The following is a 53,875-nucleotide window of genomic DNA, read 5'->3' on the forward strand; positions in this document are numbered from 1 at the left end:
AAGAGCTGACCGACGATTTCTGGTGGATCGTCCGAAGCCGTTTCACCTGGCTCTTCATTTACATGCTGGCCGCTTTCGTCACCTCCTCCGTCCTCAAGACCTTCCAGTTGCAGCTCGAACAGATGGTCGCGCTAGCCGTGCTCGGGCCGATGGTCGCGGGGCAAGGGGGAAGCTCGGCGACGCAGACCATGACCGTAGCCGTGCGGTCGCTCGCGACGCGGGAGCTTAACCGCGGCAACGCCTTGCGGATCATTTTCCGGGAGCTCGCCATAGGCGCGGTTAACGGCGCGGCCTTTGGCCTGGTGACCGGGACCGTCGCCGCGACCTGGTTTCACAATATCGGCCTTGGCCCGGTTATGGCCCTGGCGATGTTCACCAATCTGGTCGCCGGCGCGTTCGGCGGCGTTGTCGTGCCTCTCGTCTGCGACCGGCTGAAATTCGACCCTGCAGTCTCCTCGGGGCCCTTTGTGACGACGATCACCGACGTCGTCGGCTACAGCTCTTTCCTTACAATCGCCAGTTTGTGGTTCCATTTGGGCTGAGGCGCGGCGGCGCGTTTACGCTCCGTTACCGCCTGTGGAGATAATTTGACGAAATGCGCCCGTTGAAACGATTTCCTTCACGTGCCCTCGCCACCGGTTGCGTCGCCCTCGCTGCGGCGACGCTCGCCGGCTGCGGCAGTTCCTACGATCCGAGTTTTTCGCGCCGGGCGCGGCTCCAGACCAGCGCCCCACTGATCAATCCCAAGCGCGATCCGAGCTTCCTCGCCTACGCCGTGCCGGAGACGGAACTTCATCGTTTCCCCGCCACCCGCAGCGCCGAATTCGCCGTCCACGGTATCGACGTCTCGAAATATCAGGGGAATATCGACTGGGAGCAGGTGAAGGACGCCGGCGTCTCCTTCGCCTTCATCAAGGCCACCGAAGGCGGCGACCGGGTCGACTCGAAATTCGCCTATAATTGGGCGGCGGCGAAGGCGGCCGGCGTGCCGCGCGGCGCCTATCACTTCGTTTACTGGTGTCGCCAGCCGCATGAAGAGATCGGCAATTTCGCCAGCGTCGTGCCGAACGAGCCGGACGCGCTGCCGCCCGTGCTCGACGTCGAGGCGACGCCGACGTCGGGAACCTGCAAACGCACCCTCTATCGCGAGGAAGTGCTGCGCGACATGAAGGACATGCTGACGCAGATGGAGCGCCACTACGGCAAGAAGCCGATCATCTATTCCTCGGTCGACTTCTATCAGGCGATCCTGCATTCGAACGCTTTGTCCGAATATCCGATCTGGGTGCGCTCGACGAAATACCATCCCAAAGTTCGCTACGGCGACCGCGACTGGACGTTCTGGCAGTATCGCTCCGACGGGCGCGTGCCGGGCATCACCGGCGCCGTCGACCAGAACACGTTCAACGGCTCGGCCGATCAGTGGCGCAGCTGGCTCGCCTCAACCACCGGCATGCGGGCGGGGCCGGTCGCGGCGGCGCGCAGCCAGATCGACGATCGCGGCGCCAGCAAGCTTGTCGAGGACGATCCGGCAATGCTGTCGGGGGCCGAAAAGAGCGCCTATGACAGGGAGCCGGGCGCGCCCGTGCCGCCGAACGCGATCCGATAGGGGAAAAAGAGGCAGGGGTAGCCAGAGGGCGAGATTTCGCGTATAGGCCCCGGGCCAGTTTCCGCCGCGCGGCGTTGTGCCCGCGCGTCCGTCGAGAGAGAGAATAAATGGCCGTTCCGAAAAGAAAAACCTCGCCGATGAAGCGAGGCTTCCGCCGCTCCGCCGACGCCCTCAAGGCGCCGACCTATATCGAAGACAAAGATTCCGGCGAACTCCGCCGGCCGCATCACGTCGATCTCAAGACCGGCATGTATCGCGGCCGTCAGGTCCTGAAGCCGAAAGTCGTCGAGGAATAAGCGCTTCGACGCGTGAGGAAATGAAAGCGGGCCGCAAGGCTCGCTTTTTTTGGACAGTCATATGGGGATTAAATTTATGTTATTTCCAGGCGGTCAAGATTGCTGCGGCCACGCAAAGGTCTTGGCGTCTTCTGGAAATGGCGTGCTTGCGAGGTAAGATTCTGCGGAGGAAATACTCGTGAATAGCATATATCTAGCTATAATAAATTTTTTCGCAACATTGCTTGCAGCTATATTTGGATTTTATATTACATTGCGTCTCAAAGAGAGCTGGCTTGATGGAATATCTAGAGATCAATTCAAGGCGCTGAGAAACATGATTGGCGCATTGCTTGCAGTTTGCCTCGGGTTTTTATTGATAACTGCAAAAAATAATTTTGATAAGAAAGTTGACGAGGTAAGAATGCAAGCGTCTAAGGTCATTCTATTGCATCGCGTGTTGGATTTGTTCGGCGACGAAGCCGACGCAGCGAGGACGAAAATAATACGCTCTATGCAGGGCCAGATCGATCTATTGCAGGTCGCGAGCGACAATTACATTAACCAAAGGGAGGCTTTTAAGAAAGCCAAAATCGATTCCTTTCGCGAAGCAGTGCTCTCTTTAGAAGCGGAAGATCCGAAAAAATCATGGGCGAAGACGACCGCTCTTAATTTAACGCAAGAAATTACCGGTATAAAATGAAAAATCTATAACGACTTGAACGCCAATATACCGCTGGAGGTGGTCATATTTCTGATCGCCTTGCTTGTGACGGTTTTTTTCAATTTTGGCGTCATCTCGCACAATCACTGGACGGCGGCGGTTGGGCTTATCGCCGCGTCTATATGCGTCTCCGGGGCAATCTTTCTGCTAGTGGAGCTCGATCGGCCATTCCAAGGATTTTTCACCGTTCCAACCGACCCTCTGAAATCCGCGGTAGATATTATTAAAACTGGCTAGTTTATACTCAAATATTTCTTCATTTGCTTCGGATCTAACTGTCTCTCTCAAGCAGAGCGGCCGTCAGCGCCGCCCCCCTTGCCCTTTGGCCGGACAGATCTCGCCAAAGCGATAGGCGTCGCCGTAGCGTCGATCAGCGGCGCTGCTGGGCGATCGCGAGCAGCGGCAGCAGCAGCGCGCGCGGCGCCGCCGCCGAGCCCCAGACGAACATGCGGTTGACCAATCCCGGCACGATGACGCGCTTGCCGGCCATCAGCCCTTCATAGCCCTGGCGCGCCACTTCCGCCGCCGGCAGCATCGCCGGCTTCATCGCCCCCATGACGCCGGAAAAGTCGAAGCCGGCGCGCGCCTGAAAGCCGGTTTGCACCGGACCGGGGCAAAGGCACGCGACCTTCACGCCCGAGGGCTTCAATTCCTGCGACAGCGCTTCGCTGAATGAGCGCACATAGGCCTTGGTGGCGTAATAGACGGCGAAGCCCGGCCCCGGCATGAAGGCCGCGACCGAAGCGACATTGAGCACGCCGCCCTTCGCCGCGACGATCGACGGCAGAAAGCGCAGGGTCAGCGCAGTCAGCGCGCGCATGTTGAGATCGATGATCGCGAGTTGCTCGGAAGCGTCGAGTTCGATCGCCCGGCCCATGAGGCCGAAGCCTGCGTTGTTGACCAGGAAGTTTGGCGCGAGACCGGCTTCGGCGAGTCGCTCCGATAGAACGTCCGCAGCGCCTTGTTCGGTAAGATCGAGTTGGATCGGCAGCGGTCGCGCCGCGCCGTTCCCAGCGATTTCATCGGCCAGAGCCTCCAGCCGGTCGCCGCGCCGGGCGACGAGCGCGAGCTCATGGCCCTTGGCCGCAAAGATGCGGGCAAGCTCCGCGCCGATCCCGTCCGACGCGCCGGTGATGATCGCGACCGGACGCATCCCTTCCGCCGTCCGCGTCATGCGTCGCCAGCGTTGCGCGGCGACCAGGGGCCGCCGGGGGCCGGGGCGGCGGCGTCGCGGAACTCGCGGCGCAGCTCGACGCGCTCGCGGGTCGAGACGCCGAGCAATTCGGCGACGCGCCAGACGACATTCTCCTCGAATTCGTGCACTGCGCCGTCCGCATGCGCCATGTCCCAAAGCATGCCGATGATCTGGCGGCGCCCGTCCTCGTCGAGCCGGCGCTTCAAGACGCTGGTGAAGCGATAGAGGTCGACGGCGTCGCGCTCGCTCTCGCGCGCTGAGTCGATCAGTTCGGCCGCCTCGTCCCCTTCAAGGCCGAAGCGCGCCTCGACGAGCTGCCGGATACGGGCCTTCTCCTTGTCGTCGAATTCGCCGTCGATCGAGGCGATATGGACGAGAAGCGCCGCGGCGGCGAGCTGATAATCCTCGGCCTCAAAGGCCTTGGGCCGCTCGGCCTCGCCGGTGAGTTCGTTGATGAAGTTTTTTAGGGCGGAGAACATGGCGGCGAAGCTACCGGGGCGGGAGGTGCGTTGCGACCGGTATAGATCATGCGGAGGGGGAAGGGTAGCGGGGCCAACAGCCGGTCGGCGCAAATTGCCGCTTATAAGCCTAAGCGGTCATTCGTTCGGTCGTCGTCTGAGACATCTCCGATCTTTTGCAAGAAACTCTTGCCCGCGGGAAAACCCTATCGCCGCCATAAAAAGCGTCGCCGGCGTGGGATCACGTCATTTGCATTCGCGCCATCAATTTGCATGCGACGTCGCCGAGCCGACGCGCAAAGTGTTCCAATGAGTATCTCTCTTCGTATAGCGCGCGCGTATCGCTCGCTGCCGGTTCGCTTCGTTCGCTCATGGCGCGACACTTGACCATGGCGGCGGCGAATTCGCTGGCGTCGTTCGCAATGTAGACGTTGCGAAGCCGCGACGGATCGATCTCCATGCCCCTGAAAGCCTTCGACGTCGCGACGATCGGCAGTCCGCTGGACAGAGCTTCCACGGTCTTGATTGAAAGGCCGTGCCCTTCTCTTGTCGGGAGGAGAATGATCGCTGCGTCGGCGTAGGCGGACTCTATGTCGGCGATCCTGCCCCGGAAAAGATTGCGATGTTGTTCATACAACGGCCTGTCACGCCTTTTCACGCCATCGGCGATGTCGCCAAAAATCGAAATCGACATTTCAGGCGCATGCGGCACAATACATTTCAGAAACCATCGGACGCTGATGTAGTTGGCGGCGTTGTCGCCTGCGACAAAAATAGCCCGATCGCCATTTTGGTCGGGAGCCACGGCGGCTATCGACGGATAGATCAGTTCGTGACGAGACTGAGGCAGAAGCTGGTCGAACGTCGCATATTCTTCTGAATTCAAGTGAATGCAAACGTCGGCGCGCCTGAGCCAGTCGAGTTCGGTCGCAAGCATGCTGTTATAGCGAACATGCGGCGGGATGCTAAACCCAGCGCGATTCCGTAACTCGTACTGCCGAGCCTGAATGTCGTGAGTGTCTAGCACGACGGGAACGCGGCGCCTTTCGCGCATTCTTTCGACGAAAGGCATCACGAAGAAATGGTTGGCGTGGATCAGGTCGATGGCGACCGTATCGAGCGCTTCGGGCAAAGGCGCGCGCTTCACGAGCTCCACTAGCCAGGTTGCGTGGTCGCCATGGATCAAGGGCAACCAACCGTCCTTTAGGAGCGTTGTCTTGAAGAGGTCCGCGATCGTGGCGGACGATTCATATCTTTCGTCGGCTGCGAGGTCCTGACTATGCAGCCTGTAGTTCTTCCAGCGTTCGCCGCGGCCGATCGAGGGCGTGACATCGTCCATAAGCGCAACGGAGAGCACGCGCGCGCCAAGTTTGTTATAGGCCCTTATTTGACTTGCGATGACCTGGTGCGTTCCGCAGGAATGCCACGCAGGATGCACGACCGCGATGGTCTTTCCCGATAGTGCGGCGCGGCCCGGACCTGATTGATGTATCGACATCCCGATGACCCTCTTTGGGTCCCCAAGGTCGGACTCACAGGAGACATTTATTTGCTCAATTTGTTTCGTTTTGTTTCGAGTTCGGCTTTCGGCAGCGACACCCTTGCAATCAGGCCGCCGCCGGTCCGCTCATCCAACGTGAGGCGTCCGCCGTGAGCTTCCACGATCGCGCGCGCGATCGCCAAGCCCAGGCCAAATCCCTCGTTTACGTTCGAGGACGCGCCTACGTCTCCTCGCTCGAAAGGCTCGAGCATCGATTCCCTCTTTTCCTGGGGGATGCCCGGACCTCTGTCGACGACCTCGACAACCGCTGCTTCATCGCTTTCCAACAGCCGGACTTCGGGGCTTTTCCCGTATTTTATCGAATTGTCTATGAGGTTGGAGAACGCGCGCTCCAAATCTTCTGGACTGCCCAGAACGTTTACGTGATCGACTCCCTCGTAACGTGCGTCGGCGCCCACATCGCAGAACTGATCGACAACCGCCTGCAACAGACTCGCCAGATCCAGCGCCACTACCTCCTGCTGGAAACCGCCGCGCAAGTAATCCAGGCAGCCGCGGACCATCGCCTCCATCTGGTCGAGGTCACGCAGCAGTTTCACTTTCGTGTCGCTGCTTTCGATGTATTCGGCGCGAAGACGCATTCGCGTAATCGGAGTTCGAAGGTCGTGGCTAACGGACGTCAACATCCTCGTTCGTTGGGAGGCCATCTCCGCGATGCGACGCTGCATGCGGTTGAAGGCCCGCGTCGCCTTGCGGATCTCTGCGGGCCCGGTCTCCGCTAGCTGCGCCGGAACGCCGTCGAGCCCGAAGGATTCTGCAGCGTTTGCGAAATTCGTGAGGGGGCGCGTAAGCGACAGCGCGGCCCATAAGGCGAAGACGAACAGACTGATCGCGACGAAGCCGAGGGTGATTATCGCGAACCGAGAAAATCCAGGATGCCGGGTCGGAGCGTCCAGGACGAATTTCTGACCGTCGTGCAAGGACCCGCTAAATTGCTTGTCGTCATCGTGGGCTTCGATCTCGACTCCGACGGGAAGGCGAGATCGGAAATAGGCCGGATGACCCTTGTTGCGCGCGGCGACTCCAGGCGCTGAGAGCGCGACGTGAAACCCCGGAAGGTTTGCGTTAAAGGCTGTGGCGATCGCCGGCCTTTCGGCGGCCGAGGCGGCGTCCAACGCCGTCAGGGCCGCCACGACGATTGAGGCGCTCAGGTCCCGAGGGGCGCCGGGAACGGGTTCAGACAAGAAAAGGATCGCGGTCACCGCTGCGTGGAACAGGCCGACGCATAGGAGGAGGAGAAGTCCCAGCTGCACATTGATATTTCGGAGCGCAGACGATCTCACTGAATGCTGACTTTCGCCGTGAACGTGTAGCCGATAGAGCGGACCGTCTGAATGTGCGCCGGGTCTCGCGGGTCATTCTCGATCTTTTGACGAAGCCGGCTGATCAGGATGTCCACGCTCCGCTCGGACGTTGACGCCGCCTTCAGTTCGTCGCGCGAGAATACTTTTCCGGGATTGCGGGAGAACGTCAGCAACAGGTCGAATTCAGCGCTCGTCAGAATCACCCTTACGCCTGTCGGCCCCAACAGGCGACGCGCGGAAGGGTCCAAAAGAAAGCCGGAGAAACAATAGGCGTTAACTTGCTGGGCGGGTTCGATGCCCGGAGCCGTCCGCCGAAGGACGGCGCCGATTCGCGCGAGCAGTTCACGCGGAACGAAGGGTTTGACCAGATAATCGTCGGCGCCGAGTTCGATGCCGAGTATCCGGTCCGTGTCTTCGCCGCGCGCGGTTAACATGATCAATGGGGGGCTGCGTGTGTTCCGCAAGCGCATGCAGATCGAAAATCCATCCTCATCGGGAAGGTTGACGTCGAGCACGATGAGATCGACCTGCGCGTTCGCGAGGACTTCATCCATCTGTTTGCCGTCTTGGGCGACCATCACCTTAAACCCGTGGTCGCTAAGGTATTTCGATATGAGCGATCTGATTTCCTGATCGTCTTCTACGACGAGGATCAATCGCCCTTCGGCGGCGCTTGATGCGGTTTCGGTCAAGGTCGGGAGTTTCATTTACTCGCGGCTCCGAGCGAGCGGCGAGTTCCAAGCCGAGGATTCCGCACAGCTGTGTCGAGATTCCGGCGCGTTTGTTTCGATTTGTTGCCGCGACTCTCCCTCTTCGGCGGATAGACATAAAGAAATCTTTATATCTTTATTGCCATTCTCGGCCGCCCCTGCTATAGGCTCGCTCCGAGCCGCCGGGCTGGACCGGCGGCGGGAATAGACTGAGCCGTTCCTTGGCGGGTCATTCTCGGTGGGCCGCAGGCCTGACCGGGAATCCAGAGCCACTCCAGGAATACTGGTCCGGCTCTGGATTCCCGATCGTTTTGGCTCACGCAAAGCGTCGGGAAAGACAGCCCCGACCGGGCCACGCACGAGAAACAGAAGGATTTCGCATGACCGCACATCACTTTAACGATTTCGCCGTCACCGACCTTTCGCTGGCCGAATGGGGCCGCAAGGAAATCGCCATCGCCGAGACGGAAATGCCGGGCCTGATGGCGACCCGCACCGAATATGGTCCGACGCAGCCCTTGAAAGGCGCGCGCGTCGCCGGCTCGCTGCACATGACCATCCAGACGGCCGTGCTGATCGAGACGCTGAAAGCGCTCGGCGCCGATGTGCGCTGGGCGTCGTGCAACATCTATTCGACGCAGGATCACGCCGCCGCCGCCATCGCCGCGACCGGCACGCCTGTCTTCGCCAAGAAGGGCGAGAGCCTCGAAGACTACTGGGACTACACCCACAAGATTTTCGAATGGGGCGACGGCGGCTGCCCGAACATGATTCTCGACGACGGCGGCGATGCGACGCTGCTCATCCATCTTGGCCTGCGCGCCGAGCAGGGCGACGTCGCCTTTCTTGAGACCGCCTCGAATGAAGAGGAAGAAGTTCTCTACGCCGCGATCAAGAAGCGCCTGAAGGCCAATCCTGGCTTCTACAAGCGCAACGCCGAGGCGATCAAAGGCGTCACCGAGGAGACCACGACCGGCGTGCATCGCCTTTATACGATGCACAAGGAGGGCAAGCTCCTGTGGCCGGCGATCAACGTCAACGACTCGGTCACGAAGTCGAAGTTCGACAATCTCTATGGCTGCCGCGAGTCGCTGGTCGACGGCGTGCGCCGCGCCACCGACGTGATGATGGCCGGCAAGGTCGCCTGCATCGCCGGCTATGGCGACGTCGGCAAGGGCTCGGCGGCGTCGCTGCGCAACGCTGGCTGCCGCGTCATCGTCACCGAAATCGATCCGATCTGCGCGCTGCAGGCGGCGATGGAAGGCTATGAAGTGACGACGATGGAAGAGGCGGCGCCGCGCGCCGACATCTTCTGCACGGCGACCGGCAATGTCGACGTCATCACCATCGAACATATGCGGGCCATGAAGGACCGCGCCATCGTCTGCAACATCGGCCATTTCGATTCGGAGATTCAGGTCGCCGGCCTGCGCAATCTCAAATGGCACAATGTGAAGCCGCAGGTCGACGAGATCGAGTTCCAGGACGGCAAGCGCATCCTGCTGCTGGCGGAAGGCCGCCTGGTGAACTTGGGATGCGCGACGGGCCACCCGTCCTTCGTGATGTCGGCGTCCTTCACCAATCAGACGCTGGCGCAGATCGAATTGTGGACCAAGCAGGGCCAGTATCCGGTCGGCGTCTATACGTTGCCCAAGCATCTCGACGAGAAGGTCGCCTCGCTACATCTCGACAAGATCGGCGTGAAGCTCACCAAGATGACCGATGAGCAGGCGAAATATCTCAACCTGCCGCAGAACGGCCCGTTCAAGCCGGAGCATTATCGGTACTGACGAAACATGCAGCAATCGCGCGTCATGGCCGGGCTTGTCCCGGCCATGACGGTGAAGGCTCCGCCGTCGAATAGAGCCGCGATATATTTGTGACGTCGCTTAAAGAGCTCCTCGCGCTCGAACATCTCGAACATGGCGATTTTCTCCGCGGTCGGCGGATTGTCCTCGATCGCCTGCAGATGCTGCATGTGGAGCCGGGCGCTCGCGCGCGGCTTCGTCGATGGCGGAGGCGGTCCGGCCGATGCCATTCCTTTCAGACGCCTTTTTGCTCCTCAAAGATTCCGTTTTGGCCTTCGGCGCTTTAGATTGAGGCTCTGATTCGCATCCGGCGCGACGGCGCTCGAGGGACATCCGCCTTCCTGTCGGACTCTCGCCTCATGGTCCTGCGCGCCGCAGGCTTGCGTCCCCGTCCTGCGTGAACCGCTTACGGCGGTGTTGTGATGAGCACCCGCAATTGACCGTGGAGACCGGTTCTTTTGATGCGCCAAGCCAATCGCCGCCAAGTGGAGTCGCCCTCGCAATGACGCAAAGGCGGCGCGCGACCAGCGACTCCGGCGCTCCCGCTTTTGCTGGTGCTTCCCTCGGGTCTTGGCTTCTATGGCTCGATCCGGCGCCGGCGCGCGCGGCAGGCTTCCTCGATGATTTGGCGATCGATCCGCACATCGTCAGCTTCGCCTTGAGCGGCGGTTTGGCGATGTTCGCCGCGGCCATCGTCATCAGCTATCTGCGCGAACGCGCTTTTTGGCGCCGGCGCGAAGCCGCATTAAGCGTCGAACTCGACGACTCCCGGGCCCAACTCGACCGGGCGAAAAACTTCCTTGCGTCGGAGCCGCAGATTTTCGTCGCTTGGAAGGCGCCTGACGCCGAGCCGGACATTCATTCGTCGTCGCTCGTCATGACCGGGGCCGCCGCCGCGCCGCGTCGGATTTTGAACTTCGGCGCCTGGCTCGCGCAAAAGGACGCCGAGGAGCTGGAAAACGCCGTCGAGCGCCTGCGGCGCAGCGGCGAAAGCTTTCGCTTGGCGCTTGCGGGCGTCGCCGGGCGCCACTTCGACGCGGACGGGCGCGCGGTCGGCGGCGGCGTCGTGCTGCGCATTCGCGAAGTCTCCGGCGACCGGTTGGAGCTGATCGGCCTGCGCGAGCGCCACGCCGCGGCGCAATCCCAACTCAACGGTCTGCGCGCGATGCTGAAGGCGCTGCCTGCGCCATTCTGGATTCGCGATGACGCCGGCGAACTCGTGTTCGTCAACGACGCCTATGCGCAGGCGGTCGAGGCGAAGAGCCCGGACGACGCCGTCTCCCGCAAATTGGAGTTGCTTGACCAGTCGGCGCGCCGCGCCGCCGAGCAGGCCCGCCTGAAGAACAACGTCTGGCGCGAGCGCGTCAACGCTGTGGTCGCGGGCGAACGTCATCAGCTCGACGTGACGCAGGCGTCCGCCTCGGGCGCCGCCGCCGCCATCGCCATCGATCGGCGCGAGGTCGAGACGGTGCGCGCGGACCTCGAGCGGCAGATGCAATCGCATGTGCGAACGCTCGATCAGCTGCCGACGGCGGTGGCGAGCTTCGATCGCGCGCGCCGCTTGATTTACAGCAATGACGCATACGCCAAGCTGTGGCAGCTCGATCCGACCTTCCTCGAGCAAAAGCCGACCGACGGGCAAATTCTCGACCGGCTGCGCGCCGAGCAGCGCGTCCCCGTCGAATCCGATTACCGCGCATGGAAGGAACGGCTGTTCGAAGCCTATCATTCGCCAGAGCCCATCACACACACCTGGCATCTGCCGAACGGCAGGATCGTCGATGTCGTCGCGCATCCAAATCCGAAGGGCGGCGTCACCTATCTCTATGACGACGCCACCAAGGCCTATGATCTCGAAACGCGTTTCAACGCGCTCGCCCGCATGCAGAGCGAAACGCTGGACACGCTCCAGGAGGGCGTCGCGGTCTTTGGCTCCGACGGGCGCTTAAAATTCAGCAACCCCGCTTTCGCTGGCCTGTGGCGGCTCGATCCCGAGATTCTGGCGAAACGACCGCGCTTCGAGGCGCTCGCCGCCAAATGTTGCGCGCTCCACCACGAAGAGGAGACTTGGGCGGCGCTGCAAGACTTCGTCACCGGCCTTAACGAAATGCGCGAAGGCTTCACCCGGCGCATTGAGCGCAACGACGGCGTGGTGCTGGATTGCGCGGCGCAACCTCTGCTCGACGGCGCCGCGCTGCTCACCTTCGTCGATGTTTCGGCGGACGTGAATGTCGAACGCGCATTGACGGATCGCAACAAGGCGCTGCTCGCCGCCGAAAAGCTTCGCAACGACTTCATTCATCACGTCAGCTACGAATTGCGGTCGCCGCTCAATAACATCAACGGCTTCGTCCATCTTCTGGGAGAAGCCTCGACAGGGCCGCTCAATTCGCGCCAGCGCGAATATCTCGGCTATGTGAGCAAATCCTCGGCGGCGCTGCTCGCCATCGTCGACGATATTCTCGATCTCGCGACCATCGACGAAGACGCGATGGCGCTGGAGTTTTCCGAAGTCGACGTCGAGGCGACGATGCGCGCCGCCATCGAAGGCGTGCAGGACCGTCTCGTTGAAAATTCGATCGACGTGCAGATCGTCCCGATGGACGACGTCGGAACGTTCCGCGGCGACGCCAAGCGGGTGCGTCAGATCCTGTTCAATCTTCTGTCGAACGCCATTGGCTTTTCGCGTCCGGGTCAGACTGTTACGCTTGCCGTGATGCGGCGCGAGAACGAAATCGTCTTCAAGGTCACCGATCGCGGGCGCGGCATGTCGCCGGAGATTCTGGAACGCGTTTTCGATCGGTTTGAGTCGCACACCGCCGGCTCACGCCATCGCGGGGTGGGACTTGGTCTTTCCATCGTGCGCGCCTTCATGGAGCTCCATGGCGGTAGGGTCTTGATTGATTCCGCGCCCGGCGAAGGCACGACCGTGACCTGCATTTTTCCTGCGCATGCGGCGCATGAAGACGCGCATCTCGCAGCGGCGCGCGCCGGAGGCGCCGAATGAGCGACGAGTCCGCGCCAAAAGCGGTCTGGCGTCTCGACGTCGCCAGCGAAACCGAAACGATCGAACTGGCGCAAGAAATTTCGACGCTGGTTCGTAGCGGCGACGCCGTCATGCTCTCCGGCGATCTCGGAGCGGGAAAAACCACATTTGCGCGGGCGATGATCCGCGCCCTGGTCGAGGACCCGAAGCTCGAAGCGCCAAGCCCAACCTTCACGCTGATGCAGATTTACGAGGGCGCCGGAAAGCGCGTCGTCCACGCCGATTTCTACCGGCTAGGAAACACTGCGGAGCTTGCTGGTCTCGGCTGGGAAGAGGAGACCGACAACGCGATCGTGCTTGTCGAATGGGCCGAAGGCGCGCGCGAAGCGCTGTCGCCCGATCGACTCGAAGTGCGCTTAAGTTTTGTCGATGGCGATAATCGCGAAGCGCGGCGTTTGACCATTTCCGGCTATGGTCGCTTCGTATCGCGTCTTGCCTCCTTCAAGGCGATTCGTGAACTTCTGCGACAGTCGGGCTGGGCCGGCGCCAGCCGCAGCTTTCTGCAAGGCGACGCCTCGACGCGCGCCTATGAGCGACTCGAACAGCCGGACGGGCGACGCGCAATCCTGATGATCTCGCCGGCGCGTCCTGACGGACCGCCGATTCGCTATGGCAAGTCCTACAGCGCCATCGCGCGTCTTGCCGAAAATGTCGTTCCTTTCGTCGCCTTGTCGCAAGCGCTGCGCGGCGTGGGCCTTTCCGCGCCCAAAGTCTACGCCAAGGATCTCGACGCCGGCTTGCTGATCATCGAGGACCTTGGCGGCGAGGGCGTCGTCGATGATAACGGCCCCATCGTCGAGCGCTATCTCGAAGCGGCGGGCGCGCTTGCCTTTCTTCACGCACAGCGCCTGCCGGACGTAATCGCGATCGAAGGAAACGGCGATTATCGGATTCCGCCCTATGATCTGGATGCGCTGCTGATCGAAGTGGAGTTGCTGGTCGACTGGTACCTGCCGCGCCTGAAGGCGCCGATCTCGTCGGGCGCGCGCGCCATCTTTCTCAATATCTGGCGTCAGGCGCTCGTCGAAGCGGCGAGCGCCCCGCCGACCTGGATCCTGAGAGATTATCACTCTCCCAATCTCTTGTGGCTTGCGCAGCGAAACGGCCGGGCGCGGATCGGCATTCTCGATTTCCAGGATTGCGTCCTTGGCCATCCCGCCTATGACGTTGCGTCGCTCGGGCAGGATGCTCGCGTCGACGTCCCCGACGATTTGGAGTTGAAGCTCCTCGCCTCTTACGCCAAACTGCGGCGCGAAGCCGATTCCGCGTTCGATATGGCCGCCTTCGCCAAGGCTTATGCGATCCTGGCGGCGCAGCGTGCGACCAAGATACTGGGAATTTTCGCGCGCCTGGATCAGCGCGACGGCAAGCCGCAATATCTCGCGCATCTTCCGCGCGTAGAATCCTATCTTCGAAAAAGCCTTCGCCATCCGGCGCTGGCCGACGTTAAGGCTTGGTATGAGGCCAACATCCCCGGCTTGTTTCGTGACGCCTGACCGGTCGGCGCGCGCGCCCGCGCCCAGCGTCGCCATGGTGTTCGCCGCCGGCCTTGGCGCGCGCATGCGGCCGCTGACCGAAACGACGCCGAAGCCGCTGGTCGCCGTCGCCGGCCGCACGCTGATCGATCGCGCGCTCGACGAATTCGAAGCGGCCGGCGTCGAAACGGCGATCGTCAATGTCCATCACCTCGCCGATCAGATCGAGGCCCATCTCGCACGCCGCGCCAGTCCGCACATCGTGATTTCCGACGAGCGCGCGTTGCTGTTGGATCAGGGCGGCGGAATCAAGAAAGCCCTTCCCCTGATCGGAGACGATCCCTTTTTTGTCTGCAACACTGACGCCTTCTGGATCGGCGCCGCCAGCTCCAACATTATCGCGCTCGCTGCAGCATTCGACGCCGACAAAATGGATGCGGCGCTCCTTCTCGCGCCGACCATTGGAAGCGTCGGCGTCGACTGGGACGGCGATTTCGATCTTGACGCTGAGGGGCGCATCGTCCGACGCGATGGCCGCAAACCCTATGTCTACGCCGGCGTCGGACTGATGAAACCGCAGCTCTTCGCCGGCGTCGCGGACGATGTCTTCAAGCTCGCGCCGTTCTTTTTTGACGCCGCCCGCAAGGGACGGCTCTATGGCGTCGTTTCGAGCGGTCTTTGGCTTCATGTCGGCACGGTCGCCGCCATCGAAGACGCCGAACGGGCGATCACGGCGCGCCGGGGCTGAACGCAGTGCTGCCTCTCCGGCGCAATCTTTTCACCATTGCGCCTGGCGCGCCGTTCCTGAAGACGTTCGTCTGCGCCCTGCTCGGCGGCGAGATCGTTCCCGCTCTGTCGCGCGATACACCGCCGCTGACCATGGCGCGCGCCACGATCTATGTGCCGACGCAGCGCGCGGCGCGCGCGCTCAAGGCCGAATTCGCACAGGCGCTGAACCAGCGCGCCACGCTGCTGCCGCGCATTCTGCCGCTCGGCGCTCTGGAGGAGCGCGAAAGCGCCGCTCTTTTCGGCGTAGAGTTCGGCATCGACGCTGATGCGCCTGTTGCCGCGCCGATCGAAGAGCTGGAACGACGCCTTCTCCTGTCGCAGCTCATCCTGCAATGGGCGGAAGCGCTGGGGCGCGCGATCATCTCGATCGATTCAACCGGCGCGCCGAATCTGCACGAGAGCGAACCGCTGCTTGTCGCAGCGACGCCGTCAGCCGCCTATGCGCTCGCCGCCGACCTCGGGGCGCTGATCGACGAATTGCACATCGAAGACGTCTCGGCGGACGCCTTGCAAACGCTGAGTGACGACGCTTACAGCGAGTTCTGGGCGATCACGACGCGGTTTCTGCAGATCGCCCTGCGCGAATGGCCGCAGATTCTGTTGGAGCGCGGACGGATCGACGCCAGCGCCTATCAGAAGCGCCTCGTCGAAGCGCAGATCGCGGCGCTCACGCGCGCGCCGCCGACCGCGCCGGTGATCGCGCTCGGCTCCACCGGCGCGCAACCGACGACGGCGCGGCTGCTCGCCGCCATCGCCGGGCTCGACAATGGCGCAGTGGTTCTGCCGGGCCTCGATCAACTGATGAGTCAGGACGCCTGGGCGAGCGTGGGCGAGGCGGAGAGCGTCGGAGAGCCGGCCTTCACCCATCCTCAGACAATGTTGAAGCGCTTGCTCGCTGCGATGGGCGTTGCGCGCGACGAGCCGCGCGAGCTCGCGCGTCTGACCCCTGCGCTCGCCGCGCGACGGGCGTTCGTGTCGCAAGCCATGGCGCCGGCCGAGGCCACGTCCGCATGGCGCGATTATAAGGCGAGGGAGAGCGTCGGCTTGCCGCGGGCGCTCGAAGGCGTCATCTCGCTCGAGGCGCCCGACGAGCGGCTCGAAGCCTTGGCGCTTGCGCTGTTCATGCGGGAGGCGCTGGAGACGCCCGGCCGCACAGCGGCGCTCGTCACGCCGGATAGGCTCATCGCGCGACGCGTCGGCGCCGAGTTGCGGCGCTTTGATATCGAGATCGACGATTCCGGCGGCCTGCCATTGGCGCGAACGTCCATCGGCGCGCTGGCGCGGCTCGTCGCGGCGATCGGAGCCGATCGTGCGGGAGCGGTCAATGTCGCGGCTCTGCTCGCCCATCCGCTGGCGGCGGCCGGCCTTTCGCGCGCGCGCGTCTGCGCGCTCGCGCCGCTCGTCGAGATCGGCGTGTTGCGCACATTCGCGCAGCCTGACGGCGAATGGGCGTCACGCGTCGCATTGGCGCGCAAATTGGCGCGCGCGCCGCATGCGCATTCGGCGGCGCGCCGCATCGCCGACGACGAATGGCTCGAGATCGAAGATGCGCTTGCCCGCATCGACGACGCTTTCGCGCCATTTGCGGCTTTGGCGACAACGGCGTCGCTGTCGGCTCGCGCGCGCGCGCATCGCGCCGCGCTCGAAGCCGTGATCGCCGGCGCGGAAGAACTAGAGGAAGAAGCCGCCTCGGCGCTGTTCGAACTTCTCGATCGGCTCGCGCACGCGGAGGCGCCGCCTCGGTTCGACGCGCAAAATTATGCGGCGCTCTTCGATCGAATCCTTTCCGAGACGATGCTGCGCGGTCCAAGGCGCACGCATCCGCGGCTACAGATTCTCGGCCCCTTGGAGGCGCGGCTGATCGACGCCGACCTCATTCTGCTCGCTGGATTGGATGAAGGCGTATGGCCGCCGCAAACGGATACGGGCGCCTTTCTCAACCGCTCGATGCGCGCGCAACTCGGTCTGATGGCGCCGGAGCGGCGCATCGGCCAGAGCGCCCATGATTTCGTCATGGCTTTGGGCGCGAAGCGCGTCGTGCTGAGTCGCGCCATCAAGCGTGGCGGCGCGCCGACCGTCCCATCGCGATTCATCGCGCGTTTTTCGGCGCTCGCGGGCGACGCCTTTGACGATTGCAAGAAGCGCGGCGACGCCATGCTCGCCATCGCCGCGGCGCTCGACCGTCCCCAAGAGGCGGTGACGATCCAACGGCCGCAGCCGCGTCCGCCCATGGCGTTGCGGCCGCAACGCTTGAGCGTCACCCGAATCGAACGCCTGCGGCGCGATCCTTACGCGATCTTCGCCGAATATGTTCTCAAGCTCGCGCCCTTGTCGCCGATCGGCGCGCAAGCCGGCGCGAGAGACATCGGCATGGCGATCCATGACGCGCTCGCCGAATTCGTTGCGCGACATCCCCATGGCGCGCTTGCGCATGCCGCACGCGACACGCTGCTTGATCTTGCGCGTGAGAAGCTCGACGGCTTCATCGCCGATCCTGCTTTCGCGAGCTTCCAATGGCCGCGCATCGAAGCCGGGCTCGATCATGCGCTGAGTTTCGAACGGGAGCGACGCGCGCGCGACTGTGAAATCCATGTCGAAACGCGCGGCGAGATGGCGCTGACGCTGATCGACGGATCGCCATTTCGCCTGACCGCCATTGCGGATCGCATCGAGGTCGATCGGCAGGGCCACGCCTATGTCTTCGACTATAAGACCGGCGCGCCGCCGACCAACAGGCAGGTCAAGGTCGGCTGGTCGCCGCAACTGACGCTGGAAGCGGCGATGATCGAGGCCGGCGCATTCGCAGAGGTCGGCGCGCGCAGTGTCGCCGGCGCCGCCTATATCGGACTGCGCAACGGCGGCAAGACACAATGGCTCACATGGGACGACGCGGGCTTCGCCGACATCATTGCGGCGCACCGCGCGCAACTCCTCGAGCTCCTCTCACAGTTTCGCGATGAAAAGACGCCCTATGCGTCGCGGCCGCATCCAGCCTTCCTCAGCGACGTCGGCGATTACGATCATCTGGCGCGCGTGAAGGAATGGATGCGCGGCGGCGGAGAGCCGGCATGAGCGAGCGTCCTGTCGGCGGCCTGACGATCAGACGTCAGCAAGCGGCCTCCGACCCGTTCGCGTCCGCCTGGGTTTCGGCGCACGCCGGGTCCGGCAAAACCCATGTGCTCGCGCAGCGGGTTTTGCGGCTGCTGCTCGCCGGCGCGCGGCCATCGCAGATTCTGTGTCTCACCTATACGAAGGCGGCCGCCGCCAATATGGGATCGCGGGTCTTCGATCGGCTTGCGCGTTGGGCGACGCTCGACGACGCGTCCCTTGCCAAAGAAATTGCTGAGATGGGCGCAACCGTCGAGTCGCGCGTCGATCTTGATTTCGCGCGACGGCTGTTCACGCGCGCCGTGGAGACTCCTGGCGGACTCAAAATCCAGACGATACACGCCTTCTGCGAGAAGCTGCTTCACATTTTCCCGCTCGAAGCCAATGTTCCGGCGTCTTTCCGTGTCGTCGACGATCTCGAACGCGCCGAGTTGATGGACGCCGCCCGCCGGCGCGCGCTCGACGCCGCGACGCAAGATCGCGGGCCGCTGCGAAAGGCGCTGGAGCTTGTCGCCCGCGAGGCCTCCGCGGCGGGGTTCGACGCGCTCTGCGCGGAATTGCTGCAGCATCGCCAGAGAATCGCGCGCATGCGCGAGCAGGAAGACTATGACGCCAGAGTCTTCGCTGCGCTCGGATTGCGCGCCGACGAAACTCTGGCGCGGATCGAAGCGGCGATCATCGAGGACGGCGAGCCGCTGGCGGCGTGGCCGGCGCTCGCCACATTGCTGCGCGGCGGTTCGACCAACGACGGCAAGCTCGCCGATTCGCTTGAACGCGCCTTCGCGCTTGCGCCGCACCCGGACTGTGTCGACGCCTATCTCTCAGCCTTTTTCACCAAGGAAGGCGAACCGCGCGGCGTCGGAAAAGCCAAGATCATTACAGGCCCGCTCGCCAAGCGCGAACCGCAGCTTCTCGCGCGCATGGAGGCCGAGCGCGACAGGCTCTCCGCGCTCGTCGAAAAGCGCAAGGCCGCCGCCGTCGCCGAACGATCGCTGGCGCTTCACGCGCTCGGCGACGCCATCCTTGCAGAATATGAGCACGCCAAAAGGCGGCGGGGGCTGCTGGATTACGACGATTTGATCGAAGGCGCGCGACGCCTGCTCCATCGTTCGAGTCCGTCATGGGTGCTCTACAAGCTCGACGCGCAGATCGAGCATATTCTGCTCGACGAGGCGCAAGATACGAGTTCGGACCAATGGGACATTTTGGCCGCGATCGCCGACGAATTTTGCGCCGGCGCCGGCGCCCGCGTCGGAAGGCGCGGTCCGCCGCGCAGCTTCTTTGCGGTCGGCGACGAGAAACAGTCGATCTTTTCGTTCCAAGGCGCCGCGCCTGAGCGATTCGACGCGATGCGGCGTGAATTTCGTCGCAGGTTCGAACGCGCCGAACGGCGCTTCGAACCGGTGACGCTCACCCAGTCCTTCCGCTCGGCGCCCGGCGTGCTGCAGGCGGTCGACGAGATTTTTGCGATCGAAGAGAACCGCCTTGGCCTCTGCTTCAATCTGCAGGAGCCGGCGCCAAGGCACGAGGCGTGGAAATCCGACGTCGCCGCGCTCCTCGAAATCTGGGAACCGATCGGCGCAGAAAAAGCAAAGGACCCGAGCGATTGGCGCCTGCCAGTCGATTATGTCGACGCCAGCGACCCCAATGAGCTGCTGGCGCGAAGGCTCGCGCGCAAGATCAGGGCGCTGCTTGCGCCCGAGAATGGCGAATGCGTCGAGGACCGCGGCGCTTTGCGTCTCGTCGAGCCCGGCGACATATTAATTCTCGTGCGCAAGCGCGGCCCGCTGTTCGAGGCGATCATTCGCGCCTTGAAGAGCGAACGCGTCGCCGTGGCCGGCGCCGATCGGCTCAATCTTGCCGACCACATCGCCGTGCATGATCTCATCGCGCTCGGACGCGCGGCGCTGCTGCCGCGAGACGATCTGACATTGGCGAGCGTGTTGAAGTCGCCCTTCTTCGGTTTCGACGATGATGATCTTATGGCGCTCGCGCCGGGCCGGCGCGCTTCGCTCGTCGAAGCGCTCGCCGAATCTGAAGAGCCGCGCTGCCGCGCCGCCGCCGAGCGTCTGCAGCGCTTGCGCCGCGCCGCCGCCGAACTCGCTCCCTTCGATTTCTACAGCCGGGTTCTCGGCCTTGACGGCGGACGCGCGCAGCTCGTCGCAAGACTTGGCGGCGAAGCCGAAGACGCGATCGACGAATTTTTGAAACTTACCGCGAGCTTCGAGCGCGAACAGCCGCCGTCGCTGACGGTCTTTCTGGCGATGGCGGAGTCGCTCGATCTGTCGATCAAGCGCGATATGGAGTCGGCCGGCGGCGCGGTGCGGGTGATGACCGCTCATGCGGCCAAGGGATTGGAGGCGAAAATCGTCTTTCTGCCCGACACTTGCGGCGCGCCCGCTGGCAAGCATGATCCAAAGCTCTATTTTTTCGCAGTGGCGGAGGAGGAGGCGGTACTTCTCTGGTCGCTTGGCAAGGACAGCGATCCCGTCGCTCTCAAATTGGCGCGCGACGCGCATCGGCGCAGCGAACATCAGGAAAGTCAGCGCCTGCTCTATGTCGCGCTGACGCGCGCGGAGGAGCGGCTCTATATTTGTGGCGCTCACGGCGTGAGTGGGCGCGCCGAAGGCTGCTGGCACGACGCCATTCGCCTTGCGCTCGAATCAAGCTGCGAGACTTTGCCAGATCCGCTCGATCCTTCATCGACGATTCTGCGACGCGGCGCAGCGCCGCCGCGTTTCGATCTTCCAAGAAGGGAGCAGACGTCGGTTGGCGTCGACCTTCCGGCTTTCGCCACGACCAAGGCGAAATGCGAAGCGGCGCCGGCGCCGCCCTTGCGTCCGTCGAGCGCGTTCGCCGGCGCGGACATCATCGAGCTTGACGGCGAGGGCGGCCCGGCGAAAGCGGACGAGGCGGAGCGGTTGCTGCACGGACGCCTGGTTCATGCGCTGTTGCAGCATTTGCCCGCCTGCGCGCCGGACCGCCGACGAGACGCGGCGCGGCGTTTTCTTCAAGCGCGCGGCGGCTTCGTCGACGTCGACCAGCAAGAGGCGCTGGCGCATGCGGCGCTCGCCGTCGTCGGCGATCCGCGCCTTGCGCCGCTGTTCGGACCGGAATCGAGTCCGGAAGTCGACATCGTCGCGACGCTTGAGAATGGCGCGGTCGTCTCGGGCCGCATCGACCGGCTTGCGGAAACGACGACCGAAGCGCTTATCGCCGAATTCAAGACAGGCCGACCGCGCGGAAAAATTGAAGACGCACACTTGCGTCAGCTCGCGCTTTATTGCGCCGCGGCCGCGCCGCTCTTTCCGGGCAAGCGGCTGCGATGCTTTGTGATCTACACCCAGAACGCCAGCGTGCTCGAAGCAGAGGAAACGGCGCTGACCGAGGCGCTCATCTGCGCGCTCGCGACCGGTTGAGTTTAAGCGGGCTCATCGGGTCCGACGCGGCGGCGCCAGAAATCCAGCACCAAGGGCGTGAGCGCCATAACGATCGGGCCGAGGACGATGCCCGAGGCGCCGAACAATTGCAGGCCGCCGAGCATGGCGATGAACGCCGGGACGGTGTGCAGGCGCATGCTGTCGCCGATCAGCAGCGGCCGGACCAGATTGTCGGCGCTGGCGATCACCACGCCGCCCCACAGGCCGAGAATGAGGGCTGCGATCCATCGGCTCTCGATCAAGAGGAAGATCGTCGCCGGAATCCAGATGACGAAGGAGCCGAGCACCGGCACGATCGACAACGCGCCCATGATCAGACCCCAGAGCACAGGCGAGTTCAAGCCAAGCGCCCAGAACATGAAGCCGCCGAGCAAGCCCTGCAGGGCGGCGATCGCCAGAGTTCCGAAAATGATCGCGTGGATCGTATCGCGCACGCGCACGATGATTTTGCCGGTTTCGAGATTTGAGAAAGGCGACAATCGCGCGAACGTCTGAAGCGCCACGGCTCGGTCGCGCAACAGAAAGAAGAGAAAATAGAACGCCAGCAGCGTGGTGACGACCTGACCCGTCGACGTGCGCAACAGGTTCGCGGCGAGATTGGTAAGGAAAGCGCCGAGCTGCGAGAAAATCGCCTGAAGATCGACTCTGACCTCGATCCAGTGTTGCAGGCTGGCGAGCCAGGGATGCGCATTGAGCATGGTTTGCCAATCGCCTTCCTGAACCGCTTTCTGGACATAGGCGACGCCTGCGGCGGCCTCGTTGACGATCCGTTCGATCACCAGCAGCAGCGGTCCGACGACCAAGAGCCCGACGATCAGCATAGACACGCCGGCCGCAATCGAGGACGGCAGAAAGCGCTCGAGGAAGCGATGCGGCACGACGAACACAACCGCCAGCACAAGCGCCCAGGTGAGCGCAGGCAGAAAAGGCGCGGCGACCAACACGGAGCCGCCAATAAGGGCAAGCGTGACGGCGAGTCTGGCGAGGACAAAAACGTCGATCGAGAATTTCTGTTCCCGATCGACCAGCGCCGCCGCTTCCAGCTCCTCGTTCATGTCCCGCCTCTATCGCCGCGTCGAGCCTATAGACAGGGCGCGCCACGGGCGAGGCAAGGAGGAACCGCGGTCGATTCTCTGGCCGAGCGTCAATTGGCGCTTGTGAAAGGGCTTGCCGTCTCGGCGCAAAAAAAACCGGGCGGCTTCGAGAGCCGCCCGGTAAGGGATCTATTCTCCGCCGTTCGCCGCCGCGGCTTCGCGCTCGGCTTTTTCTTTGGCCTCGAGGTCCTCGCCGGTCTCCTGATCGACGACTCGCATCGAGAGGCGCACCTTGCCGCGGTCGTCGAAGCCGAGAAGTTTCACCTTCACGCGATCGCCTTCCTTCACCACGTCCGTCGTCTTGTTCACGCGCTGCTTGGAGAGCTGCGAAATGTGAACGAGCCCGTCCTTGGCTCCGAAGAAATTGACGAAGGCGCCGAAGTCCGCGGTCTTCACCACCGTGCCCTCGTAAATCATGCCGACCTCTGGATCGGAGGCGATGGATTTGATCCAGTTGATCGCCGCCTTGATCGAATTGCCGTCGGCGGAAGCGACCTTCACCGTGCCGTCGTCTTCGATGTTGATCTTGGCGCCGGTCTTCTCGACGATCTCGCGGATGACCTTGCCGCCCGAGCCGATCACGTCGCGGATCTTGTCGGTCGGGATTTTCATCGTCTCGATGCGCGGCGCGAATTCGCCGAGTTCGGCGCGCGAACTGGCGATCGCCTTCGCCATTTCGCCGAGAATGTGCAGGCGGCCGTCCTTCGCCTGCGCCAGCGCGACCTTCATGATCTCTTCGGTGATGCCGGCGATCTTGATGTCCATCTGCAGCGAGGTGACGCCATTGGACGTGCCCGCCACTTTGAAGTCCATGTCGCCGAGATGATCCTCGTCGCCGAGAATGTCCGAGAGCACGGCGAAGCGCTCGCCCTCCAGAATGAGGCCCATGGCGATGCCGGCGGTCGGCGCCTTGAGCGGCACGCCCGCGTCCATCAATGCGAGCGAGGTGCCGCAGACCGTCGCCATCGAGGACGAGCCATTCGACTCGGTGATCTCCGAGACGACGCGCAGCGTATAGGGGAACTCAGCCACCGCCGGCAGCATGGGGCGAAGGGCGCGCCAGGCGAGCTTGCCATGGCCGATTTCGCGACGGCCGGGCGAACCCATGCGGCCGGTCTCGCCGACGCTATAGGGCGGAAAGTTGTAATGGAGCAAAAAGCGCTCCTTATAGGTGCCTTCGAGCGAATCGACATATTGCTCGTCTTCGCCCGTCCCTAGCGTCGCCACGACGAGCGCCTGCGTCTCGCCGCGCGTAAACAGCGCCGAGCCATGGGTGCGCGGAAGAACGCCGACCTCGGCGACGATCTGACGCACGGTCTTCACGTCGCGGCCGTCTATGCGCAGGCCGGTGTCAAGAATGTTGTTGCGAACGACCTTGGCCTGCAACGCCTTGAACGCTTCGCCGACCTGCTCCTTGCTGAACTTCGGCTCGGCGCCCTCGGGGAAGAGCGCGGCCATGACCTTCGCCTTCACCGCGTCGACGGCGGCGTAGCGCTCCTGCTTCACCGTGTGCTTGTAGGCATCGCGCAGCTCAGCTTCGGCGATCTGGGCGACTGCGTTCGCGACGTCCGTCGTGTCGGCGATGACGAGATCGCGCGGGTCTTTGGCGGCGCGCTCGGCGAGGCGGATGATGGCGTCGATTATCGGCTGGAAGCCGCGATGGCCGGTCATCACCGCATCGAGCATCGTTTCTTCGGAGAGCTCCTTGGCTTCTGACTCGACCATTAGCACCGCGTCCTGCGTGCCGGCGACGATGAGGTCGAGCGTCGAGGTCTTCATCTCCTCGATCGTCGGATTGAGCTTCAGCTGGCCGTTGATGTAGCCGACGCGCGCGCCGCCGACGGGTCCCATGAAAGGAACGCCGGAAAGCGTCAGCGCCGCGGAGGCGGCGACCATGGCCAGAATGTCGGGATCGTTTTCAAGGTCATGCGACAGCACCGTCACGATAACCTGGGTGTCGTTTCGGTATCCGTCGGGGAAAAGCGGGCGGATTGGCCGGTCGATGAGACGCGAGATCAGCGTCTCGCGCTCGGAGGGACGGCCCTCGCGCTTGAAGTAGCCGCCGGGAATGCGGCCCGCGGCGAAGGCCTTTTCCTGATAGTTGACGGTGAGCGGAAAAAAGTCCTGGCCGGGCTTTGCCGTCTTGGCCGAAACGACCGTGGCGAGCACTGTCGTTTCGCCCCAACTCGCCATCACGGCGCCGTCGGCCTGGCGAGCGACCTTGCCGGTCTCGAGCACGAGCTTACGCCCGGCCCAATCGATTTCTTCGCGGTGAATCTGGAACATGCTGGTCTTTCTCTGATGAACCCGCGGTTCGTCATGAGCAAGACGGCGAGAAGCTGCGGCAGCGATGTTTCGTAAAGCGTCGACGCAGCGTCCGGCGATCCTGCCATGACTTTACGCTTGGGTCGTGGCGAGCGCCCCTTTCGACGCTCGGTAATGGAAAAGCGGCGCATCGGCGCCGCCATCGCTCAGTTTGCAGTTAGCGGCGAATGCCGAGCCGCTCGATCAGGGTCTTGTAGCGCGGTTCGTCGCGCACCTTGACATAGTCGAGGAGCTGGCGGCGCTGGGAGACGAGCTTCAAAAGTCCGCGACGCGAATGATTGTCTTTCGCATGCGTCTTGAAGTGTTCGGTCAGATTGGAGATCCGTTCGGTGAGAATCGCCACCTGCACCTCGGGCGAACCCGTATCGTTCGCCTTGGTGGAATATTCCTTGATGAGCGCCTGCTTGCGCTCCGCCGTGATCGACATCGGATTTTCCTTGTTCTTAAGGGTTGATCCGCGCTCTGCGGCCTGGGCCGGGATGTCGTCCAGCAGGGTCGCACGAAAACGGAGCCGCCCCGGCGAGCCGGGGCGTGCGGGGCCTTATAGCAGGTTTTGGAGCGAAGGGTAGGGCTCGATCTCCGGCCAGACGCAAATGGCGGAGATTCAATCGGAAGCCCGGGAGCTTTCGGAATCTTACGCGCCCTTATCCGGGTCGAGCATCTGGGCGTCGCCGCGCAGCATGCGGATGACGAAGGCGCGCGCTGCCGGCTTGTCGCTTCTTGAAGCAAGGCCCGAAAGCAGTCCGAACGCGCCGCCAAGCGTTACGCCGACGAGCGCGCACAGCGCATAGATTTCAATGCGATTGGGCGTCTCGGCCGTGGCCAATGCGCCAAAGAGTCCGACCGCACCGCCGCAGAGCGCGAAGAGCGCTTCGCGGTCGCCGGCTCCTGGCCAAAAAGCCAGCGCAAGAGAGGGCGCGAGGCAGGCTGCGGACACCGCGAGCGCCGCGGCGACGAGCGCGCCGGGCGTGAATACGCCAGCGACGGCGGCCACGTAAGCGAGCGTCGAGACGATCACCAGCGTGATGCGGTTGACGGCGAGACGCCGGCTCGTCAGGTCGATCTCGCCGCGCAGTCGATAAAGCGCGTCATGGCCGAAGGCTGTCGCGCAGGCTTGCAGGCTCGCCGTGGCGAGCGCGAGCCCAAGCGCCACAAGCGCCGAGGCGAGAAGCCCAGAAGCGGCCGCGCCGAGCTCCGCCGCCTGGGGCAGGAAGCCGAGCAGAAAGTCCCCGTCGATCGGGCGGATGTCGGATGCCGCGAGCGGCGCGCCTGGGGCGTATCCTCGCGCGGCGCAAGCGCGCTGCGCTTCGGAGGGTCCGCGCACAGAATAGCCGCAAATGCTGATCAGGCCGCGCTCGCTCGCCTGATAGACCATTTGCGGCAAACGTTCCGGCGGCTGTCCCGCCGTCGCGCGGGCGAGCGAGAGCGCCGAGGCAGCGATCGCCGCCGCCGCCAGCAGCGCGATGACGACGCCCCAGAACAGGCCGGCGATCCCGGCCCGTCGCGCGCTCCGCCTGTCTGCCGTCGTCACCGAGGCGGCGAGCACAGGAGCCAGCGTCGCGAGCCCGAGCGCCGTCGCCAGGGTCGTGGCGAGTTCAACCGGAACGCCCAGTTGCGCCGGCGTTACGTTCCAGCTTGCCAGCAGGTTCGCCGCCTCCGTCCAGGCGTCGCCGCCGAAGATCAAGCCAGCCGGGAGAGCGTCGCGGACGCTGAGCGCCGCAATCGGCCAGCCGAAGCCCAGCGTCGCCACGCCGGCGGCGGCGGCGGCCGCCCACATGACGCCGGACAATCCACCCGGGCCGGCGATGATGAGGCTCGTCGCGGCGATGAGAAACGCCGCGAAAGCCCGATTGGCGCCGGTGAGGTCGACGAGCGCATTGACTGCGATCAGGCCGCCGGCGGCGGCGAGCAGCGTCGAGGACAACGCCACCGCGCCAATGAAACCGACCCGGGTCGCCGCGCTCTGGAAACGCGCGCAGAGAAGCTCTGAAATCGAAAACACGCCAGTCTTGCGCAGCAGCGGTCCCAGATAAAGTCCCGCCAGCGCGAGGCCGACGAAGACGCCGGCGATCGCGCCCATCGACCAGCTGCATCCGGCGAGACGCGCGCCAAAGGGCAGCATCAGGGCGACCACGATCGCGGCGTCAGCGAAGCCGGCATAGGCGGCGGGCACCGCGCGGCCGGCGGTGTAGTAGACCGACACGCGCATCGAATGCAGGAGGAAGCCGAGCGTGGCGAGGCCGAGGATGGTGAAATAGGGCGGCGCGGCGCCGACAAAGCGCTCCGGCGCGCCGACGCGATCGAGAAGCGCCGCAAAGGCGTAAGCCAAGAGGAAGCTCGCGGCCACGAAGGCGATTTTGGCGTCGAGGTTAGCTCTGTCGAGCAACGCCTGCTCGCTGGACCGATCGCTCATTATTTTTCCCGCTCAAATCAAAAGCGGGGAAACTCTAGACGAGGAGGTCTCGCGGGCCAAGATGGCGCGCGCGCCGCAACAGAGCGCGCTGAATAAAAAGCGGCGCCCGGCCTTTCGCATAATATTTTTAGAGATCGATCGCGTTATCCGCCTTGGGGCGATTCCGTGGTCTGTGCGATCGAACTCGCATAAGTCACGACGTAACGGCTCAATTTCTCTCTCAGGTCGCCGAAGGCCATGCCCATACGGTTATAGCCGATTGCGGCCGGGATGGCGGCGGCGAGCCCATAGGCCGTCGCGGCCAAAGCGTCTGCGATGCCGGGGGCGACGACCGCAAGACTGGTGTCCTGCGTCTGCGCAATTCCCGAGAAGCTCGACATAATGCCCCAGACCGTGCCGAACAGGCCGATAAATGGGCCCGCCGAGGCGACGACCGCCAGAACGGGAAGGCCGCCTTCGGCGTCGAGCATGAATTCACGCGCGGCGCGGTTCATCTGCTGGAGCACGCGTTCGCGCTTCAGATGAGGCGTTTCGTCGGGCAGTTCGGCATGCGAGGCTTCGCTTGCGGCCGCGGCGATCGGCCACAGAACGCCGATGTCGCCGCCGGCGCGCGCGCGATCGAGCGCCTTCGACAGCCGCACAAGAACAAAAACGCCGTCGATGATGAGCACCCAGGTCCAAACCGCCGCGGCGAGAAGAAGCGCCATCACCACTTTGCTGACTGGTCCGGCATAAAGAAACATGCCGAGGGGCGACATTGGCGCGAAATCCATTGCAACGCTCTCCTGAGGCTCGCGCGGCTATGCGCTATTGAAAGGTGATGCCCTGGCGCGCGAACACCGGCCCGCAGCTGCCTGGCCCACGCGAAGAGGCGACGATGCGCCGCGCGAGCGCTGCATGCGCCGGGCTTCCGCCAGAGACTGAAATGCCCGAAATACCGCCGCCGGCGTTGATATAGAAGGACACGGAGACCGTTCCCGGCCCCAGGCTTGTCACGGCAGGCGTACGACCGCGGATCGAAGCGGCGACCTGGGCGATGCAACTCGCTTGTGAGGCGGCGGAAGCGTCGCCTCGGCCCCCCGGCAATCCGAAGCGGCCCGCGACTCGCGCCGTGCCGGAACCCTGGCCGGTCCCACCGGGGAGGCCATAGCGCCGACCGGTCCGGGCGGCGCGCTCGCCGTCTCTTGCGGCTTCTCGCTTTTCCCGCGCTTTTTGCTCGGCTTTCTTGGGCTTCTCGACCTTTTCCTTTTTCTCGGCCTTTTCTTTCTTCTCGGGCGCTTGAACCGCGTCGGGCTCCATGATCAGCGGGGACGGCGGCGCGTCGGAGATCAGCTCATCCATTCCCTCAACGCTAAGAGACGCCGTTTCGATTGGGAGCGGTTCCTCGAGCGAATCTCCCTCGGGCGCGAGATCGCCAGCCTCCAGGGAAACGCCCTCCGGAATGAGTTCCGCGTCTATGGCGTTCAAGTCGATGACCGGAGACTGCGGCCAGTAAACGCCTGAAGCGAAGAAGGCGACGAATATCGCGACAACCGAAATGGCGGAGAGGGGATGCAGCCAACGGGGCCTGAGTGGCGGGCGATCTTGAACCTGCGCGCCTGTTTTGGGACTCGTCGTAATCTTATTCACTTTTCAAGCGCTCCGCCGATGCGCCATTTATGATCTGCATCATACGCAGGAAGCTTGGCGCTTCAAGCCGTCGCCGGGAGGTGCGGCTTTGTGCGGCGCCTGAAAAGGCGGCCGTGTCCTGATCGACATGCGGCCGGCTTTGGCCGATAAGCCGGTCATGGCCGCCAGTCCAAAACCGCCGACGCCCGCCGCCGCGTCAGGCGTCGCCACCGCCGTCGTCGCCGAAGACGAGGCGGGCATGCGCCTCGACCGCTGGTTCAAGCGGCGCTACCCCGCGCTCGCTTTGTCCCATCTCGCTAAAATCTGCCGCAAGGGCGAGGTGCGGGTCGACGGCAAGCGCGTCGAAACCTCGACGCGGCTCGAAGAAGGACAGAAAGTTCGGGTGCCGCCGTTAAGGATCGAGGCGCCCGCCGCGCCGGCGGTGGAGCGCGTCGACCCCAAGGACGCGCGGGCGCTGGCCGACATGACGCTCTTTGAGGACAAGGATTTGCTCGTCCTCAACAAGCCCTACGGGCTGGCGACGCAGGGCGGCTCAGGTCAAACGCGCCATATTGACGGGATGTTGGAATCGCTCGCCAAAGGCGATACGCGTCCCGTGCTGGTGCATCGCCTCGACCGCGACACGTCGGGCGTGCTGCTCGTCGCCAAGAACCGGCGGATGGCCGCCGACCTCGGCGAGATTTTCCGCTCCCGGCAGGCCACGAAGATCTATTGGGCGCTTGTCGAGGGCGTGCCGAAACCGGCGCAGGGCCGGATCTCGCTCTATCTCGCGAAAGGCGCCGGCATGGAGAAGACCAGAGGCGGCGCAAGAGACCTCGAGAAAATGCGCGTCGCCAAGCATGGCGAGTCCGACGCGCAGCATTCGCTGACCTATTACGCGATCGTCGACAAGGTCGCGCCGCGCTGCGCCTGGCTGTCGATGAAGCCGCTGACCGGCCGCACGCATCAGCTGCGCGCTCATGCGGAGGCGATCGGCCATCCGATCTTCGGCGACCCCAAATATGGCCATCGCCCCGAGGACGAGGTCCGAAGGCGCGATCCGCTGCGGGCGATGCCCCAGGGGCTTGAGCGCAAGCTGCACCTCCTCGCCCGCCGCCTTGTGCTGCCGCATCCCAAAGGCGGAACTCTGGACGTGACCGCGCCGCTGCCCGATCATATGCAACAAAGCTGGGAGATGTTCGGCTTCGACGTGAAACGTCACGACCCGATCGAAGATGCGCCAGACGCGTGAGTCGCCTTTTTGGCGCGTCATGCTTGTCGCGAGCATCCACGCCGTGGGTGTCCCAAGCCCGGCCATGCCGAAAGGGAAGCGCGTTTCGTTCGGACGCCCTCTAGGATTGACATATGTCAAAAGAACCCACGGGCCTCGAAGCCGAGTTCTTCGTTTCTCCTGAAGAGCGCGATCCGGTAAAGGCCGCGCGCGAACCGGCGCGCGCTTTGCCGAAGCGTTTCTATAAGGAGGCGGTCGCGGCGCCCACCGAAGGGGGATACGGCGTTTTTCTCGACGGCCGGCCGGTCAATACGCCGGCAAGACGCCCGCTAGTTGCGCCGTCGCGGCTGCTCATGGAAGGGGTCGCCGCCGAATGGGCGGGCCAGGGCGAAACGATCGATCCCGCGACGATGCCGCTGACCAAGCTGATGAACACGTCGCTCGATGGGGTGGCGGCCCAAATGGCCGATGTCGAGGCCGAAATCGTCAAATACGCGGGCTCCGACCTCATCTGCTACCGCGCCGGCGCGCCGGAGAGCTTGGCGGCCGCCCAGTCGGCGGCCTGGGACCCGCTCGTCGCCTTCGCGCGCGACAAGCTCGGGGCGAAATTCGCGCTCGCCGAAGGCGTCATGTTCATCGAACAGCCGCAGGAGGCGCTCGACGCCTTTGCGCGCGCCGTGCGCGACTATGTGGGCGAGGGGGCGAGCGCCCCGCTCAGGCTCGCGGCGCTCGACGTCATGACGACGCTCACAGGTTCGGCGGTCATCGCGCTCGCGACCGCGCTGCGAGAATTAGACGTGGCCATGGCCTGGAACGCCGCCAACATCGATGAAGACTGGCAGATGCGCGCCTGGGGCGCGGACGCCGAGGCTTTGGCCCGGCGGGCGGCGCGTCTTAATGAGTTCCAGGCTGCGGCGACTTTGTCGCGCCATTCGACGCCCCAGTAATCGACCGCCCGTTTTGAAGGCGCCTTCGATCAAGGCTGCGGCCAAATCGCTGGCCGGGCGCTTCCTCTCTTGCTTTGCACAATGGCCTTTGTTACGGAACGCGCGGCCTGGAGTCGTTCTAAGGAAAACAGCCAAGGAAACGCTCCCGCGACCGGCCGTCGCCCCGCCGAAGTCGGACAAGACTCGATGCCCCTGCTGCTCGAACAATATCTGCCGCTGGCGATTTTCATCGCGCTTTCGGCGGTGATCTCCGGCGCGCTGCTCGTCGCGCCCTTCCTGCTCGCCTTCAAGGCGCCGGACCCCGAAAAAATGTCCGCCTATGAATGCGGCTTCAACCCGTTCAACGACGCGCGCATGAAATTCGACGTGCGCTTCTATCTGGTTTCTCTCCTTTTCATCGTCTTCGATCTTGAAGTGGCCTTTCTCTTTCCCTGGGCGGTGGCCTTCAAGGAAGCGGGCGCCTTCGGCTTCTGGTCGATGATGGTCTTCCTTGGCGTGCTCACCGTCGGCTTCGTCTACGAGTGGCGCAAGGGAGCTCTGGAATGGGATTGATCGAGAAGGAAGGCGCGCGCCAGACCCTGGTCGCGCCGCAGGCCAAGGGACTGATCGATCCGCGCACCGGCAAGCCTGTCGGCTCGGACGACCCGTTCTTTCTTCATCTCAACGACGAACTCGCCGACAAGGGCTTTTTCGTCACCGCGACGGATGACGTCATCAACTGGGCGCGGACCGGCTCGCTGATGTGGATGACCTTCGGCCTCGCCTGCTGCGCCGTCGAGATGATCCAGGCGGCGATGCCGCGCTACGATCTGGAGCGTTTCGGATTTGCGCCGCGCGCGAGCCCGCGCCAGTCGGATTGCATCATCATCGCCGGCACGCTGACCAACAAAATGGCGCCGGCGCTCCGCAAGGTTTACGACCAGATGCCGGAGCCGCGCTACGTCATCTCGATGGGCTCCTGCGCCAATGGCGGCGGCTACTACCACTATTCCTATTCGGTGGTGCGCGGCTGCGATCGCATCATTCCGGTCGACATCTATGTGCCGGGATGCCCGCCTTCGGCCGAGGCGCTCGTTTACGGCATGCTGCTGCTGCAGAAGAAAATCCGGCGCACGGGCACGATCGAGCGCTAACGACGCGAAATTGAGGGTTTGTCCGCCCTCGTCCTTCGAGACGCCCGCTTGCGCGGGCTCCTCAGGATGAGGTCGGGTCAAGCAATTCCCTCATCCTGAGGAGGCGGCGCAGCCGCCGTCTCGAAGGACGAGGGAATTGCGGCACGCCAAGGAATTTAGAATGTCGGCTGAGTTGGAAGCTCTCGGCGCAAGGATTAGCGGCGCCCTGCCAGGCGCGATCATGGCCGCGAAGGTCGCCTGTGGCGAACTCACGCTGACCGTGGCGCGGCCGCGTTGGCTCGAGGTCGCGACGCATCTGCGCGACGACCCCGACTGTCTCTTTGTGTGCTTCATCGACGTGACGGCGGCGGATTATCCCGAGCGCGCTGAGCGTTTCGAGGTTGTCGCGCATCTGCTCTCGCCCAAATACAACCGCCGCATCCGGATCAAGACGCCGGCGTCCGAAGAAACGCCTGTCGCATCATTGACCGCGCTCTATCCCGGCGCCGACTGGTTCGAGCGCGAGACCTACGATCTCTTCGGCGTGATTTTTTCCGGCCATCCCGATTTGCGCCGCATCATGACCGACTACGGCTTCGCCGGTCATCCGCTGCGCAAGGACTTCCCGATGACCGGCTTCGTCGAGGTGCGCTACGACGACGAGCAGAAGCGCGTCGTTTATGAGCCCGTGCGGCTCAGTCAGGAATACCGCAACTTCGATTTTCTCTCGCCGTGGGAGGGCGTGCATTACGACCTGCCGGGCGATGAAAAGGCGAGTAAGTGAGCGCGTCGCAGATGAACGATCAAACGCCAGCGCCAGACCAACCGGCCTCCCAAGGCCTGCGCAACTTCAACATCAACTTCGGTCCGCAGCATCCGGCTGCGCATGGCGTGCTGCGCCTCATTCTCGAACTCGACGGTGAAGTCGTCGAGCGCGTCGACCCGCATGTCGGTTTTCTCCATCGCGGCACCGAGAAGCTGATGGAGGCGCGAACCTATCTGCAGAACGTGCCATATTTCGATCGGCTCGATTATTGCGCGCCGATGAATCAGGAACATGCGTTCTGTCTTGCGATCGAGCGTCTGCTCGGCGTCGACGTTCCGCGTCGCGGCCAGCTTATCCGCGTGCTTTACGCCGAAATCGGCCGTCTCTTGTCGCATCTCCTGAACGTCACTTCGCAGGCGATGGACGTTGGCGCGCTTACGCCGCCGCTGTGGGGCTATGAGGAGCGCGAAAAGCTGATGGTGTTCTATGAGCGCGCCTCGGGCGCGCGCATGCACGCCAATTATTTCCGGCCCGGCGGCGTCGCGCGCGACCTGCCCGACCAGCTCGTCGAGGACATCGGCGCCTTTTGCGATCCATTCTTGAAAGTCGTCGAGGATCTCGACGAACTCTTCATCGGCAACCGTATCTTCAAGCAGCGCAATGTCGACATTGGCGTCATCTCGCTTGAGGACGCCTGGAAATGGGGCTTCTCGGGAGTGATGGTGCGCGGCTCGGGCGCCGCTTGGGATTTGCGCAAGGCGCAGCCCTATGAATGCTACGAGGAAATGGAATTCGACATTCCGGTCGGCAAGCATGGCGATTGCTATGACCGCGCCGTGATCCGCATGGAGGAAATGCGGCAGTCGACGTCGATCATGAAGCAATGCGTCGAGAAGCTGATGCGCGCCGAAAACCGCGGCCCGGTGATGACGCCCAATCATAAGATCACGCCGCCGTCGCGCGGCGAGATGAAGCGCTCGATGGAGGCGCTCATCCATCACTTCAAACTGTTCACCGAAGGCTTTCACGTGCCGCAAGGCGAAGTCTACGCCGCGGTTGAGGCGCCCAAGGGCGAATTTGGCGTCTATCTCGTGTCGGATGGCGGCGACAAGCCCTATCGCTGCAAGATTCGCGCGCCGGGCTTCGCCCATCTGTCCGCCATGGATTTTCTCTGCAAGAACCACATGCTCGCTGACGTCTCGGCGATTCTGGGTTCGCTCGATATCGTCTTCGGGGAGGTCGATCGCTAATGTCCGTCCGTCGTCTCGCCGAAGAACAAACCGAGAGCTTCGAATTCACGCCCGAAAACAAGGCGTGGCTCGACGAGCAGATCGCCAAATACCCTGACGGCCGACAGGCGTCCATGGTCGTGCCGGCGCTGTGGCAGGCGCAAAAGCAGCATGACAATTGGCTGTCGCAGGCGGCGATCGAAAATGTCGCGCAGGCGCTCGGCATGGCGAAGATTCGCGTGCTCGAAATCGCGACCTTCTATTCGATGTTCAATCTGGCGCCGGTCGGCAAATATTTCATCCAGCTTTGCGGCACGACGCCCTGCCTGCTCGCCGGCTCGGATGAAATTATCGACGTGCTGCAGCGCCGCGTCGGCCCTCAGCGCCGCGTGACCGACGACGGGCTGTTTTCCTGGCTTGAAGTCGAGTGCCTCGGCGCCTGCTGCAACGCGCCGATGGTGCAGATCAACGACGACTATTACGAGGATCTGACGGCCGAGAATTTCGAGAAGCTTCTCGACAATCTCGCTGCGGGCCGTCCTGTGAAGACTGGCTCGCAGATTGGGCGCGTCTCTTCGGAGCCGGTCGGCAAGCTCACGAGTCTCACGTCGTTTTACGGCGACGGCGCGAAATAGGCGGAGGGAAGAGGAGAAACCATGCTTTCCGACGCAGATCGAATTTTCACCAATCTTTATGGCTTGGGCGACCGCTCGCTTGCCGGCGCGCGAAAGCGTGGCCAGTGGGACAAAACCAAGGCGCTGCTCGACAAGGGTCGCGACTCGATCATCAATGAGATCAAGGCCTCAGGTCTGCGCGGGCGCGGCGGCGCCGGTTTTTCGACCGGCCTCAAATGGTCCTTCATGCCGAAGGAAATCGATCCGAAGCGTCCGCATTATCTCGTCATCAACGCCGACGAGTCGGAGCCCGGCACCTGCAAAGATCGCGAGATCATGCGCAACGATCCGCATACGCTGGTCGAAGGCGCGCTTGTCGCGAGCTACGCCATGGGCGCGCATGCCTGTTATATCTACATTCGTGGCGAGTTCATCGCCGAGCGCATCGCGCTCCAGAAAGCCGTCGACGAAGCCTATGAAGCGCGGCTGATCGGCAAGGACAACATCCACGGTTATCCTTTCGATCTTTACGTCCATCACGGCGCCGGCGCCTATATCTGCGGCGAGGAAACCGCGCTGCTCGAAAGCCTCGAGGGCAAGAAGGGCATGCCCCGCTTGAAGCCGCCGTTCCCCGCCAATGTCGGTCTCTATGGCTGCCCGACGACGGTCAATAATGTCGAGTCGATCGCCGTCGCGCCGACCATCCTGCGCCGCGGCGCCGCCTGGTTCGCCGGCATCGGCAGGCCCAACAACACCGGCACCAAGCTTTTTTCGATTTCCGGCCACGTCAATCGGCCGTGCAACGTCGAAGAGGCCATGTCGATCTCTTTCCGCGAATTGATCGAGACCCATTGCGGCGGCGTGCGCGGCGGCTGGGACAATCTGCTCGCCGTCATTCCGGGCGGTTCATCGGTGCGCTGCGTGCCATCGCATGAAATCGTCGATTGCCCGATGGACTTCGACAGTCTCGTGGCGCTTAAATCGGGCCTCGGCACCGCGGCGGTGATCGTCATGGACAAGTCCACCGACATTATTCGCGCCATCGCCCGTCTTGCCTACTTCTACAAGCACGAAAGCTGCGGCCAGTGCACACCCTGCCGTGAGGGAACCGGCTGGATGTGGCGCGTCGTGCAGCGCATGGTCGAAGGACGCGCACACAAGAAAGAGATCGACATGCTGTTCGACGTCTCGAAGCAGATCGAAGGCCACACGATCTGCGCGCTTGGCGACGCCGCGGCATGGCCGATCCAGGGACTGATCACGCATTTCCGCGACGTGATTGAACAGCGCATCGATCAATATGCGGCCAATCCGCATCCCGATCCAATCCGCGTGGCGGCCGAGTGATGATCGAACCCATCGAGACTTCGGAGAGAGCGAAGTGACTAAGATTCTCGTCGATGGCGTCGAAGTGGACGTGCCGGGAGAGTTCACGCTGCTGCAGGCCTGCGAGCAGGCCGGCGTCGAGATTCCGCGCTTTTGCTATCACGAACGCCTGTCGATCGCCGGCAATTGCCGCATGTGCCTCGTCGAGGTGAAGGGCGGGCCGCCCAAGCCCCAGGCCTCCTGCGCCATGTCGGTCAAGGATCTTCGCCCTGGCCCCAATGGCGCGCCGCCGGAAGTCCTCACCAAATCGCCGATGGTGAAAAAGGCGCGCGAAGGCGTGATGGAGTTCCTGCTCATCAACCATCCGCTCGATTGCCCGATCTGCGATCAGGGCGGCGAATGCGATCTGCAGGATCAGGCGCTGGTCTTTGGCGTCGACAGCTCGCGCTATCGCGAAAACAAGCGCGCGGTCGAGGACAAATATATCGGCGTGTTGGTCAAGACCGAGATGAACCGCTGCATCCATTGCACGCGTTGCGTCCGCTTCACCGCGGAGGTCGCCGGCACAGGCGACATGGGCGCGATCGGCCGCGGCGAAGATATGGAGATCACCACCTATCTCGAAAGCGCGATGAGCTCGGAGCTGCAGGGCAATGTCGCCGATCTTTGTCCGGTTGGCGCGCTGCTGCCCAAGCCGCAAAGCTTCCGCGGCCGCCCGTGGGAATATCAGAAGACCGAGACGATCGACGTGATGGACGCGCTTGGCGCGGCGATCCGCGTCGACTCGCGCGGCCGCGAAGTGATGCGCATTCTGCCGCGCATCAACGACCTCGTGAATGAGGAGTGGATTTCCGACAAGACGCGCCAGATCGTCGACGGCCTCAAGACGCAGCGACTTGATCGCCCCTATATCCGAGAGAATGGCCGATTGCGCCCGGCTTCCTGGCAGGAGGCTCTTGCCGCCGTCGCCGCCAAAACGAAGGCGACGCCCGCGTCGCGCATCGGCGCGCTGGTTGGCGATCTCGCCGCGATCGAAGAGACCTTTGCGCTGAGGCTTCTCGCCGAGCAGCTTGGAACGCCGAATCTCGATTGCCGTCAGGACGGCGCCAAGCTCGGTCCGAAATTCGGCCGCGCCTCTTATCTCTTCAATGCGACCATCGCCGGCATAGAACAGGCGGGCGCGGCCCTCATCATCGGCGCCAATCCGCGCAAGGAATCGCCCGTCCTCAATGCGCGCATCCGTAAGCGCTGGCTGAGAGGCGATTTCAAGATTTCGCTGGTTGGCGAGCGCGCCGATCTCACCTATGGCTACGACTATCTCGGCGCCGGCCCCGATTCGCTTTTGCAATTCCTCCGTTCCGCGAAACCTGTCGAGAAGCTTCTCGTCATCATTGGACAGGGCGCGCTCGCGCGCGAGGACGGAGAGGCGGCGCTCACGCTCGCCGCCCAGTCGGCGCAAAACCTCGGCGGCCTCAGCGACGGCTGGAACGGATTTTCGGTTCTGCATACGGCGGCGGCTCGCGTGGGCGCGCTCGATCTCGGCTTCACGCCGGGCGCGGGCGGATTGGATGCGGGCGCGATGGCGAAGGCCGGCGCGCTTGACCTTATCTTCAACCTCGGCGCCGACGAACTCGCGATCGAACCCGGCGCCTTCGTGGCGTATATCGGGACGCATGGCGACCGCGGCGCGCATCGCGCCGACGTGATCCTGCCCGGTGCCGCCTATACGGAAAAGTCCGGCCTTTACGTCAATACCGAAGGGCGCGTGCAGCGCGCTTTCCGCGTCGTGTTTCCGCCTGGAGAAGCGCGCGAGGATTGGGCGGTGTTGCGCGCGCTGTCGGGCGCGCTCGGCAATCCGCTGCCCTTCGATTCGCTCGCGGCGCTGCGTCGTCGGCTCGTCGAGGCCCATCCCCACTTCGCGCAAGTGGATGAGATCGCGCCGGGCGAAGCCGCGCAGATCATCGCGCTCGCCAGTCATCCGGCGGTTGCGATGAAGGACCCGTTCGCGCCGGCGATTGAGAATTTCTACTTCACAAATCCGATCGCCCGCGCGTCGGCGGTCATGGCGGAATGTTCGGCGCTGGCTCAGGGCCGGCTCGCGCAAGCGGCGGAATAGGAGCTTTGGACGTGAGCGAGGGTTGGGTCAGCGCCATTTCGGATTTTTTCATCGCATATCCGCTGCTTCTCGCGCTCGTGAAGAGCGTTCTGCTCGCGGTCGCGCTGCTTATCTATGTGGCTTACGTCATCCTCGCCGACCGCAAGATCTGGGCGGCGGTGCAGCTGCGGCGCGGACCGAATGTCGTCGGCCCCTGGGGACTTCTGCAGAGCTTCGCGGACTTCATCAAATTCGCGCTCAAGGAGCCGGTGATTCCGGACGTCGCCAATAAGGGCGTCTTCCTGTTCGCGCCGTTCATCATGGCGACGCTGTCGATCGCCGCTTGGGCCGTCATCCCGGTCGCCGACGGTTGGGCGGTCGGCGACATCAATGTCGGCATTCTCTACATTTTCGCGCTGTCCTCGCTTGGCGTTTACGGCGTCATCATGGGCGGCTGGGCGTCGAACTCGAAATATCCGTTCCTCTCGGCGCTGCGCTCGGCGGCGCAGATGGTCTCTTACGAAGTCTCGATCGGCTTCGTGATCATCACGGTGCTGCTTTGCGCCGGGTCGCTCAATCTGACCGACATCGTCGCCGCGCAGGATACGTCCTACGGCATGGCCGGCTGGTATTGGCTGCGCCTTTTCCCGATGTTCGTCATCTTCTTCGTCTCGGCGCTCGCCGAGACCAACCGTCCGCCGTTCGATCTCGTCGAGGCGGAGTCGGAACTCGTCGCCGGATTTATGATCGAATATTCGGCGACGCCTTACGTCTTGTTCATGCTCGCCGAATATGTGGCGATCGTCACCATGTGCGCGCTGCTGACGATCCTGTTCTTTGGCGGCTGGCTGCCGCCGATCAGCATCGCGCCATTCACCTATGTGCCGGGCGTGATCTGGTTCACGCTGAAGGTGAGCTTCTTCTTCTTCTTCTTCGCCATGGTGAAGGCTTTCGTGCCGCGCTATCGCTACGATCAGCTGATGCGTCTGGGCTGGAAAGTCTTCCTGCCGATCTCCCTCGCCATGGTCGTCATCGTCGCCGCCGTGCTGCAGTTCTGGCCGGCGGGACCGGCAGGCAGTTGAGGCCGTCATGAAACTCGATCAAGCCGCCAAGTCGCTCTTCCTCACCGAATTCGTCGGCGCATTCCTTTTGTCGATGCGCTACTTCTTCAAGCCGAAGGCGACGATCAACTATCCGCATGAGAAGAATCCGCAATCGCCGCGCTACCGCGGCGAGCATGCGCTGCGCCGCTATCCCAATGGCGAGGAGCGCTGCATCGCCTGCAAGCTCTGCGAGGCGATCTGTCCGGCGCAGGCCATCACCATCGAAGCCGGACCGCGCCGCAACGACGGCACCCGCCGCACGACGCGCTACGACATCGACATGGTGAAATGCATCTATTGCGGCTACTGCCAGGAAGCCTGCCCGGTCGACGCGATCGTCGAGGGGCCCAATGCGGAATTCTCGGTCGAGACGCGCGAGGAGCTATACTACACCAAGGAGCGTCTGCTCGAGAACGGCGACCGCTGGGAACGCGAGATCGCGCGTAACATCGCGATGGACTCGCAGTACAGGTAATTCGAAGCGACACGAACGAACACGCCGCATCGGCGCAGTAAGGACGACGAACGTGCAGGCCGTATTTTTCTACCTCTTCGCGACGAGCATGATCGCCTCGGCCGGCGTCGTGATCTTCGCGCGCAATCCGGTGCATTCGGTGCTGTTTCTCATCCTCGCCTTCTGCAATGGCGCGGGACTGTTCCTGCTCGCCGGCGCGGAATTCCTGGCGATGATCCTCATCGTCGTCTATGTCGGCGCGGTCGCGGTGCTGTTCCTGTTCGTCGTCATGATGCTCGACGTCGACTTCGCCCAACTGAAGCAGGGCTTCATCAAATATCTTCCGATCGGCGTCGCGGTCGGCGTCGTGGTGCTCGCGGAACTGGGCATGGTGGCGATCGGCTGGAGCTCGGCGCCGTCGGCGCCTGACGCCGTCGCCAATCCGATCATTCCGCAAATGAGCAATACCGCGGCGCTCGGCCAGATCCTTTACACGAAATATGTGATCTTCTTTCAGGCCTCGGCGCTGGTGCTGCTCACCGCGATGATCGGCGCGATCGTGCTGACCCTGCATCACAAGCCCAGCGTCAAGCGCCAGAAAATCGCGGAGCAGAACGCGCGAACGCGCGAGAATGTGATCGAGATCAAGAAGGTGCCGTTCCGTACCGGCGTCTAACGAGGACATCCATGCTGACCATCGGCCTTACGCATTACCTCGTCGTCGCGGCGATCCTGTTCACGCTCGGCGTCGCCGGCATTATCCTCAACCGCAAGAACATCATCGTCATCCTCATGTCGATCGAGCTGATTCTTCTTTCGGTCAATCTCAACTTCGTCGCCTTCTCGCAGTCGTTGTCCGATCTCACCGGTCAGGTGTTCGCGCTCTTCGTGCTCACCGTGGCGGCGGCCGAGGCGGCGATCGGCCTCGCGATCCTCGTCGCCTTCTATCGCAACCGCGGCACGATCTCGGTCGAAGACATCAATTCCTTGAAGGGCTGACCTTAAGATGATTTACGCCATCGTCTTTCTTCCGCTCGTCGGCTTTCTGATCGCTGGCGCATTCGGCCGCTGGATCGGGGCGCGCGCCTCCGAATTCGTCACGACGAGCCTCTTGATGGTCTGCGCCGTCCTGTCGTGGATCGTCTTCTTCGATGTCGCGCTCGGCCACAATCACGGCTACGCGCCGATCCTCGGCAATTGGATGACGGTCGGCGCGCTCAAGGTCGACTGGGCGCTGCAGGTCGATACGCTGACGGCGGTGATGCTCGTCGTCGTCAATACGGTGTCGAGCCTCGTGCATCTCTATTCGGTCGGCTACATGCACGAGGATCCGGATCGTCCGCGCTTCTTCGCCTATCTATCGCTGTTCACCTTCGCGATGCTGATGCTGGTGACGGCCAACAATCTCGTGCAGATGTTCTTCGGCTGGGAGGGCGTCGGCCTCGCCTCTTATCTGCTCATCGGCTTCTGGTATCAAAAGCCTTCCGCCAACGCCGCGGCGATCAAGGCCTTCGTCGTCAACCGCGTCGGCGACTTCGGCTTCGCGCTCGGCATTTTCCTCGTTTTTCAACTGACCAAGTCGCTCACCTTCGACGAGGTCTTCGCCGCCGTGCCGGGCCTCGAAGGCGAGAAGATTCACGCCTTCGGGCTGAACGTCGACGCGCTGACGCTCGCGGCCTTCCTTCTGTTCATTGGCGCCATGGGCAAATCCGCGCAATTCTTCCTGCATACATGGCTGCCGGACGCGATGGAGGGCCCGACGCCGGTCTCGGCGCTCATCCATGCCGCGACCATGGTGACGGCGGGCGTGTTCATGGTCGCGCGTCTGTCGCCAATCTTCGAATATGCGCCGGCGGCGCTCGCCTTCGTCACCATCATCGGCGCGGCGACCGCCTTTTTCGCCGCGACCGTCGGTCTCGTTCAAAACGACATCAAGCGCGTGATCGCCTATTCGACCTGTTCGCAGCTCGGCTACATGTTCGTCGCGGAAGGGGTCGGGGCCTATTCGCTCGGCATCTTCCATCTCTTCACCCACGCCTTCTTCAAGGCGCTGCTGTTTCTCGGCGCGGGATCGGTCATCCATGCGATGCACCATGAGCAGGACATGCGCAACATGGGCGGCCTGCGCAAGGACATACCCTTCACCTTCGCGATGATGACCATCGGCACGCTGGCGCTGACCGGCTTTCCCTTTACGGCGGGCTATTTCTCCAAGGACGCCATCATCGAGGCGGCCTTCGCGGTCGGCGAACACCGCACGACGGCGATGATCGGCTTCGTCTCGACCGTCGTCGCGGCGGGACTGACCTCTTATTATTCATGGCGTCTGGTGTTCATGACCTTCTTTGGCCATCGCCATGCGCATCCGGTCGCCGAGAGTCATGCGGAAGACGAACCGGCGGCGGCGGACGCGCATAATCACGGCCACGATGATCACGGCCATCATGCGCCGCATGAATCGCCGCTGGCGATGCTCATTCCGCTGGCGGTTCTCGCCGTCGGCGCGCTCGGCGCGGGCTATGTCTTCGAACCTGATTTCGTCGGACACGCCTATACGGAATTCTGGAAAGGCGCGATCTTTACCGGCGCGCACAATGAGGTCTTGCATGAGATGCATGCGATTCCGGCCTGGGCCGCCTATGCGCCGACCGCGATGATGGTCCTGGGCTTCCTGATCGCGCTCTATGTCTATGTGCTGAAGCCCGGAACCGCGCAGGCGCTGGCGCGGACCTTCCCGCGTCTTTACCAGTTCCTGCTCAACAAATGGTATTTTGACGAACTCTACGACTTCCTGTTCGTGCGGCCGGCCTTCGCTCTCGGCAGGCTGTTTTGGAAGGGCGGCGACGGCGCGATCATCGACGGCCTCGGGCCTGACGGCGTCGCCGCGCGGGTCGCCGACGGGGCGCGCTTCGCGGTGCGTCTGGAGACTGGCTACCTCTATCATTACGCATTCGCCATGCTCATCGGCGTCGCGGCGGTCGCCACTTACTTCATCGCCGGAGGATTGCGCTGATGTTCGGTTTCGGCATTCTCTCCGGCGTCATTTTCCTGCCGCTGGTCGGCGTCGCCTTCCTGCTCACTCAGAAGGGCGACGATGACGCGAGCCTGCGCAATATCCGCTGGGCGACGCTCGCGACCACGCTTACCACCTTCGCTCTGTCGCTTTTCATCTGGTCGGGATTCGATCAAACGAGCGCGGCGTTTCAATTCGTCGAGCAGAAAAACTGGCTCGGCTCCGGCCTCGTCTACAAGATGGGCGTCGACGGCTTTTCGATGCCCTTCGTTCTGCTGACCACCTTTCTGATGCCCTTCGCCATTCTTGCCTCATGGGACTCGGTTCAGAAGCGCGTCAAGGAATATATGATCGCCTTCCTGGTGCTTGAGACGCTGATGATCGGCGTCTTCTGCGCGCTCGATCTCGTGCTGTTCTACCTTTTCTTCGAGGGCGGCCTCATCCCGATGTTCCTCATCATCGGCATCTGGGGCGGCAAGCGGCGCGTCTATGCGAGCTTCAAATTCTTTCTCTATACGCTCGTCGGCTCGCTCCTCATGTTGGTCGCGATCCTCGCCATGTATGGGAAGGCTGGCACGACCGACATCACCGTGCTGCTGAACACCGACTTCCCCAAGGAGATGCAGACCTGGCTGTGGCTCGCCTTCTTCGCGTCATTCGCGGTGAAAATGCCGATGTGGCCGGTGCACACCTGGCTGCCCGACGCCCACGTCGAGGCGCCCACGGCGGGCTCGGTCATCCTTGCAGCGATTCTCCTGAAGATGGGCGGCTACGGCTTCATCCGTTTCTCGCTGCCGATGTTTCCGGACGCTTCGACCCACTTCGCGCCGCTCATCTACGCGCTTTCGGTGATCGCGATCGTTTACACCTCGCTCGTCGCGCTCGTTCAGGAAGACATCAAGAAGCTCATCGCCTATTCGTCCGTCGCGCATATGGGCTATGTCACGATGGGGCTCTTCACGTTGAACGCTCAAGGCATGCAGGGCGCGATCTTCCAGATGATCAGCCACGGCTTCGTCTCCGGCGCGCTGTTCCTTTGCGTTGGCGTGATCTATGACCGCATGCATACGCGCGAGATCGCGGCCTATGGCGGCCTCGTCAACCGCATGCCGATCTATGCCTTCGTCTTCATGCTGTTCACCATGGCCAATGTCGGCCTGCCTGGGACGACGGGCTTCATCGGCGAATTCCTGTCGCTCGCCGGCGCCTTCCAGGCGAGCAGCTGGGTCGCTCTGATCGCAACGAGCGGCGTGATCTTTTCCGCGGCTTATGCGCTCTATCTCTATCGCCGCGTGATTTTCGGCGCCTTGGAGAAGCCGAGCCTGATGACGATCACCGATCTGACGCCGCGCGAGATCGCGATCTTCGCGCCGCTCGTGCTGATCACGATCTACTATGGCGTGCAGCCGCAGGCCATTCTCAACGCGACGCAGGCGTCGGTCGACAATCTCATCCAGACCCATACGGCGCTCATCGACGCGGTTAAGCTCGCGGCCGCTGGCCAATGACGGATCGCTGACGATGCCCTTCTTCGTTCAACTCGCGCATCATTTTCTTCCCGAGACGATTCTCGCCGTCGGCGTGATGGTTCTCATCCTGATTGGCGCCTGGCGCGGCGAGCGCGGTTTCGGCCTCGTCGACGAAATGGCGGTCGGCATTCTTGGTCTCGCGCTGGTCACGATCGCGCTGTCGAGCACGCCCGGCGCCAGCGTCTTCGACGGCGCCTATGTCGACGATGGCTTTTCGCGCTTCATGAAGGCGCTGACCCTCATCGGCGCGATCGTGTCGATCTTGCTGTCCGTCGACTGGCTGCAGCGCAACGGGCTCGAAAAATTCGAATATCCGGTGCTGATCATTCTCTCGACGCTCGGCATGTTGCTGCTGATTTCGGCGGACAATCTCATCGCGCTCTATCTCGGCCTTGAGCTGATGTCGCTGGCGCTCTACGTCATGGCCGCCTTTGCGCGCGACGACGGCAAATCGTCGGAGGCGGGCCTCAAATATTTCGTGCTCGGCGCGCTCTCTTCCGGCATGATGCTGTATGGCGCGTCGTTACTCTATGGTTTCGCCGGAACGATCTCTTTCTCCGGCATCGCCGCGGTCGTTTCGACCTCGGCGCCGATCGGCGTGATCTTCGGGCTGGTTTTCGTTCTGGCCGCGCTGGCCTTCAAAATGTCGGCGGCGCCGTTCCACATGTGGACGCCCGACGTTTATCAGGGCGCGCCGACGCCGGTGACCGCCTTTTTCGCGTCAGCCGCCAAAATGGCGGCGGTGGCGATCACCCTGCGCCTCGTCTTCACCGCCTTCCCGAGCGCGAAGGATCAGTGGCGCCAGATCGTCGTCTTCATCTCCATCGCGTCGATGCTGCTCGGCTCTTTCGCGGCGATCGGCCAGGAGAACATCAAACGGCTGATGGCCTATTCCTCGATCGGCCATATGGGCTTCGCGCTGATTGGCCTCGCCGCCGCCGATGAGGCGGGCGTGCGCGGCGTCGCGATCTATCTGACGATCTATCTCATCATGACTCTCGGGACTTTCGCCGCCATTCTCGCGATGCGCGTCCAGGGCAGATATGTGGAGAATGTCGCCGATCTCGCCGGCCTGTCGCGCACCAACGGCTGGATGGCTTTCTTCCTGGCGATGTTGATGTTCTCGCTTGCCGGCGTTCCGCCGCTTGCGGGCTTTTTCGCCAAATATTACGTGCTCCTCGCCGCGGTCGACGCCGGCCTCTTCAGCCTTGCGGTGATCGGCGTTCTGGCAAGCGCGGTCGCGGCTTACTATTATCTGCGCGTCGTCAAGGTGATGTATTTCGACGAGCCGGCGCCGGCCTTCGATCGCGCGCCGATGGCGGTTCGCGCCGTGCTCGCGGTCTCGACGCTGGCGCTGCTTGGATTTTGGGTCTATCCCACGCCGGTCATGGATGCGGCGGCGGCGGCGGCCAAATCGCTCTTCTAGGGAGGAAGTTCGCGCGTGGAGTTGGGATCATTGGCGCGTGCCTGCGGCGTGCGCCTCCTCGCGCTGGAGAGCGTCGACTCGACCAATGACGAAGCGCGCCGCCTGATCGAGATGGGGGAACGCGGGCCTCTATGGGTCGTCGCTGCGCGACAAACCGGCGGCCGTGGTCGTCTCGGACGCCAATGGATTTCGCCGCCGGGCAATCTTCATGCGAGCCTTATCCTCCGCGATTTCGCCGAGGCCGCGGTCGCGCCGCAGCTCGGCTTTGTGGCGGGCGTCGCGGCGCTCTCCGCCTTGCGCGCGGCGACAGGGGGAGCCGGCCGCTTCGCGCTGAAATGGCCGAATGATCTGCTGCTCGACGGCGCCAAGCTCGGCGGAATTTTGCTCGAGAACGTCAGCGCGCCGACCGGCGACGCGCGTGCGCCGGTCGCCGCAGTCGCGATCATCGGCATCGGCGTCAATTGCGCTGAGGCGCCGCTTGATCTGCCCTTTGAAGCGCGCACGCTGGCGTCAATCGGGCCGAGCGCGCCTGACTCCGCCACGCTCTTCGCTCGTCTTTCCGATGCGTTCGTCGAAACGCTCGATCTCTGGCGCGGCGGCGACGGTTTCGCCCTTATTCGCGACGCTTGGCTCAAGGACGCCGCCTATCTCGGCGCTCATATTCGTGTCGAGCTTCCACGCGAAACCGTCGAGGGGCGCTTCGAGACGATCGACGCGATCGGCCGGCTGGTGCTGACGACGCACAACGGCGCGCGAGCAGTCGAGGCGGGGGATGTGTCGCTCGGGCCCCGGCAGACCGCGGCGGGAGGCGTCGCATGACGACGCCCGAAACCGACCTCGTCTTCCTGCCGCTTGGCGGCTTGGGCGAAATCGGCATGAACATGGCGCTCTATGGCTTCGGCCCGCCGAAAGCGCGCAAATGGCTGATGGTCGATTGCGGCCTCGGCTTTCCCGGGCCGGAGGCGCCGGGCGTCGACCTTGTCTTTCCCGATATCGCCTTCGTCGAGAAGATCGCGCGCGATCTTGTCGGAATTTGCATCACACATGCGCATGAGGACCATATCGGCGGGCTCGCGACCTTGTGGCCGCGGCTCAAATGCAAGGTCTTCGCCACGCCCTTTGCGGCGGGCCTCCTGGAAGTGCGAAGACTGAACGAGCCTGGCGCGCCAAAGATCGACATCTCCCTGACGCATGCCGGCGCAAAGCTCGATCTCGATCCGTTCGAGGTCGAATATGTCGCCGTCGCGCATTCGATTCCGGAAGCCAACGCGCTCGCGATCCGCACGCCGCTCGGCCTGCTGGTTCATACCGGCGACTGGAAGATCGATCCGCAGCCCGGCGTTGGAACGCGCATCGACGAGGCGCGGCTACGCGCGCTCGGCGATGAGGGCGTCGCCGCACTCATCTGCGACTCGACCAACATTCTGCGCGAGGGCGACAGTTTCTCGGAAGCCGACGTCGCGCGCACGCTGCGCACGCTGATCGCCGAAGCGCCGGGCCGCGTGCTGGTGACGACATTCGCCTCCAATGTCGCGCGGCTGCGCGGCATCGCCGAAGCCGCGCAGGCCTGCGGACGCACGGTCGTCGTCGCCGGGCGGGCGATGGACCGTTCCATTCAGGTGGCGCGCGACTGCGGCTATCTCGACGGCTTGCCCGGATTTCACGCGCCGGAATTGTTGCAGACTTTGCCGCGCGACAAGACGGTGGTCATCGCCACCGGCAGCCAGGGCGAGGTCCGCGCCGCCATGGCGCGGGCGGCGATGAACGATCATCCGGCGATCAAGCTCGTCGCTGGAGACAGGGTGATCTTCTCGTCGCGCGTCATTCCGGGAAATGCGCGAGACGTTTTTCGCATCATCAACAATCTTTGCGATCTCGGCGTCGAGGTCATCACCGACCACGACCACCTCGTGCATTGCTCAGGCCACCCGCGCCGCGGCGAAGTGGCGCAAATGTACGAATGGATCAGGCCGCAGATCGCCGTGCCCGCCCATGGCGAGGCGCATCATCTGACCGAACATGCGGTTTTTGCGAAAGCGCATGGCGCGTCGCAGGTCGTCTCGGCGCGCAATGGCGACATCGTGCGGCTAGCGCCCGGCGCGCCGGGCGTGATCGGCGAGGCGCCGCATGGGCGTCTCATGAAGGACGGCGACGTCGTTCTTACCGAAGATGACGGCGCCGTGCGTGACCGCGTGCGGCTCTCTTTCGCCGGAGTCATCTCCATCGCGCTCGCCGTCGATCGCAAGGGCGAACTCGTCGGCGATCCCGATGTCGTCTTCGCCGGCGTGCCGAAGCGCGGCAAATTCGGCGAGGAGATGGGTGAAGTGATCGACGAGGCGCTGTTCGCGGCGTTCGAGGGGCTGTCGCGCCCGCGACGCCGCGACGCCGACGCCGTTTCAACGGCGATCGAGCGCGCGGTGCGCGGCGCCGTCTCATCCGTCTGGGGCAAGAAGCCCACGGTTCACGTCATGGTCGTCGCGACGTAGCGCGCGACCTGGCCGATCGCCTTAGAAGGCGTAAAACTTCTGCGTCTTGCCGTCGGTCGTCGTGATCGTGAATCCGCTGACGTAAAGGCAGTCATGCGCGCCAGGCAGCTTGAACTTTTCGTCCTTCTTCATGACCTTGCCGTAAACCTTGGAGTCGGCCGGCGCGGCGCATTCGCCGCCGTCGATTGACACCGCTTTGACCGCGACCTTGTCCTTCTTGACCTTGCATTCGACTTCGCCGTCGAACTTCTTATTGCAGTCGAACGCCTCATCTCCCGCCCAGGCGATCGTGGGCGAAAAAAGCAGCGCAGTGAGAAGCAGAAATTTTTTCATGAGTCGCTCCCTCTCTTGCCGGACAGTCGCGCCTCGCGTCGCGCGCGCGAAGTCGTTGCTGCGCCTTTCCAGCCGGCAGATCGGTGTTTTCCATCACAGAAACACAAAAAATTTGTGACAGAATCGTCGCTTTCGCTTTAAGAAAGGCGTCCAGGCTGTTGATTCTCAAAGCGCCGTGCGAGAACCCGCCATGAGCCGCAAACCCGCCTATTACGAATTCTTCGCCGGCGGCGGCATGGCCCGCGGCGGGCTTGGAGAGAGCTGGCGCTGCCTCTTCGCCAATGATTTCGACCGCAAGAAAGCCGAAAGCTACCGGGCAAACTGGGGCGGTGATGAGCTTCACGTTGGCGACGTACGAGAGTTATCCACAGCGCGATTGCCGGGCCGCGCCGATCTCGTCTGGGCGTCCTTCCCCTGTCAGGATCTCTCTCTCGCCGGCGCCGGCGCCGGATTGAAGGGCGAAAGGTCCGGGACGTTCTGGCCCTTCTGGGATCTGATGAAGGCGCTGCGCCAGGAGGGGCGTGCGCCGGCGCTCATCGTTCTCGAAAATGTCTGCGGCGCGCTGACCTCGCATGGCGGCAGGGATTTTACCAAAATCTGCGAGGCGCTGGCGAAAGAGCGCTACAGGTTTGGCGCGCTGGTCATCGACGCGGCGCTGTTCGTTCCGCAATCGCGCCCGCGACTGTTCATCATCGCCGCGCGCGAAGATGTGGCGGTTCCCTCGTCGCTCGCCATCCGTCATTGCGAGGAGCGCAGCGACGAAGCAATCCATAAATCGTCCCACGGCCCCGGATCGCTTCGCTTCGCTCGCAATGACCGGACGTTCCACACACGCGCGCTTGTCGCTGCGCACGACTGTCTGCCGCGAGCGCTCCGCGGCAATTGGTTATGGTGGAATTTGCCGGCGCCGCCGCCGCGCAATAACTCGCTGATAGACGTCATCCAAGACGCGCCGCACGATGTCGAGTGGCACAAGCCTCGCGAGACAAACGCCCTGATTGCCATGATGAGCGACGTCAATCTCGCGAAAATCGTCGAGGCGAAGCGCGCCGGGCGCAAGATGGCGGGAACGCTCTATCGCCGCACGCGCTATCAGAACGGCGCAAAAATCCAGCGCGCCGAAGCGCGCTTCGATAATGTCGCCGGTTGCCTGCGCACGCCGGCCGGCGGCTCGAGTCGGCAATATGTGCTGATGGTCGATAAGGGCAAAGTTCGCTCGCGGCTGATGTCGGCGCGCGAGACCGCGCGGCTGATGGGACTGCCCGAAGACTATGTTTTGCCTCGGAATTACAATGAAGCCTACCATCTAACAGGGGATGGCGTCGTCGTTCCGGTCGTGCGGCATATTGCGGCGCATCTGCTGGAGTCGTTGATCGGCGCAATGCCGCTTCGCAGCGCGGCATGATGCGATTGTCATTCCCGACAGGCCGAAGGCCTGATCGGGAATCGAGATAAGTGCGGGCGGCGACTCGTGGATTCCCGATCGCCCGCAAGCGGGCGTCGGGAATGACATCACGCGAGCAAAAGCGAAAAATACGACACGTCGGGGAGGATCCCGCCCAGCGCTCCGCCATCATGCGTGCGGTGAAAGGGCGCGATACAGCGCCTGAAATCGCCGTGCGGGCGATGTTGAGAACGTTCGCGCCGGGCTATCGGCTGCACCGCAAGGACGTTCCCGGCAATCCCGACATCGCCTTCATCGGCCGCAAGCTCACAATCTTCGTTCATGGCTGCTTTTGGCACGGGCATGAATGCGCGCGCGGCGCGCGCATGCCGAAAGCGAACGCCGATTATTGGCGCAACAAGATCGCCAGGAATGTCGCGCGCGACGCCGCGCATCGCGAAAAACTCGCAGCACAGGGCTGGCGCGCGCTCACGATCTGGGAATGCGAATTGAAAGATGCGGCGGCGACGGAGAAGAGGCTGCGCGCTTTTTTGAAGTAGAGGGCGTTTCTCCTTCTCCCGCTTGCGGGAGAAGGTGTCGCGCGAAGCGCGACGGATGAGGGCTTTTATGCTCCCCCCTCACCCGACCCGGCTTCGCCGGGCCACCCTCTCCCGCGAGCGGGAGAGGGGAACTCTGGCTTCTTCAATCCTTGGCGCGCTCGACATAGGCGCCGTCTTCGGTCTGGATCACCACGCGCGTGCCCGGCTGAATATGCGGCGGGACCATGACCCGCGCGCCATTTGCGAGCTTGGCCGGCTTATAAGATGAGGAAGCGGTCTGGCCTTTCATCGCCGGCTCTGTCTCGACGATCTCCAGCGTCACGCGCGGCGGCAGTTGAATGCCAACGGCGACGCCGTTGAACATCGACAGGATGCAGACCATGCCCTCCTGCAGCCACTGCGCCTGATCGCCGATCACATCGGTGGGCACGATGATCTGCTCATAGCTCGCCTGGTTCATGAAGTGATAGCCGTCACCGTCATTGTAGAGATAGCTGAAATCCTGGTCTTCGACGAAGGCGCGCTCGACCTGTTCGGTCGTTTTGTAGCGGTCCGAAGTTTTGACGCCGTCTGAGAGGCGGCGCATGTCGATCTGCGTCGTCGGCGTGCCTTTGCCCGGGAAGAAACTCTCGGCGGTCAGGACGACATAAAGCTGCCCGTCATCTCTCTCGATGATATTGCCTTTGCGAATTGAACTGGCGATGACTTTCACGTCGGTATCCCTTATGGCCGGCCTGGTTTATGAACGGCGGTAAGACCATATTTCGGGCGCGCCGGCAATCCGGGGCGCGGTCCCGCGGGAGAGCTTATGACGCGCGCGCCGCCCTGGTGGGCAAAGGACGCCTATGCCGGCCGCAGGCCTTTTCTCAAGGTGCGCGCGGCGATTGCCGCGGCAGTGCGGCGCTTCCTGTCCGCGGAGGGTTTCGCCGAGGTCGAGACGGCGGCGCTTCAGCTTTCGGGCGGCAATGAGACGCATCTCTCCGCCTTCGCCACCGAGCTGATCGGCGCCTCGGGCGAGCGCAGCCGGCTCTACCTCCACACCTCGCCGGAATTCTCCTGCAAGAAGCTGCTGGCGGCCGGCGAAGAGCGGATTTTCACGCTCGCCCACGTCTTCCGCAATCGCGAGCGCTCGGCCCTGCACCATCCGGAATTCACCCTGCTGGAATGGTATCGGGCGGGGGAGCCGACGCTGCGGCTGATGGAGGATTGCGCCGGACTGCTGGCGAGCGCCGCCCGGGCGGCCGGCGCGAGCGATTTCAGCTGGCGGGAGCGCGTCTGCGATCCGTTCGGGGAGCCGGAGATCATCAGCGTCTGCGACGCCTTCGCGACTCACGCCAGCATCGATCTCGAAGCGTTGCTGAACGACCGCGACGGGCTCGCGCGCGCCGCGGCGCGCGACGGCATAAGGGTCGTCGACGACGACAGCTGGTCGGATCTGTTCAGCAAGATCATGGCCGAAAAGATCGAGCCTATGCTCGGCCGCGAGCGGCCGACGATCCTGACGGATTATCCGATAAGCGAGGCGGCGCTCGCACGCGCCAACGCCGACGATCCGCGCTTCGCCGATCGCTTCGAACTCTATGTTTGCGGCGTGGAGCTCGCCAATGGCTTCGCCGAACTGCCTGACGCGGCGGAGCAGCGCCGGCGCTTCGAGACGCAGATGCAGGAGAAGCGCCGCATCTATGGCGAGACCTATCCGATCGATGAGGATTTTCTGGCGGCGCTCGCTGAAATGCCGCAGGCCTGCGGCGTCGCGCTCGGCTTCGACCGGTTGGTGATGCTCGCGACCGGGGCCGAGCGCATCGAGCAGGTGCTGTGGACGCCAGTGGCCGAGTCCGGCACGGCGCTCTAGTTTCTCATTCGAATAAACGACGCGATGCTGGCGCGTACGTCCTACGCTGGCAGGGACGTCCATATTTGGCGCCATTTGACGGCGAACGCGAGCGATACACGCTCGCACGCCGCACATGATTTCATGGAGGGCGCAATGGGCCTTAAATTATTGCTGAAATCTATCGTGGCGATCGCCCTGACGATCGCGACCGCCGCCTCGGCGCAACAGAGCCAATCGCCCGCAGCGCCGCCCGTCGAGCCCCTCGCAACCTTCGACGACAAGCTTGTGAAAATTGGCGAGCAGGCGCCTGGGTTTGGGGGCATGTATTTCGACGATAAGGGGGTGCTGCAGGTCTACATGAAAAACGCCGTCGAACTGCGCGGCGCGGAGGCGATGAAAGCCGCGCGGTCGCAGGTCACGTCGGCGATCGCCAGCGTGCTCGGCGCGGAGTTCCTGACGCAAAACGCCGCTGCCAAAGGCCGCGCTCAAGAACCGAACATCATCAAAGGCGACTACGACGTCGTCGAACTCGCCAAATGGAAGAAAAGCTTCAGCCCGGCGCTTGACGGCCAGGAGATCGTCTTCGTCGATCTCGACGAACGCCGCAATCGCGTGACCATCGGCGTCGTCGGCGATCCGTCGCGCCAAAGATTTGAAGCCCTGGCGAAATCGCTCGGCGTTCCGTTTGAAGCGCTGATCATCGAAGAGACGCAGCCGATCCGCTTTCACGCCTCGTTGCGCGACAAGAGCCGGCCGGTTCCCGGCGGCGTCCAGATCGAAATCGACACCGGCGTTTTCGCCTACAAGCTCTGCACGCTGGGATTCAACGTCGTGCGCAATGGCCGCGACGGCTTCGTCACCAATTCTCATTGCACCAAGAACCGCGGCGTCAGCAATGACGACGATTTCCATCAGCCGAACGATCCGCTGTTTTCCGGCAATAAGATCGGCGACGAGGACAGAGACCCGCCATATTTCACCGGCGGCGTATGCCCCTCGGGAAGGAAATGCCGCTTCAGCGACAGCGCCTATGCCGACTACCGAATCGACCGCGGGCGTTTCGAAATCGCCCGAACGACCAACAATGTCGGTTCGCTGACGATCAATGGCTTTCCGAGCGTCTTCCGGATCGTCAGCGAGACGCCGGACTCCGTGGTGGGGATGCGGCTCAACAAGGTCGGGCGAACGACAGGCTGGGCCTTCGGCGACGTGCGCGCGACCTGCATCGACGTCAATGTCGCGGACACGGACATCAGACTGCTGTGCCAGAGCCGCGTCGGCCGGGTGAGCGGGACGAATAAGCTGACGGACAATGGCGACAGCGGCTCGCCGGTTTTCTCCATTCTGCCGACCGCCAGCCAGGCGAGCCTGCACGGCATTCTCTGGGGCGGACCCGACGATGGCAGCTCCTTCGTCTTCAGCCCGATGAGCCTGATCGAGCAGGAGCTTGGACCGCTGACCACCTTCACGGCGCAGCAGCCTCCGCCGCCC

The 53,875-nt window shown here is 63.3% G+C and carries 45 protein-coding genes and 1 pseudogene; 32 read left to right on the forward strand and 14 right to left on the reverse strand.

Going from position 1 to position 53,875, the window contains the following annotated elements; genetic code table 11:
* The 4 genes from QZ964_RS16105 to QZ964_RS16120 all read left to right on the forward strand — a co-directional run.
* Window positions 1-542 (forward strand): magnesium transporter (locus QZ964_RS16105; protein ID WP_292532729.1); only part of this gene is annotated, 542 nt, incomplete at its 5' end.
* A 53-nt stretch (window positions 543-595) separates the two neighbouring features.
* Entirely contained in the window at window positions 596-1,609 is a 1,014-nt protein-coding gene (locus QZ964_RS16110; protein ID WP_292532730.1) for a GH25 family lysozyme, read from the forward strand.
* A 107-nt stretch (window positions 1,610-1,716) separates the two neighbouring features.
* Window positions 1,717-1,905 (forward strand): 50S ribosomal protein L32, encoded by a 189-nt coding sequence (gene rpmF / locus QZ964_RS16115; protein ID WP_292532731.1) that lies wholly within the window; start codon window positions 1,717-1,719, stop codon window positions 1,903-1,905.
* 178 nt (window positions 1,906-2,083) lie between these two features.
* Entirely contained in the window at window positions 2,084-2,587 is a 504-nt protein-coding gene (locus tag QZ964_RS16120) for a hypothetical protein (protein WP_292532732.1), read from the forward strand.
* Between the two features lie 391 nt (window positions 2,588-2,978).
* On the opposite strand, the gene QZ964_RS16125 is transcribed toward QZ964_RS16120, so the two are convergent.
* The 5 genes from QZ964_RS16125 to QZ964_RS16150 all read right to left on the reverse strand — a co-directional run bounded on the left by QZ964_RS16125 (window position 2,979) and on the right by QZ964_RS16150 (window position 7,833).
* Window positions 2,979-3,782: an SDR family oxidoreductase gene (locus QZ964_RS16125; protein WP_292532733.1), complete on the reverse strand. Its 804-nt coding sequence runs from the start codon at window positions 3,780-3,782 to the stop codon at window positions 2,979-2,981.
* On the reverse strand, window positions 3,779-4,282 hold the full coding sequence (locus QZ964_RS16130; protein ID WP_292532735.1) for a TerB family tellurite resistance protein: 504 nt from the start codon (window positions 4,280-4,282) through the stop codon (window positions 3,779-3,781). Before QZ964_RS16130 ends, QZ964_RS16125 begins: the two co-directional genes overlap by 4 nt.
* A gap of 220 nt (window positions 4,283-4,502) precedes the next feature.
* On the reverse strand, window positions 4,503-5,759 hold the full coding sequence (locus QZ964_RS16135) for a glycosyltransferase (protein ID WP_292532737.1): 1,257 nt from the start codon (window positions 5,757-5,759) through the stop codon (window positions 4,503-4,505).
* A gap of 47 nt (window positions 5,760-5,806) precedes the next feature.
* The gene (locus QZ964_RS21585; protein ID WP_367119286.1) at window positions 5,807-7,105 is read right to left on the reverse strand and encodes an ATP-binding protein; all 1,299 of its coding nucleotides are present in this window, start codon (window positions 7,103-7,105) and stop codon (window positions 5,807-5,809) included.
* A complete protein-coding gene (locus tag QZ964_RS16150) occupies window positions 7,102-7,833 on the reverse strand; it encodes a response regulator (protein ID WP_292532738.1) in 732 nt (243 codons plus the stop codon). The genes QZ964_RS21585 and QZ964_RS16150 overlap by 4 nt, the downstream gene beginning before the upstream one ends.
* Window positions 7,834-8,216: 383 nt before the next feature.
* Here QZ964_RS16150 and ahcY point away from each other — a divergent pair, with 383 nt between their 5' ends.
* Window positions 8,217-9,626, forward strand: a complete 1,410-nt coding sequence (gene ahcY / locus QZ964_RS16155; RefSeq protein ID WP_292532739.1) for an adenosylhomocysteinase — start codon at window positions 8,217-8,219, stop codon at window positions 9,624-9,626.
* Here ahcY and QZ964_RS16160 read toward each other — a convergent pair.
* Entirely contained in the window at window positions 9,614-9,874 is a 261-nt protein-coding gene (locus QZ964_RS16160) for a hypothetical protein (RefSeq protein ID WP_292532740.1), read from the reverse strand. The genes ahcY and QZ964_RS16160 overlap by 13 nt on opposite strands.
* 272 nt (window positions 9,875-10,146) lie before the next feature.
* On the opposite strand from QZ964_RS16160, the gene QZ964_RS16165 reads away from it, so the two are divergent.
* From QZ964_RS16165 to addA, 5 genes are read left to right on the forward strand one after another with little or no spacing between them, the layout of a single operon-like run.
* Window positions 10,147-12,651 carry an ATP-binding protein gene (locus QZ964_RS16165; RefSeq protein WP_292532741.1) on the forward strand — a complete coding sequence of 835 codons (2,505 nt, stop codon included), beginning with the start codon at window positions 10,147-10,149 and terminating at the stop codon, window positions 12,649-12,651.
* Complete coding sequence (tsaE, locus tag QZ964_RS16170) at window positions 12,648-14,186, forward strand: tRNA (adenosine(37)-N6)-threonylcarbamoyltransferase complex ATPase subunit type 1 TsaE (RefSeq protein WP_292532743.1); 1,539 nt, start codon at window positions 12,648-12,650, stop codon at window positions 14,184-14,186. Before QZ964_RS16165 ends, tsaE begins: the two co-directional genes overlap by 4 nt.
* Before the next feature lie 34 nt (window positions 14,187-14,220).
* Window positions 14,221-14,913: a nucleotidyltransferase family protein gene (locus QZ964_RS16175; RefSeq protein ID WP_292532795.1), complete on the forward strand. Its 693-nt coding sequence runs from the start codon at window positions 14,221-14,223 to the stop codon at window positions 14,911-14,913.
* Between the two features lie 5 nt (window positions 14,914-14,918).
* Window positions 14,919-18,026: a double-strand break repair protein AddB gene (gene addB, locus QZ964_RS16180; protein WP_292532745.1), complete on the forward strand. Its 3,108-nt coding sequence runs from the start codon at window positions 14,919-14,921 to the stop codon at window positions 18,024-18,026.
* Window positions 18,023-21,481 (forward strand): double-strand break repair helicase AddA, encoded by a 3,459-nt coding sequence (gene addA / locus QZ964_RS16185; RefSeq protein WP_292532746.1) that lies wholly within the window; start codon window positions 18,023-18,025, stop codon window positions 21,479-21,481. The genes addB and addA overlap by 4 nt, the downstream gene beginning before the upstream one ends.
* A gap of 2 nt (window positions 21,482-21,483) precedes the next feature.
* On the opposite strand, the gene QZ964_RS16190 is transcribed toward addA, so the two are convergent.
* The 6 genes from QZ964_RS16190 to QZ964_RS16215 form a co-directional block, all read right to left on the reverse strand.
* On the reverse strand, window positions 21,484-22,557 hold the full coding sequence (locus QZ964_RS16190) for an AI-2E family transporter (RefSeq protein WP_292532748.1): 1,074 nt from the start codon (window positions 22,555-22,557) through the stop codon (window positions 21,484-21,486).
* Between the two features lie 168 nt (window positions 22,558-22,725).
* Complete coding sequence (gene pnp / locus QZ964_RS16195; protein WP_292532749.1) at window positions 22,726-24,882, reverse strand: polyribonucleotide nucleotidyltransferase; 2,157 nt, start codon at window positions 24,880-24,882, stop codon at window positions 22,726-22,728.
* A 196-nt stretch (window positions 24,883-25,078) separates the two neighbouring features.
* On the reverse strand, window positions 25,079-25,348 hold the full coding sequence (gene rpsO / locus QZ964_RS16200) for a 30S ribosomal protein S15 (protein WP_292532750.1): 270 nt from the start codon (window positions 25,346-25,348) through the stop codon (window positions 25,079-25,081).
* Window positions 25,349-25,555: 207 nt separating this feature from the next.
* The gene (locus QZ964_RS16205; RefSeq protein WP_292532751.1) at window positions 25,556-27,334 is read right to left on the reverse strand and encodes a sodium:solute symporter; all 1,779 of its coding nucleotides are present in this window, start codon (window positions 27,332-27,334) and stop codon (window positions 25,556-25,558) included.
* 143 nt (window positions 27,335-27,477) lie between these two features.
* Window positions 27,478-28,107: a MotA/TolQ/ExbB proton channel family protein gene (locus QZ964_RS16210; protein ID WP_292532753.1), complete on the reverse strand. Its 630-nt coding sequence runs from the start codon at window positions 28,105-28,107 to the stop codon at window positions 27,478-27,480.
* A gap of 34 nt (window positions 28,108-28,141) precedes the next feature.
* On the reverse strand, window positions 28,142-28,963 hold the full coding sequence (locus tag QZ964_RS16215) for a hypothetical protein (protein ID WP_292532755.1): 822 nt from the start codon (window positions 28,961-28,963) through the stop codon (window positions 28,142-28,144).
* Between the two features lie 157 nt (window positions 28,964-29,120).
* On the opposite strand from QZ964_RS16215, the gene QZ964_RS16220 reads away from it, so the two are divergent.
* The 18 genes from QZ964_RS16220 to QZ964_RS16305 all read left to right on the forward strand — a co-directional run bounded on the left by QZ964_RS16220 (window position 29,121) and on the right by QZ964_RS16305 (window position 48,273).
* Window positions 29,121-30,194 (forward strand): RluA family pseudouridine synthase, encoded by a 1,074-nt coding sequence (locus QZ964_RS16220; protein ID WP_292532797.1) that lies wholly within the window; start codon window positions 29,121-29,123, stop codon window positions 30,192-30,194.
* Window positions 30,195-30,307: 113 nt separating this feature from the next.
* The gene (locus tag QZ964_RS16225) at window positions 30,308-31,120 is read left to right on the forward strand and encodes an ATP12 family chaperone protein (RefSeq protein ID WP_292532757.1); all 813 of its coding nucleotides are present in this window, start codon (window positions 30,308-30,310) and stop codon (window positions 31,118-31,120) included.
* A 186-nt stretch (window positions 31,121-31,306) separates the two neighbouring features.
* Window positions 31,307-31,672 (forward strand): NADH-quinone oxidoreductase subunit A, encoded by a 366-nt coding sequence (locus tag QZ964_RS16230; RefSeq protein WP_292532759.1) that lies wholly within the window; start codon window positions 31,307-31,309, stop codon window positions 31,670-31,672.
* On the forward strand, window positions 31,663-32,253 hold the full coding sequence (locus tag QZ964_RS16235; RefSeq protein WP_292532761.1) for an NADH-quinone oxidoreductase subunit B family protein: 591 nt from the start codon (window positions 31,663-31,665) through the stop codon (window positions 32,251-32,253). Before QZ964_RS16230 ends, QZ964_RS16235 begins: the two co-directional genes overlap by 10 nt.
* A gap of 160 nt (window positions 32,254-32,413) precedes the next feature.
* A complete protein-coding gene (locus tag QZ964_RS16240; RefSeq protein ID WP_292532763.1) occupies window positions 32,414-33,016 on the forward strand; it encodes an NADH-quinone oxidoreductase subunit C in 603 nt (200 codons plus the stop codon).
* A gap of 11 nt (window positions 33,017-33,027) precedes the next feature.
* Window positions 33,028-34,248, forward strand: a complete 1,221-nt coding sequence (locus tag QZ964_RS16245; RefSeq protein ID WP_292532764.1) for an NADH-quinone oxidoreductase subunit D — start codon at window positions 33,028-33,030, stop codon at window positions 34,246-34,248.
* A complete protein-coding gene (gene nuoE / locus QZ964_RS16250; RefSeq protein WP_292532766.1) occupies window positions 34,248-34,862 on the forward strand; it encodes an NADH-quinone oxidoreductase subunit NuoE in 615 nt (204 codons plus the stop codon). Before QZ964_RS16245 ends, nuoE begins: the two co-directional genes overlap by 1 nt.
* 21 nt (window positions 34,863-34,883) lie before the next feature.
* The gene (gene nuoF / locus QZ964_RS16255) at window positions 34,884-36,188 is read left to right on the forward strand and encodes an NADH-quinone oxidoreductase subunit NuoF (protein ID WP_292532768.1); all 1,305 of its coding nucleotides are present in this window, start codon (window positions 34,884-34,886) and stop codon (window positions 36,186-36,188) included.
* A 34-nt stretch (window positions 36,189-36,222) separates the two neighbouring features.
* Window positions 36,223-38,283 (forward strand): NADH-quinone oxidoreductase subunit NuoG, encoded by a 2,061-nt coding sequence (gene nuoG / locus QZ964_RS16260; RefSeq protein ID WP_292532770.1) that lies wholly within the window; start codon window positions 36,223-36,225, stop codon window positions 38,281-38,283.
* A 35-nt stretch (window positions 38,284-38,318) separates the two neighbouring features.
* A complete protein-coding gene (gene nuoH, locus QZ964_RS16265) occupies window positions 38,319-39,344 on the forward strand; it encodes an NADH-quinone oxidoreductase subunit NuoH (RefSeq protein ID WP_292532798.1) in 1,026 nt (341 codons plus the stop codon).
* Between the two features lie 7 nt (window positions 39,345-39,351).
* Window positions 39,352-39,840: an NADH-quinone oxidoreductase subunit NuoI gene (gene nuoI / locus QZ964_RS16270; protein WP_292532771.1), complete on the forward strand. Its 489-nt coding sequence runs from the start codon at window positions 39,352-39,354 to the stop codon at window positions 39,838-39,840.
* A gap of 52 nt (window positions 39,841-39,892) precedes the next feature.
* Window positions 39,893-40,495 (forward strand): NADH-quinone oxidoreductase subunit J, encoded by a 603-nt coding sequence (locus QZ964_RS16275; RefSeq protein WP_292532773.1) that lies wholly within the window; start codon window positions 39,893-39,895, stop codon window positions 40,493-40,495.
* Between the two features lie 14 nt (window positions 40,496-40,509).
* Entirely contained in the window at window positions 40,510-40,818 is a 309-nt protein-coding gene (gene nuoK, locus QZ964_RS16280) for an NADH-quinone oxidoreductase subunit NuoK (RefSeq protein ID WP_292532799.1), read from the forward strand.
* Between the two features lie 7 nt (window positions 40,819-40,825).
* The gene (nuoL, locus tag QZ964_RS16285) at window positions 40,826-42,832 is read left to right on the forward strand and encodes an NADH-quinone oxidoreductase subunit L (protein ID WP_292532775.1); all 2,007 of its coding nucleotides are present in this window, start codon (window positions 40,826-40,828) and stop codon (window positions 42,830-42,832) included.
* Window positions 42,832-44,340 (forward strand): NADH-quinone oxidoreductase subunit M, encoded by a 1,509-nt coding sequence (locus QZ964_RS16290; RefSeq protein ID WP_292532776.1) that lies wholly within the window; start codon window positions 42,832-42,834, stop codon window positions 44,338-44,340. Before nuoL ends, QZ964_RS16290 begins: the two co-directional genes overlap by 1 nt.
* 13 nt (window positions 44,341-44,353) lie before the next feature.
* A complete protein-coding gene (nuoN, locus tag QZ964_RS16295) occupies window positions 44,354-45,787 on the forward strand; it encodes an NADH-quinone oxidoreductase subunit NuoN (protein WP_292532778.1) in 1,434 nt (477 codons plus the stop codon).
* A gap of 30 nt (window positions 45,788-45,817) precedes the next feature.
* Window positions 45,818-46,606: a biotin--[acetyl-CoA-carboxylase] ligase gene (locus QZ964_RS16300; protein ID WP_292532780.1), complete on the forward strand. Its 789-nt coding sequence runs from the start codon at window positions 45,818-45,820 to the stop codon at window positions 46,604-46,606.
* On the forward strand, window positions 46,603-48,273 hold the full coding sequence (locus QZ964_RS16305; RefSeq protein WP_292532782.1) for a ribonuclease J: 1,671 nt from the start codon (window positions 46,603-46,605) through the stop codon (window positions 48,271-48,273). The genes QZ964_RS16300 and QZ964_RS16305 overlap by 4 nt, the downstream gene beginning before the upstream one ends.
* Window positions 48,274-48,294: 21 nt before the next feature.
* On the opposite strand, the gene QZ964_RS16310 is transcribed toward QZ964_RS16305, so the two are convergent.
* Window positions 48,295-48,606 carry a hypothetical protein gene (locus tag QZ964_RS16310; protein WP_292532784.1) on the reverse strand — a complete coding sequence of 104 codons (312 nt, stop codon included), beginning with the start codon at window positions 48,604-48,606 and terminating at the stop codon, window positions 48,295-48,297.
* Between the two features lie 190 nt (window positions 48,607-48,796).
* Here QZ964_RS16310 and QZ964_RS16315 point away from each other — a divergent pair, with 190 nt between their 5' ends.
* Both QZ964_RS16315 and QZ964_RS16320 read left to right on the forward strand, forming a co-directional pair.
* Window positions 48,797-50,011: a DNA cytosine methyltransferase gene (locus QZ964_RS16315; RefSeq protein ID WP_292532785.1), complete on the forward strand. Its 1,215-nt coding sequence runs from the start codon at window positions 48,797-48,799 to the stop codon at window positions 50,009-50,011.
* A gap of 101 nt (window positions 50,012-50,112) precedes the next feature.
* Window positions 50,113-50,550 carry a very short patch repair endonuclease gene (locus QZ964_RS16320; protein ID WP_292532787.1) on the forward strand — a complete coding sequence of 146 codons (438 nt, stop codon included), beginning with the start codon at window positions 50,113-50,115 and terminating at the stop codon, window positions 50,548-50,550.
* Between the two features lie 142 nt (window positions 50,551-50,692).
* Here the strand turns inward: QZ964_RS16320 and efp are convergent, their stop codons facing one another.
* On the reverse strand, window positions 50,693-51,262 hold the full coding sequence (efp, locus tag QZ964_RS16325) for an elongation factor P (protein ID WP_292532789.1): 570 nt from the start codon (window positions 51,260-51,262) through the stop codon (window positions 50,693-50,695).
* Between the two features lie 96 nt (window positions 51,263-51,358).
* On the opposite strand from efp, the gene epmA reads away from it, so the two are divergent.
* Window positions 51,359-52,402: an EF-P lysine aminoacylase EpmA gene (epmA, locus tag QZ964_RS16330; protein WP_292532790.1), complete on the forward strand. Its 1,044-nt coding sequence runs from the start codon at window positions 51,359-51,361 to the stop codon at window positions 52,400-52,402.
* A 135-nt stretch (window positions 52,403-52,537) separates the two neighbouring features.
* Window positions 52,538-53,875, forward strand: a pseudogene (locus tag QZ964_RS16335) (hypothetical protein); the annotation flags it as partial.

Source organism: Methylocystis sp. (assembly GCF_021731785.1).
Classification (GTDB): Bacteria; Pseudomonadota; Alphaproteobacteria; order Rhizobiales; family Beijerinckiaceae; genus Methylocystis.

Bases quoted from the DNA above. Each gene is read 5' to 3' on its own strand.
- QZ964_RS16110 (WP_292532730.1), top strand. From the start codon at position 596: ATGCGCCCGTTGAAACGATTTCCTTCACGTGCCCTCGCCACCGGTTGC.
- rpmF (WP_292532731.1), top strand. From the start codon at position 1,717: ATGGCCGTTCCGAAAAGAAAAACCTCGCCGATGAAGCGAGGCTTCCGC.
- QZ964_RS16125 (WP_292532733.1), bottom strand. From the start codon at position 3,782: ATGACGCGGACGGCGGAAGGGATGCGTCCGGTCGCGATCATCACCGGC.
- QZ964_RS16130 (WP_292532735.1), bottom strand. From the start codon at position 4,282: ATGTTCTCCGCCCTAAAAAACTTCATCAACGAACTCACCGGCGAGGCC.
- QZ964_RS16135 (WP_292532737.1), bottom strand. From the start codon at position 5,759: ATGTCGATACATCAATCAGGTCCGGGCCGCGCCGCACTATCGGGAAAG.
- QZ964_RS16150 (WP_292532738.1), bottom strand. From the start codon at position 7,833: ATGAAACTCCCGACCTTGACCGAAACCGCATCAAGCGCCGCCGAAGGG.
- ahcY (WP_292532739.1), top strand. From the start codon at position 8,217: ATGACCGCACATCACTTTAACGATTTCGCCGTCACCGACCTTTCGCTG.
- QZ964_RS16160 (WP_292532740.1), bottom strand. From the start codon at position 9,874: ATGGCATCGGCCGGACCGCCTCCGCCATCGACGAAGCCGCGCGCGAGC.
- QZ964_RS16165 (WP_292532741.1), top strand. From the start codon at position 10,147: ATGACGCAAAGGCGGCGCGCGACCAGCGACTCCGGCGCTCCCGCTTTT.
- tsaE (WP_292532743.1), top strand. From the start codon at position 12,648: ATGAGCGACGAGTCCGCGCCAAAAGCGGTCTGGCGTCTCGACGTCGCC.
- QZ964_RS16175 (WP_292532795.1), top strand. From the start codon at position 14,221: ATGGTGTTCGCCGCCGGCCTTGGCGCGCGCATGCGGCCGCTGACCGAA.
- addA (WP_292532746.1), top strand. From the start codon at position 18,023: ATGAGCGAGCGTCCTGTCGGCGGCCTGACGATCAGACGTCAGCAAGCG.
- QZ964_RS16190 (WP_292532748.1), bottom strand. From the start codon at position 22,557: ATGAACGAGGAGCTGGAAGCGGCGGCGCTGGTCGATCGGGAACAGAAA.
- pnp (WP_292532749.1), bottom strand. From the start codon at position 24,882: ATGTTCCAGATTCACCGCGAAGAAATCGATTGGGCCGGGCGTAAGCTC.
- rpsO (WP_292532750.1), bottom strand. From the start codon at position 25,348: ATGTCGATCACGGCGGAGCGCAAGCAGGCGCTCATCAAGGAATATTCC.
- QZ964_RS16205 (WP_292532751.1), bottom strand. From the start codon at position 27,334: ATGAGCGATCGGTCCAGCGAGCAGGCGTTGCTCGACAGAGCTAACCTC.
- QZ964_RS16210 (WP_292532753.1), bottom strand. From the start codon at position 28,107: ATGGATTTCGCGCCAATGTCGCCCCTCGGCATGTTTCTTTATGCCGGA.
- QZ964_RS16220 (WP_292532797.1), top strand. From the start codon at position 29,121: ATGGCCGCCAGTCCAAAACCGCCGACGCCCGCCGCCGCGTCAGGCGTC.
- QZ964_RS16225 (WP_292532757.1), top strand. From the start codon at position 30,308: ATGTCAAAAGAACCCACGGGCCTCGAAGCCGAGTTCTTCGTTTCTCCT.
- QZ964_RS16230 (WP_292532759.1), top strand. From the start codon at position 31,307: ATGCCCCTGCTGCTCGAACAATATCTGCCGCTGGCGATTTTCATCGCG.
- QZ964_RS16235 (WP_292532761.1), top strand. From the start codon at position 31,663: ATGGGATTGATCGAGAAGGAAGGCGCGCGCCAGACCCTGGTCGCGCCG.
- QZ964_RS16240 (WP_292532763.1), top strand. From the start codon at position 32,414: ATGTCGGCTGAGTTGGAAGCTCTCGGCGCAAGGATTAGCGGCGCCCTG.
- QZ964_RS16245 (WP_292532764.1), top strand. From the start codon at position 33,028: ATGAACGATCAAACGCCAGCGCCAGACCAACCGGCCTCCCAAGGCCTG.
- nuoE (WP_292532766.1), top strand. From the start codon at position 34,248: ATGTCCGTCCGTCGTCTCGCCGAAGAACAAACCGAGAGCTTCGAATTC.
- nuoF (WP_292532768.1), top strand. From the start codon at position 34,884: ATGCTTTCCGACGCAGATCGAATTTTCACCAATCTTTATGGCTTGGGC.
- nuoI (WP_292532771.1), top strand. From the start codon at position 39,352: ATGAAACTCGATCAAGCCGCCAAGTCGCTCTTCCTCACCGAATTCGTC.
- nuoL (WP_292532775.1), top strand. From the start codon at position 40,826: ATGATTTACGCCATCGTCTTTCTTCCGCTCGTCGGCTTTCTGATCGCT.
- QZ964_RS16290 (WP_292532776.1), top strand. From the start codon at position 42,832: ATGTTCGGTTTCGGCATTCTCTCCGGCGTCATTTTCCTGCCGCTGGTC.
- nuoN (WP_292532778.1), top strand. From the start codon at position 44,354: ATGCCCTTCTTCGTTCAACTCGCGCATCATTTTCTTCCCGAGACGATT.
- QZ964_RS16305 (WP_292532782.1), top strand. From the start codon at position 46,603: ATGACGACGCCCGAAACCGACCTCGTCTTCCTGCCGCTTGGCGGCTTG.
- QZ964_RS16310 (WP_292532784.1), bottom strand. From the start codon at position 48,606: ATGAAAAAATTTCTGCTTCTCACTGCGCTGCTTTTTTCGCCCACGATC.
- QZ964_RS16315 (WP_292532785.1), top strand. From the start codon at position 48,797: ATGAGCCGCAAACCCGCCTATTACGAATTCTTCGCCGGCGGCGGCATG.
- QZ964_RS16320 (WP_292532787.1), top strand. From the start codon at position 50,113: ATGACATCACGCGAGCAAAAGCGAAAAATACGACACGTCGGGGAGGAT.
- epmA (WP_292532790.1), top strand. From the start codon at position 51,359: ATGACGCGCGCGCCGCCCTGGTGGGCAAAGGACGCCTATGCCGGCCGC.